Source organism: Clostridium sp. ATCC 25772 (genome assembly GCF_001573875.1).
Lineage (GTDB): Bacteria > Bacillota > Clostridia > Clostridiales > Clostridiaceae > Clostridium_J > Clostridium_J senegalense.
The window spans coordinates 1-57,671 of the sequence record NZ_LFRG01000018.1 but is presented as its reverse complement, the minus strand read 5'-3'; the positions used below and the strand labels follow the sequence as shown (position 1 = coordinate 57,671).

55 protein-coding genes, 1 pseudogene and 1 other annotated feature (1 of these 57 running past the window's edge) are annotated in these 57,671 nt (G+C 26.6%); all 56 genes and pseudogenes read right to left on the bottom strand.

Going from position 1 to position 57,671, the window contains the following annotated elements:
* A protein-coding gene (coaBC, locus tag AZI32_RS08910) for a bifunctional phosphopantothenoylcysteine decarboxylase/phosphopantothenate--cysteine ligase CoaBC (RefSeq protein WP_061995503.1) crosses the window boundary here: on the bottom strand, window positions 1–415 show its start. Its footprint begins 779 nt before the window's first position; the window shows 415 of its 1,194 coding nt (coding positions 1–415); it begins with the start codon at window positions 413–415; its stop codon lies beyond the left edge, outside the window.
* Window position 416: 1 nt separating this feature from the next.
* Window positions 417–650, bottom strand: a complete 234-nt coding sequence (gene rpoZ, locus AZI32_RS08905; protein WP_061995502.1) for a DNA-directed RNA polymerase subunit omega — start codon at window positions 648–650, stop codon at window positions 417–419.
* Window positions 651–653: 3 nt separating this feature from the next.
* Complete coding sequence (gene gmk, locus AZI32_RS08900; protein ID WP_199868696.1) at window positions 654–1,262, bottom strand: guanylate kinase; 609 nt, start codon at window positions 1,260–1,262, stop codon at window positions 654–656.
* A complete protein-coding gene (locus AZI32_RS08895; protein ID WP_010292837.1) occupies window positions 1,255–1,530 on the bottom strand; it encodes a DUF370 domain-containing protein in 276 nt (91 codons plus the stop codon). The genes gmk and AZI32_RS08895 overlap by 8 nt, the downstream gene beginning before the upstream one ends.
* A gap of 14 nt (window positions 1,531–1,544) precedes the next feature.
* Window positions 1,545–2,423, bottom strand: a complete 879-nt coding sequence (locus tag AZI32_RS08890) for a YicC/YloC family endoribonuclease (RefSeq protein WP_061995501.1) — start codon at window positions 2,421–2,423, stop codon at window positions 1,545–1,547.
* A 222-nt stretch (window positions 2,424–2,645) separates the two neighbouring features.
* Complete coding sequence (locus tag AZI32_RS08885; protein WP_061995500.1) at window positions 2,646–3,797, bottom strand: aminotransferase class I/II-fold pyridoxal phosphate-dependent enzyme; 1,152 nt, start codon at window positions 3,795–3,797, stop codon at window positions 2,646–2,648.
* Window positions 3,798–4,140: 343 nt separating this feature from the next.
* A pseudogene (locus tag AZI32_RS18405) lies at window positions 4,141–4,399 on the bottom strand (hypothetical protein); the annotation flags it as partial.
* A 380-nt stretch (window positions 4,400–4,779) separates the two neighbouring features.
* On the bottom strand, window positions 4,780–6,129 hold the full coding sequence (locus tag AZI32_RS08880) for an NCS2 family permease (RefSeq protein WP_061995499.1): 1,350 nt from the start codon (window positions 6,127–6,129) through the stop codon (window positions 4,780–4,782).
* A 308-nt stretch (window positions 6,130–6,437) separates the two neighbouring features.
* Entirely contained in the window at window positions 6,438–7,118 is a 681-nt protein-coding gene (locus tag AZI32_RS08875; protein WP_061995498.1) for an ABC transporter ATP-binding protein, read from the bottom strand.
* 14 nt (window positions 7,119–7,132) lie between these two features.
* A complete protein-coding gene (locus AZI32_RS08870) occupies window positions 7,133–9,604 on the bottom strand; it encodes an FtsX-like permease family protein (RefSeq protein ID WP_061995497.1) in 2,472 nt (823 codons plus the stop codon).
* Window positions 9,601–10,080: a GNAT family N-acetyltransferase gene (locus AZI32_RS08865; RefSeq protein WP_061995496.1), complete on the bottom strand. Its 480-nt coding sequence runs from the start codon at window positions 10,078–10,080 to the stop codon at window positions 9,601–9,603. Before AZI32_RS08865 ends, AZI32_RS08870 begins: the two co-directional genes overlap by 4 nt.
* A 22-nt stretch (window positions 10,081–10,102) precedes the next feature.
* Entirely contained in the window at window positions 10,103–10,858 is a 756-nt protein-coding gene (locus AZI32_RS08860; protein ID WP_061995495.1) for a hypothetical protein, read from the bottom strand.
* Window positions 10,859–10,930: 72 nt separating this feature from the next.
* Entirely contained in the window at window positions 10,931–12,643 is a 1,713-nt protein-coding gene (locus AZI32_RS08855; RefSeq protein ID WP_061995494.1) for an ABC transporter ATP-binding protein, read from the bottom strand.
* A gap of 28 nt (window positions 12,644–12,671) precedes the next feature.
* A complete protein-coding gene (locus tag AZI32_RS08850; RefSeq protein ID WP_061995493.1) occupies window positions 12,672–13,166 on the bottom strand; it encodes a GNAT family N-acetyltransferase in 495 nt (164 codons plus the stop codon).
* Window positions 13,167–13,270: 104 nt separating this feature from the next.
* Window positions 13,271–13,861: a hypothetical protein gene (locus tag AZI32_RS08845; RefSeq protein WP_061995492.1), complete on the bottom strand. Its 591-nt coding sequence runs from the start codon at window positions 13,859–13,861 to the stop codon at window positions 13,271–13,273.
* Entirely contained in the window at window positions 13,854–15,203 is a 1,350-nt protein-coding gene (ctpM, locus tag AZI32_RS08840) for a radical SAM/SPASM domain Clo7bot peptide maturase (RefSeq protein ID WP_061995491.1), read from the bottom strand. Before ctpM ends, AZI32_RS08845 begins: the two co-directional genes overlap by 8 nt.
* A 48-nt stretch (window positions 15,204–15,251) precedes the next feature.
* Complete coding sequence (locus AZI32_RS18400; protein WP_157450873.1) at window positions 15,252–15,362, bottom strand: Clo7bot family Cys-rich peptide; 111 nt, start codon at window positions 15,360–15,362, stop codon at window positions 15,252–15,254.
* A gap of 213 nt (window positions 15,363–15,575) precedes the next feature.
* A complete protein-coding gene (locus AZI32_RS18395; RefSeq protein WP_157450872.1) occupies window positions 15,576–15,713 on the bottom strand; it encodes a Clo7bot family Cys-rich peptide in 138 nt (45 codons plus the stop codon).
* Between the two features lie 262 nt (window positions 15,714–15,975).
* The gene (locus tag AZI32_RS17995; protein ID WP_081496222.1) at window positions 15,976–16,095 is read right to left on the bottom strand and encodes a Clo7bot family Cys-rich peptide; all 120 of its coding nucleotides are present in this window, start codon (window positions 16,093–16,095) and stop codon (window positions 15,976–15,978) included.
* Between the two features lie 42 nt (window positions 16,096–16,137).
* The gene (locus tag AZI32_RS17990) at window positions 16,138–16,275 is read right to left on the bottom strand and encodes a Clo7bot family Cys-rich peptide (RefSeq protein WP_082761202.1); all 138 of its coding nucleotides are present in this window, start codon (window positions 16,273–16,275) and stop codon (window positions 16,138–16,140) included.
* Window positions 16,276–16,427: 152 nt separating this feature from the next.
* A complete protein-coding gene (locus AZI32_RS17985) occupies window positions 16,428–16,544 on the bottom strand; it encodes a Clo7bot family Cys-rich peptide (RefSeq protein WP_081496223.1) in 117 nt (38 codons plus the stop codon).
* Window positions 16,545–16,999: 455 nt separating this feature from the next.
* The gene (locus tag AZI32_RS17975) at window positions 17,000–17,131 is read right to left on the bottom strand and encodes a Clo7bot family Cys-rich peptide (RefSeq protein ID WP_082761200.1); all 132 of its coding nucleotides are present in this window, start codon (window positions 17,129–17,131) and stop codon (window positions 17,000–17,002) included.
* 38 nt (window positions 17,132–17,169) lie between these two features.
* A complete protein-coding gene (locus tag AZI32_RS17970; RefSeq protein WP_082761199.1) occupies window positions 17,170–17,292 on the bottom strand; it encodes a Clo7bot family Cys-rich peptide in 123 nt (40 codons plus the stop codon).
* 1,245 nt (window positions 17,293–18,537) lie between these two features.
* Complete coding sequence (locus AZI32_RS08835) at window positions 18,538–19,245, bottom strand: LytTR family DNA-binding domain-containing protein (RefSeq protein ID WP_207710390.1); 708 nt, start codon at window positions 19,243–19,245, stop codon at window positions 18,538–18,540.
* A gap of 502 nt (window positions 19,246–19,747) precedes the next feature.
* Window positions 19,748–20,731 (bottom strand): asparaginase, encoded by a 984-nt coding sequence (locus AZI32_RS08830; protein WP_061995490.1) that lies wholly within the window; start codon window positions 20,729–20,731, stop codon window positions 19,748–19,750.
* Window positions 20,732–21,162: 431 nt separating this feature from the next.
* Complete coding sequence (gene spoIVA / locus AZI32_RS08825) at window positions 21,163–22,638, bottom strand: stage IV sporulation protein A (protein WP_061995489.1); 1,476 nt, start codon at window positions 22,636–22,638, stop codon at window positions 21,163–21,165.
* A 306-nt stretch (window positions 22,639–22,944) separates the two neighbouring features.
* Window positions 22,945–23,769, bottom strand: a complete 825-nt coding sequence (locus AZI32_RS08820) for a 4Fe-4S binding protein (RefSeq protein WP_157450876.1) — start codon at window positions 23,767–23,769, stop codon at window positions 22,945–22,947.
* A gap of 28 nt (window positions 23,770–23,797) precedes the next feature.
* Complete coding sequence (locus AZI32_RS19050; RefSeq protein WP_275934982.1) at window positions 23,798–23,899, bottom strand: CD1871A family CXXC motif-containing protein; 102 nt, start codon at window positions 23,897–23,899, stop codon at window positions 23,798–23,800.
* A 119-nt stretch (window positions 23,900–24,018) separates the two neighbouring features.
* Window positions 24,019–25,086 carry a TlpA disulfide reductase family protein gene (locus tag AZI32_RS08815; RefSeq protein ID WP_061995487.1) on the bottom strand — a complete coding sequence of 356 codons (1,068 nt, stop codon included), beginning with the start codon at window positions 25,084–25,086 and terminating at the stop codon, window positions 24,019–24,021.
* A 193-nt stretch (window positions 25,087–25,279) separates the two neighbouring features.
* The gene (locus AZI32_RS08810) at window positions 25,280–26,284 is read right to left on the bottom strand and encodes an NAD(P)H-dependent glycerol-3-phosphate dehydrogenase (RefSeq protein ID WP_082761198.1); all 1,005 of its coding nucleotides are present in this window, start codon (window positions 26,282–26,284) and stop codon (window positions 25,280–25,282) included.
* A gap of 283 nt (window positions 26,285–26,567) precedes the next feature.
* Window positions 26,568–27,887, bottom strand: coding sequence for a ribosome biogenesis GTPase Der (der, locus tag AZI32_RS08805; RefSeq protein ID WP_061995486.1), 1,320 nt, complete (start codon window positions 27,885–27,887; stop codon window positions 26,568–26,570).
* 1 nt (window position 27,888) lies between these two features.
* Window positions 27,889–29,223, bottom strand: a complete 1,335-nt coding sequence (locus tag AZI32_RS08800; RefSeq protein WP_061995485.1) for a DUF512 domain-containing protein — start codon at window positions 29,221–29,223, stop codon at window positions 27,889–27,891.
* Window positions 29,224–29,763: 540 nt separating this feature from the next.
* Window positions 29,764–31,479: a HAMP domain-containing sensor histidine kinase gene (locus AZI32_RS08795; protein ID WP_061995484.1), complete on the bottom strand. Its 1,716-nt coding sequence runs from the start codon at window positions 31,477–31,479 to the stop codon at window positions 29,764–29,766.
* The gene (locus AZI32_RS08790) at window positions 31,460–32,164 is read right to left on the bottom strand and encodes a response regulator transcription factor (RefSeq protein WP_061995483.1); all 705 of its coding nucleotides are present in this window, start codon (window positions 32,162–32,164) and stop codon (window positions 31,460–31,462) included. Before AZI32_RS08790 ends, AZI32_RS08795 begins: the two co-directional genes overlap by 20 nt.
* Window positions 32,165–32,171: 7 nt before the next feature.
* On the bottom strand, window positions 32,172–32,891 hold the full coding sequence (gene pgeF / locus AZI32_RS08785; protein ID WP_061995482.1) for a peptidoglycan editing factor PgeF: 720 nt from the start codon (window positions 32,889–32,891) through the stop codon (window positions 32,172–32,174).
* Window positions 32,892–32,999: 108 nt separating this feature from the next.
* Window positions 33,000–33,455 (bottom strand): transcriptional regulator NrdR, encoded by a 456-nt coding sequence (gene nrdR / locus AZI32_RS08780; protein ID WP_010292871.1) that lies wholly within the window; start codon window positions 33,453–33,455, stop codon window positions 33,000–33,002.
* Between the two features lie 88 nt (window positions 33,456–33,543).
* Window positions 33,544–33,804, bottom strand: coding sequence for a YlmC/YmxH family sporulation protein (locus AZI32_RS08775; protein WP_061995481.1), 261 nt, complete (start codon window positions 33,802–33,804; stop codon window positions 33,544–33,546).
* A 157-nt stretch (window positions 33,805–33,961) separates the two neighbouring features.
* A complete protein-coding gene (sigG, locus tag AZI32_RS08770; protein WP_061995480.1) occupies window positions 33,962–34,735 on the bottom strand; it encodes an RNA polymerase sporulation sigma factor SigG in 774 nt (257 codons plus the stop codon).
* A gap of 76 nt (window positions 34,736–34,811) precedes the next feature.
* Complete coding sequence (gene sigE / locus AZI32_RS08765) at window positions 34,812–35,510, bottom strand: RNA polymerase sporulation sigma factor SigE (RefSeq protein ID WP_157450875.1); 699 nt, start codon at window positions 35,508–35,510, stop codon at window positions 34,812–34,814.
* Between the two features lie 43 nt (window positions 35,511–35,553).
* Window positions 35,554–36,342, bottom strand: coding sequence for a sigma-E processing peptidase SpoIIGA (locus tag AZI32_RS08760; RefSeq protein ID WP_061995478.1), 789 nt, complete (start codon window positions 36,340–36,342; stop codon window positions 35,554–35,556).
* Between the two features lie 283 nt (window positions 36,343–36,625).
* Window positions 36,626–37,762 carry a cell division protein FtsZ gene (ftsZ, locus tag AZI32_RS08755; protein WP_061995477.1) on the bottom strand — a complete coding sequence of 379 codons (1,137 nt, stop codon included), beginning with the start codon at window positions 37,760–37,762 and terminating at the stop codon, window positions 36,626–36,628.
* Between the two features lie 15 nt (window positions 37,763–37,777).
* Window positions 37,778–39,031: a cell division protein FtsA gene (gene ftsA / locus AZI32_RS08750; protein WP_061995476.1), complete on the bottom strand. Its 1,254-nt coding sequence runs from the start codon at window positions 39,029–39,031 to the stop codon at window positions 37,778–37,780.
* A 364-nt stretch (window positions 39,032–39,395) separates the two neighbouring features.
* Window positions 39,396–40,163 (bottom strand): shikimate dehydrogenase, encoded by a 768-nt coding sequence (gene aroE / locus AZI32_RS08745; RefSeq protein ID WP_061995475.1) that lies wholly within the window; start codon window positions 40,161–40,163, stop codon window positions 39,396–39,398.
* A 140-nt stretch (window positions 40,164–40,303) separates the two neighbouring features.
* Window positions 40,304–41,014, bottom strand: a complete 711-nt coding sequence (gene sigK, locus AZI32_RS08740; protein WP_061995474.1) for an RNA polymerase sporulation sigma factor SigK — start codon at window positions 41,012–41,014, stop codon at window positions 40,304–40,306.
* A gap of 218 nt (window positions 41,015–41,232) precedes the next feature.
* Complete coding sequence (locus AZI32_RS08735) at window positions 41,233–42,924, bottom strand: penicillin-binding transpeptidase domain-containing protein (RefSeq protein WP_061995473.1); 1,692 nt, start codon at window positions 42,922–42,924, stop codon at window positions 41,233–41,235.
* Window positions 42,925–42,987: 63 nt separating this feature from the next.
* Window positions 42,988–43,620, bottom strand: a complete 633-nt coding sequence (gene udk, locus AZI32_RS08730) for a uridine kinase (RefSeq protein WP_061995472.1) — start codon at window positions 43,618–43,620, stop codon at window positions 42,988–42,990.
* Window positions 43,620–44,849, bottom strand: a complete 1,230-nt coding sequence (locus AZI32_RS08725) for a U32 family peptidase (protein ID WP_061995471.1) — start codon at window positions 44,847–44,849, stop codon at window positions 43,620–43,622. The genes udk and AZI32_RS08725 overlap by 1 nt, the downstream gene beginning before the upstream one ends.
* Window positions 44,815–45,498 carry an O-methyltransferase gene (locus AZI32_RS08720; protein ID WP_061995470.1) on the bottom strand — a complete coding sequence of 228 codons (684 nt, stop codon included), beginning with the start codon at window positions 45,496–45,498 and terminating at the stop codon, window positions 44,815–44,817. The genes AZI32_RS08725 and AZI32_RS08720 overlap by 35 nt, the downstream gene beginning before the upstream one ends.
* 49 nt (window positions 45,499–45,547) lie before the next feature.
* Window positions 45,548–46,549, bottom strand: coding sequence for an endolytic transglycosylase MltG (gene mltG, locus AZI32_RS08715; protein ID WP_061995469.1), 1,002 nt, complete (start codon window positions 46,547–46,549; stop codon window positions 45,548–45,550).
* A 27-nt stretch (window positions 46,550–46,576) separates the two neighbouring features.
* Window positions 46,577–48,397, bottom strand: a complete 1,821-nt coding sequence (gene typA / locus AZI32_RS08710; protein ID WP_061995468.1) for a translational GTPase TypA — start codon at window positions 48,395–48,397, stop codon at window positions 46,577–46,579.
* A gap of 1,037 nt (window positions 48,398–49,434) precedes the next feature.
* Window positions 49,435–51,135: a ribonuclease J gene (locus tag AZI32_RS08705; protein ID WP_157450874.1), complete on the bottom strand. Its 1,701-nt coding sequence runs from the start codon at window positions 51,133–51,135 to the stop codon at window positions 49,435–49,437.
* A 447-nt stretch (window positions 51,136–51,582) separates the two neighbouring features.
* A complete protein-coding gene (locus AZI32_RS08700) occupies window positions 51,583–52,026 on the bottom strand; it encodes a Fur family transcriptional regulator (protein WP_061995505.1) in 444 nt (147 codons plus the stop codon).
* Between the two features lie 224 nt (window positions 52,027–52,250).
* A complete protein-coding gene (locus tag AZI32_RS08695) occupies window positions 52,251–52,502 on the bottom strand; it encodes a DUF1292 domain-containing protein (RefSeq protein ID WP_010292902.1) in 252 nt (83 codons plus the stop codon).
* Window positions 52,503–52,521: 19 nt separating this feature from the next.
* On the bottom strand, window positions 52,522–52,929 hold the full coding sequence (gene ruvX, locus AZI32_RS08690; protein WP_061995504.1) for a Holliday junction resolvase RuvX: 408 nt from the start codon (window positions 52,927–52,929) through the stop codon (window positions 52,522–52,524).
* A 1,348-nt stretch (window positions 52,930–54,277) separates the two neighbouring features.
* Window positions 54,278–54,529, bottom strand: a complete 252-nt coding sequence (locus AZI32_RS08685; RefSeq protein ID WP_010292904.1) for an IreB family regulatory phosphoprotein — start codon at window positions 54,527–54,529, stop codon at window positions 54,278–54,280.
* Window positions 54,530–54,637: 108 nt separating this feature from the next.
* The gene (gene alaS / locus AZI32_RS08680) at window positions 54,638–57,280 is read right to left on the bottom strand and encodes an alanine--tRNA ligase (protein WP_061995467.1); all 2,643 of its coding nucleotides are present in this window, start codon (window positions 57,278–57,280) and stop codon (window positions 54,638–54,640) included.
* 58 nt (window positions 57,281–57,338) lie between these two features.
* Window positions 57,339–57,520 (bottom strand) — a binding site (T-box leader).
* Between the last annotated feature and the right edge of the window lie 151 nt (window positions 57,521–57,671).

Below are 57,671 nucleotides of genomic sequence, written 5' to 3'. Positions count from 1 at the left end.
TAGATATATTTTCCTGAACTATTGAATTTGTATACATATTTGTATTCATAGCTGGAGCAAAAACAACTGGCGCCTTAGTTGCCATTATTGTTGTAGATAACATATCATCTGCAATTCCATTTGCAACTTTTCCAACTATATTAGCTGTAGCGGGAATTATAGCCATAAGATCTGCTTTTTTAGCTAAAGATACATGTTGTATTTCCCATGCTTTAGGTTCTGCAAACATATCAGTAATAACCATATTTTGACTTAATGATTGAAAACTAAGAGGACTCACAAATTCAGTAGCTGATTTTGTCATTATAACATGTACATTAACGTTTTTCTTTTTTAATCTACTTATAACATCTAAAGCTTTATAAACAGCTATTCCGCCACATACTCCTATAACTACTGTCTTTTCTTTGTTCATCTTACTTTAAGCCCTCTTTCACATCTTGGCTTTCAGATAATAATGCATCTTGATTTATTTCTTTTATAGCTATAGTAACTGGTTTTGTACTTTCAGTTTCTATTAATGGCTCTGAACCATCGATTATTTGTCTTGCTCTTTTAGAAGTTGCTACTACTAATGAGTATCTGTTTTCAACCTTATTTAATAAATCTACTATTGATGGGTTAATCATTGAACTATTGTTACTTTTCATATATTAGAACCTCCCTAATATTTCATCTTTTATTTTATAAACTCTACATTTTTCAGCCATTATTATGCTTTCAATTTTCTTTACAGCATCTTCAACTCTATCATTAACTACTGCATAATCATACTTTGATGCAAAAGAAATTTCATCATAAGCGGCATTTAATCTAGTTTTTAATGATTCTGGTGTTTCACTACCTCTATTTGTTATTCTTGACTCTAATTCTTCCATTGATGGAGGAAGTATAAATACAAACACTCCATCTGGATAAGCAGACTTTATTTTAAGTGCACCTTGTATATCTATTTCTAATATTACATCCCTACCATTTTCAAGCATTTCAAAAACTTTACTTTTAGGTGTTCCGTAAAAATTACCATATACTTCAGCATACTCTAAAAAATCATCATTTTCAATTTTTTTTAGAAAATCTTCTCTTGGTGTAAAAAAATAATTTATTCCATCAACTTCTCCTGCCCTAGGAGATCTTGTAGTTGCTGAAACTGATATCCATATATCATTTTTCTCTAATAAAGCCTTACAAACAGTACCTTTTCCAGCCCCTGACGGACCTGATATAACTAATAATTGCCCTTTAACTCCCATTTTATTCATCAACCTCATCTATATGATGGTCGTCTTCTTTTGATGATAATCTATGAGCAACAGTCTCTGGTTGTACTGCTGATAATATTACATGATCACTGTCTGTTATTATTACGGCTCTTGTTCTTCTTCCATATGTAGCATCAATAAGCATACCTCTATCTCTCGCTTCTTGAATGATTCTCTTTATTGGTGCTGATTCTGGGCTTACAATTGCAACTAACCTGTTAGCTGAAACTATGTTTCCAAATCCTATGTTTATTAATTTTATACCCATTAGTGTCCTCCTATTTACTCTATATTTTGAGCTTGTTCTCTAATTTTTTCTATTTCACTTTTAATTTCCAATGCTAAATTAGTTATACTTAAATCTGTAACCTTAGATGCTATTGTGTTTGTTTCTCTGTTCATTTCTTGAATTATAAAATCAAGTTTTCTACCGATAGGTCCTTCTATTTTTAAAGTTTCTTTTACTTGACATATATGACTGTTTAATCTTACTATTTCTTCGTCAATTGCAGTTTTATCTGCAAGTAGTGCAACTTCCATAGCAAATCTATTTTCTTCTATTTGAGTATCCTCTAAAAGTTCTTTAAGTCTTTTCCTTAATTTTTCTCTGTACTCTAATATTGTGCCAGGTACTCTTTCACCTATCTCATTTACATAACCTAAAACTAAATCACATTTCTTTTCTATGTCTTGTCTTAGCTTTTCTCCTTCTTCTAATCTCATAATTAAAAGAGAATCCATTGCAATATTTAAAGAAGCTTGTAATTCTTTCCAAACTTCTTCTAAATTTTCTTCCTTCTGTTCAAGAGTAATGGCTTCTGGAAGCCTCACTAAACTCATAGTTGAAATGTCATCTCTTAAATCATACATATTTTGAACTTTATTTAAACAATTCATATAACTTTTTATTAGTTCTTCATTCAAAACAGCTTCTACATTTTCTTTTTCAAGTGTCTTTTGAGTTATAAATACGTCTACTTTACCTCTTTTTATTTTTTCACTTAAAATTTTTCTTATACCATCTTCTAATGAGATTAAAGCTCTTGGCATTCTTACATTTAGTTCAAAATATCTGTGATTAACACTTTTTATTTCTACAATAAAATTTGAGTGCCCATTCGGTACACTCCCACGCCCAAAGCCCGTCATGCTTTTTATCATTTATCAACGCATCCTTCCGAGTTCTTTGTAAAATTCTTTATTCACTATTATACAAAATTTACATTATCAATTTCAAGTTAAAAATATATGTATTATTTAGCATTTTGAATTATTTAATAGGAAATTAAAGAAAATCTGATTTTTTAAAGAGTAAATAGAGGCAAAACAGCCTCTACTTTTCAAATTTGTTAAACTTTATACATACTATCATTTTTATAACTTTTATTCATATTTGTCAAGACTTGAAAGAGAGTTTTCAATTATATTGTATGGTTGTGTTAATGCTATTCTAAAATAATCATACCCTAAAGTACCAAAAACATCTCCTGGTGTAACTATAATTCCATGCTTATTTAAAAGTTCTAAGCAAAATTCATAAGTTGTGTATCCTTTAGGTGTCTTGCACCAAATATAAAATGTAGAATAACTATCAAAAAATTTAATATTTTTTTCTTGTAATATTTTTTTTACCAAAACTCTTCTTTTGCTATATTCTTCTTTTAATTGTTTATTATATTCATCCCCTAGTTTTAAAGCATTAATAGCAGCATATTGTATTGGCATAAACTGGCCAGAATCTAAGTTACTTTTTACTTTAATTAAATTCTTAATTACTTCTTTATTTCCCACAGCATATCCAACTCTAAAACCAGTCATATTATATAACTTAGAAAAACTTCCAAATTCTACAACTGTTTTTTCTTTATCAAATTGTAATATGCTTATAGGTTTTATATCTTGTTCTATTATTTCACAATATGCAGCATCATTGCAAACAATTATATTTTTTTCTTTAGCAAATTTAACTATTCTTTCAAAAAATTCTTCGGTTGCACTTGCTCCAGTTGGATTATTGGGGTAATTAATAAACATTAACTTAGCTTTCGATACTGTATTTTCTGGTATATTATCTAAATCTACCAAATAATTATTTTCCTCTTTTAATGGTACTGTGCAAGGAAAACAACCCCATAATTTAGATGCTATATAATAAACTGGATATCCTGGTTCTGGTACTAAAACAGTATCTCCTATATCACATACTGAAGGTATTACGTTACTTATTCCTTCTTTTGATCCTATTAGTATAACTACTTCCTCTTCTTCTAATTGTACACTAAATTTGTCTTTATAATACTTTATTATTTGCAATTTTAATTCTTCTAACCCATCATAAGGAGGATATTTATTAAAACCCTTTTTATTCATACCTTCAATTAACCCTTCCTTTATGCTTTCATCTACTAGTAAATTAGGATCTCCTATACTTAAATCTACTACTTTTTTGCCCATAGATATCCTTTTTTCTCTTATATAATCCAGATTTTTAAAATGATATTCACCTATACCATTTAATCTATTATTTATTTTCATAAAATCACCTTGCAAATTACTAATATAACTTATGGTATTCTAATATGTCATAAAATGTTCCAATGTTATATATTTTTACATAATGTACAAAATTAATTTAATTTATTCTTTTATCTTTCATATAAATTTAATCATATAAGTTATAAACTTGTCATTCTCAATTGATAATGCATTTTTTCTGTTATTGATTAAATCTAAATTTTAATATATATCTAAATTATAAAAAAGTTTATTTTCATATTTATATAACTATAAATTTACGAATTATAATTTAATACCATATATTCTCATTGTACATAGTTTGTAGATTATAATCTCAGTAATTATGTAAATAAATTTAACTTTATATAAATATCGGTTGTCTTGTCTTAAAATCTTTAACCATAGTATAACTATGGGGTATATTACTGTTAACTATCAAATTTTTAGTTCGGATTGTTTATTTTTCTGATATAAAAGTATTTATCTATTTCTTTGCTTATACCACACTTTTTAACTTGTTTTACTCTTTTACTAGAAGGTCTTGGCATATTTGCAGGTTTAGTTCCTTTATATGAGTAAGCAAAGAAAACTTCGTCTGCTTCAACTACGCCATCAACAGAGCATAATAAATAAATACTTTATTTTTAATTTTCCTATTGTTTAATTAAACTATTTTGCTAAACTTAACTTTTTTAAGTTAACCACCATTTTTTAATATAGTTACTTTTTTAAAATCATTTTAAACTTATTCTTATATTTATATAATTCCTACGTCTTATAACCTGTTCATTTTATCATTTGATAACATTTTTCACTTATCCCACTTCCCCTGTATATCTATATATACATAAACTTTTACATTTCATATTTTAAGAATATCTGAAAAATTTTCAATTAAGATTATTGTTTAAATTGAATTTTTACAATAAAAAATAAGTAAATCTTTAGTAAAGCAATTATTACTTTGAAGATTTACTTATTCTATATATTAATGTTAATATTAATGAGACGCTATAATTTTTATTAAAAATACTATTGCCAAAATATACATTACTGGTGAAATTTTCTTCTTTTCTTTACTTACTATGTTACTTATAAAATTCATACTAGCGTAAGCTAAAACACCTATTGTTAATCCATCTCCTATGCTATAAGTTAATGGCATCAATGCTAATGTCAAGAAAGCAGGTACACCTTCTGTGAAATCCGAAAAATCTATATTTTTTATACTATCAATCATATAGAATCCAACTATTATAAGAGCTGGTGCTGTAGCTGCTGATGGTATTGCTATAAATATCGGTGAAAAGAATAATGCTATTAAAAATAAAATTCCTGTAACAACTGAAGCTAAGCCCGTTCTTGCACCCGCTGCCACTCCTGCTGAACTTTCAACATAAGTTGTAACAGTAGATGTTCCTAAAATAGAACCTACAGTAGTTCCTATAGCATCAACTAATAATGCCTTACCTGCATTTTTAACTTTTCCATCTTCATCTACCATACCTACTTTAGACGCTACCCCTACCAACGTTCCAACGGTATCGAAAAAGTCTACAAATAAAAATGTAAATACTATAGTTATAAATTGCATAATTTGCGCTTTAGAGTTAAAAAAGGAAAAATCTAATTTAAATGCTATAGGTTTTAATGATTCATATTTAAATATTCCCTCTGGTAATGATATTCCATAAGATAATGCTGATTCTGGCGATATAATAGCATATCCCCATGCGACAATAGAACTAATCAAAATACCCCAAAGTATAGCACCTTTAACATTTTTTTTAGAAAGTATAACTATTATCAATACTCCAACAACAGCTATTAACACAGTTGGGCTAATTAAATTTCCCATAGCTACAGTTGTAGCATCACTTTTAATAACTATTCCAGCATTAATAAATCCTATAAATGAAATAAATAAGCCTATACCTGCTGTTACTGCATATTTTAAATTTGTAGGAATAGCATTCACAACCATTTCTCTTACATTAGTTAAAGATAATAAAATAAATATAATACCCTCTACAAATACAGCTGTTAATGCTACATTCCAAGATATCCCCATACCTAAAACTACAGAAAATGCAAAGAAAGCATTTAATCCCATACCTGGTGCTAATGCAAAAGGCAGCTTTGCATAAAGCCCCATAAATATAGTTGTTAAGCCTGCTGTTAAGCACGTAGCAGTAACTATGGCACCTGGTGGCATTCCCACTCCCTCAGCTCCTAAAATATTAGCATTTACAGCTATTATATAAGCCATAGTTAAAAATGTAGTTATTCCACCAACGACTTCTTTTCTTACATCTGTTGCACTATCTTGTAATGCAAAATAATTTTCCATCTCCTACTCCTCCTCTTAACATTTAAAATATAAAAAGTTTTATTTTTCGTATCATTGCAAACTTTATTTTTAATTTTTATTTTTTATTTCGTGTATTCTTCATCTTTATAATATCAGCTTATTTAAAAACAGTCAATGAATTTTACGTATATTTTTTTATTTTTTTATTTTTTCGTTCGTGTTAATTGATTTTCATGCATCTACTTTTAGATTATTGCTTTAAATCTATCTACGGTATTATATATAACTCACTTTTATAAAAAAATAAGCCACCTCAAATTCTATTTGAGGTGGCTTATTTTTCAAATCTATTTATTATTCGTATTAATCTTACCATCTTTTATTTCTATAACCCTATCGCTAAAGGATGCAGCATATTTATCATGTGTTACCATTACTATAGTCTTTTTATCATTTATATTTAATGCCTTTAATATTTCTAATACATTGTTACCAGATTCAGAATCTAAACTCCCTGTAGGTTCATCTGCAAATATAATTTTTGGATCAGTAATCAAAGCCCTAGCTATAGCTACTCTCTGTTGCTGTCCTCCTGACAATTGATATGGATAACACTTTCTTTTTTCATATAAACCAACTTTATTTAGTAAAAAATCTAATCTTTCTTTATATATTTTTTTAGGCACTCCATCATATTCAAATATAATTGATATATTATCTTCAATATTTAAATCTTCTATTAAATTATAAAACTGAAAAATAAACCCGAAGTTTTGTCGTCTTAACTTACTTAGCTTTGCATCTTTCATATTAAATATATCATTACTCTCAAATAATATACTACCTTCACTTGGTGTATCTAAAGCACTAAGAATATATAATAGCGTACTCTTACCCGCCCCAGATTGACCCATTATACTTAAAAATTCACCTTCATTAACATCTAAATTAATACCTTTTAATATTTCATAAGAATTATCACTTACATTAATCTTTTTTTTGATATTAATAGCTTTTAATATACTCATAATCAATCCCCTTATCAGTCATCTGATTTTATTTCATCTATTATATTTATCTTAGATATTTTTCTTATAGGATATATATAACTAATAATACTCATACATATAGAAATTAAAACTAGTATTACCATCAATTCACCATTCTTAATAAAAATCATATCTCCAATATAATAAGACAAAATTTTATTAATATAATTGCTTAATATAGCACCTAATCCAACTCCAAAAACTCCACTATAAGTTCCCAAAATTATAGCTTCAAATAAAATACATTTACTCAAATACCCTTTAGATATGCCTAGTGCTCGTTTTGTAGCATATACCTTTTTTCTAGATAAAATATTAATAGTAATGTTATTGCTCATACTAATTATGCATATTAAAGTAGAAATGCATATTAAAACATTCACTATATTAAATATTTTTTCATTATTATCGTTATTCTGCTTATTAAGAACTGATAACTCTTGTATAGAATATTTATTTTCATATTTATTTTTAAACAGCTTTTCTATTTCATATATTATAGTTTCTATTTCATCATCATTTTCAACTTTTATAAGACACATATCCTTATCTTTTACCTTTATATCCTGTTTAAAATTATCCTTAGATATAAATAATACTTTTCCCATATTTTCAAAACTACTAACAACTCCAATTACATTATAATTTACATCTTTAATTTTTAATGAATCTTTTACTTTAATACCAGTATTTTTACTAAATGTAGTTGTTATTATAATATTTTTTCCATCATCAAGTTTTTCAAATATATCCGATCCACCCTGTTTAATTATTTCCGTTGAAAAATTTTTTTTGTAGTCAACACCGTCTATTCCAGCAATATCAACTTTAACATCTTTAATAATTTCTGTTGTTCTTGATTGAAATAAAGAGTTATTAATATATTTTATACTCATAATTTCATCATGAAAATCCTCTTCTACCGAACCATCTATACTTAACATTACATCTGCAGTCCTATATATATTCATTACTCCATTATTTATCATTGTTTTAAGTGCAACACTTATATACATTGATGAAACAATTATTGAAATAATAACTACTATATCTAATATATTAATGAACTGCATTATAAACTCTTTAAATAAAATACTAATCGAACCTTTAAATATAGAAAGAATTTTCCCCAAAATCCCATTAACTATTATTAGTAAAACTTTTACTAATAAAATAAAAGCAGCAATAAGTAAAAGAGAACCTAAAATTAATAAAAATACTCCATTTTCACTTTTATATTCTCTAATTAAAATTACTATTGACAGTGATAATGATAAAACTCCACAAAGATATTGGAACATTTTTTTTCCTTTACTTCTATAAGATTTCTTATCTATACCTTTTAAAAGATTTATAACAGACATCTTCAGTATATTCTTTAAAGAAATTACTATTACCATGATGCTAAAAAGTACAATTAAGACATCTATGTATAAAAATTTCACCAAACTTAAATTAAAATAACCATCTTGTACTATATAATTTAAAACTACTTTTACAAACGGAACAGTCAATATACTTCCTATAACTATTGAACTTAGAACTATAAGTAAGTTTTCCACTATGACACTTATTGCAATATCTTTTCTTGATATTCCTAAACTTCTTAATATACCTATTTGATGTAACCTTTCATAAATTATAAGTGAGAATGTTGAATATGTTAAAAATAGTGTGATAAATATAGATAATATGCCAATTATCTTTAATGCCATATCTATAGTACCTACGTATGATTTAAAATAATCTATATCATATCTTTGTTGAATTATAAAATCAGATGAGATTTTAGAATGTACTTCTTCAATCATATTATTTATATTATCTAGATTTTTTATTGTTATTCCAACTGAATAAACATTTTCATTTTGACTTAAAAGATATTGAGCATCACTAATATTAATCATTGCAGTGTTCATATTTGAATTAAACACTCCTGTATTTTTAGCTATTCCACTTATAATAAATTCTTTTTCCTTATCTTGAATTGATAGTTTCACTTTAGACCCTACCTTTAAAGAATTTTCATCTGCATATTTTTCATTAATTATGATTTCGTTTTCCGTATCTTTAACTTCATACTCATCTATTAATTCTATTGGGAATGCAGCTTTTTGTTTAGTAAAATTAACTCCAATAACATTTACATTCTTTAAAGTTTTAATGTCTTTTGCTATACCTCCTATTCTAGGCACAACATGACTTATTCCTTCTATATCTTCAATAGACTTTATAATATCTTCAGGGTTAAAAAAAGGATTTTTTTCATCAGATTTTGTTATTAATAATTGACTATTTAAAGTTGTTTTTCTAAGTTGATCCTCTCTAATTTTAATAGCAGAATCTTTTATTATAGATGTAGCTAACATAATAATTGTAGATAAAACTAATGTACATGTTAGTAATATGTATCTAACCTTGTTCTTCTTTATACTGTTAAATGCTATTTTTAAAAACAACCTCATATTTCTCTTACCATTCGTGTTTTGTATTTAGATACGCCTACTCTTTTTAACAACCTAACTATTTTTTTATTATGCTCAAAAGCATCTGACACCACATAGTCCTTTCCCTTACCTATAGACCACTCCTCAGCACTTTTATAAAGACGGTATATAATAGAAAATATGTTTCCTACAGCCCTGCTTTTTTCCCTTACATAATAGTGCAATATATATGCATAATCATCATTTTCAAAAGCAAAATCTTTTCTATTTATCCATACCTCTACAAATCCGTGAATATCTTCACCAGATTCTACAACAAACATTCCACAATTATCATTTAATATAGACTCTTTAATTTGATTAGTACCACAATTAAATTCTAAGTTTCCTTTATAGTAACTATCTTTTCCTAATTGATCTACAGATAACTCTCTCCATAATTCCAATATATTATCTAAATCAGATAATTTGGCTTCTCTAATAACAAAATTCATAAGCATACCCCCAAATTTCATTCTAATTTTCTATATTTATATTTCCTACTTTAGCATTTATATCAAATATTGCTCCATCTTCATCAACATTTATTTCATCTTTAATTTTAACTTTTTCAGCCATAGAACCTATAGCTTTAATCTTACTTCCTTTTGGTATTTTAATTTTTGCATTTACAACTTCACCATGAATATCATAACTATAATCACTATTTAAGTTTTGTAGATTCAAATTAACATTTCCAATTTTTGAAAATATACTTCCTTTTTTTAAGTTTCCAGTGTATGATATTTCTCCATTTTCTATGTCAATTTTTAAAGCATCATAATTGCCTGCTATATTAATATCTCCAATGTTGTTTTCTATACTTATTGACTGAATACTGCTTGGAACAATTATAGTAGTTTCTATGTTTATTGAATTTATAGAAGAATTGTCTTTCCAAGTTGAATTGATATTAACAACTCCATTTTCTAAAGTACAATTCATACTATCTAACACATCTTGCAATTTATCCTCACTTTTTCCACCAACAAGTTTTTCCATCCTAATCTTAACTTTATCCACATTACTTTTCTCTATTTTTAAGTTTCCACAATCATTCTTTATTCCAAGTGAATCACCTTCTATTTTATAAGTGTAATCACTGATTTCTTCTTTACTATATGGAACACTTTCCTTATCAAATTTTATTTTATTTTTATTTTTTTGAACACATGAAGTTAAAATTAAAGTAATTATAATAACACTTACAAATCCTATAACCATTTTTTTCATTACAATCACCTCTTTACTAACTTTATCTTATAAACAATATTTATTTCTAAGCTTGTACACCAACTACTTATATTACTTGTTAGAAAGCTCTTTCATAAGTTTAGAAAAATATGAGTCTTTTTCAGTTAAATATTCATAATTTCCTTCCTCAACTATTTCACCTTTTTTCATTGTATAAATACAATCAGCCTTATTTAGTAAACTCAAATTATGAGTTATTATAATTACAAGACTCTGTTTTGATAACTCTTCTAATATGTCTTTTACTCTTTTTTCATTTATAGTATCCAATGCGGCTGTCGGTTCATCAAAAATATAAATTAATGATTTTTTCACCAATGCTCTAGCAATAGACAACCTTTGTTTTTCCCCACCAGATAAATTAACTCTTTCATTAATTACAGTGTCATAACCTAATTCTAACTTTTTTATAGATTCTTCTAAATTCAAATTTCTTATAACTTCCTCTATCTTTAAATCTTCTATATCTCTACCCATTTTTATATTATTTTTAATAGATTCATTTAATAATTCTATATCTTGTGATACTAAACTTATAACACTTCTAACATCTCTTACTCCATATTCTTTTAGCTCTTTCTTATTTATTCTTATTTCACCTTCATAGGAATCATAAAAAGCACTTAATAACTTTATTAAAGAACTTTTACCTGCACCAGAATCTCCAACTATTGCAAAAATACCATTTGATGGTAATCTTAAATTAATATTTTTTACCGCTTCACTTCCATTGCTATACTTAAAACTAACATTTCTTAATTCTATCTCTTCAATATAAACAATTTCATTTTTTTGCTTACTCGCTCTTTCAGTTTTTAAATTCATATATTCATTAATTCTATTAAATATAGGTATTATTGTATGTATGTCTATATTGCTATTCAACAACTCATATATAGGTTGTACTAATAACTGAAAATATAACCCTATAGCTACAACTGTTCCTATTGTTATTTTTCCATCCATTACAAGTAAACTTCCTACTCCATATACAATAGACAATGATGTTATCATTATTCCATTGCTTATACTATTCATTAACATACTTAATTTTCTAAACTTTAAATTGTTCCTATAATTTTTCTCTATTATTTCCTTAAACTCTTTTTTAACTTTATCCTCTTGGTTAAATGCTTTAATAGTATTAACCAATCCTACGCTCCTATTAATTTTTATACATATTTGATCATAGCTTTCCTGAATATCCTTGGACATTGGATTAAACTTATGAGATATTTTCCAGTTAACAAAAAAATATATTGCATATAATAAAATAACTATTAAAGTAATTTCTTTAGATAAAATTAACATTCCAATAATAATCATAATTATTAGCACTATATTTTTTACAACAACAACGAAAAAGTTAGTAATAAATTCACTTACATTTCTACCGTCATTACTTATTCTAGATACAATCGCTCCATTATTACATCCATCAAAAAATTCCATAGGTGCATTTATTACTTTATTAAACATCTCTTCTCTAAACATTATTGTTATATTTTCACTTATTTTCATAAATACTTTATTTTTTATGTATCCAAATATAGGTTGACATATACATCCTCCAAAAAATATTAATATTCCTATTTTCAGCTTATCAAGTGAATTGCTTGGGATAACTTCATCAATCAAATATCTAGATACAATTGGAGATATAAATACAGCAATTGTATATAAAATAGTAAAAATTAAACCTATTAATTCTTGCCATTTGTATTCTTTTGCTACTTCCCATATATTGTTTAATATTTTTTTCATAATTTCTCCCTAAATTAGATTATTTAATTTAAACAGTTTTTATTTTCTTACATAATCTATGCCTATAACTTTTCATATGATTTTTTTCTAGTATTTCCCTTAATTCATCTTCTTTACTAAGCACATCTGCACATATGTACTTAAAACCATGTTTTTTCATCTCTATTATTGTGTTATCAAATAATTTTTTAGTAACACACTCTATCTTATACTCATCTTGTAAATAATCTGTATCTACATATAAATAATTTATATAAATAAATTTATCTGCAAAAAACATATAGTTAGGATTATTAAATGAAAAATTTAACATTCCTATCAATCTTTTATTTTCCACAGCAATAAATATCATTTCATCCTTATTACCTTTTAATACTTCTTCTAAAGAACTTCTAGAATGATAGATTTTATAATCATCATATTCTGTACTTTTTGCTCTTAAATCATTAATACAAAACATAATATCATTTATTCTATTTATATCACTTATATTTGCTTTACGTACTTCTATGTTTCCTTTCATTATTTGCATCCCCTTTTTATTTATCATTAAGAAATGATAAATAGTTATATTAACTACTACCCATTCCAGAACTAATTTTCATAAACTTAATTTTATTTTTATTTTTAAAATAAACTTAGCAAGTTCTTGTTATTTAAAATCTCACTTTGCTCAAAATTTTTAGTTTTTAAAGCTTTATCAACAATACAATCTATGCCATATTTATCAATTAATTTAATAACTGTATATACTGATATGTGATAAATTTCATTATTATTGTAATCAATCTTATAAAAATCAAAATTCTCACCTATTTTAGGAACCTTATTTATATAAGAATTATATTGATCAGCAAAATACATTGCTAAGCCTTCATTCAACCAAATTGGCAATTTAATTTGTGCTTTTGAATTTAATACTACATGAATAAATTCATGTAGTATTAAATTGTCAACAGTTTCATTATTTAACTTTCTCCACTTATCATGATCTAATATTAGAATTACATCATCAAAGCTTGTACCAATAACCCAATCTGGTACTTTATTACCGATTATTTTTGATAATTCATCTAATCCATCTATAACATCTATAGTAACTTTATTATTAAAATGAAATATATTTCTTATATTTCTTATTCTATAATAAAAGTTAAAATAATCGGTCATATCTCTTAACACCCTTAAATCTTTAATATCAAGATTAAGGTTATTCACAGCAACATCCCCTATCACATCCAACTTCACTACTTTGATTATATGTTGCTATTATTGTTTCCTCTAAATTATATATCCATTTCTCACATTCTGGCTTTTCATTCATTGTTCCTTTATAAGGACACCCACCCATACATATTGGTAATATGCTACACTCTCTACATTCCTCATATTCAAAAGGTGACCATAATATATAATCCATATTACGAGCATACATTTTTTCATCTACTTTAGTTTTAATTGTAGTCACATTTCCTACAGCCTTATCAATATTTCCTACATCATTCCAACATTTGTACATATATCCTTCTGCATCAACTACATAAGCTCCAACATTATCAGCACAACAGTAATTTGCTTTTATACTTGGATAAAATGGATATGCTCCTGAAACTTTATACCCTCTTTCAAATAATATTTTCTGATATTTGCTATCACTTTTTGCATATTCTTCTGTATTTAAACAGCTATTTGCTATACCATTGCAAGTATCTGTGTATGCAGTAACATGTCCTAAATTTACAATAACATCTTTCAAACCATTTTCTTCTAATATATCTAATAATTCTTCAACATGATTAATATTTGTTTTATCTACATTTATTCTAATAGCTATATTTTTTATTCCACCATCTATAAGCTTTTTCACATTAGAAATTATTGTAGTAAAAGTTTCCTCATCTGAATTCTTTAATTTTCTTCTCTTATTATGAATACTAGGAGGTCCATCTACTGTAATTTGAGCTCCTGTTATTCTGGCTATTTTCATATTTTCAATAGTTTCTTCATCTATTAAATATCCATTTGTTACAATATATGAACTATATTTAACATTTTCTTTTTCACATATATCTATAGCTCTTTTTGAAAAATCAAATATCATATCTTTAGCTAATAGTGGTTCTCCACCATACCATGTTATACTTATACTATTTTTATTTTTTGCATTTTCTTCTATCATTTCCATTAAACTATCTTGAACCTCTTTAGTCATCATTCCTGATTTAGGAGTTTCATAACAATAAGGGCAAGCAAAATTACAAGCTAATGTAGGTGCAATAACTAATCCCAAAGATGAACTTGAAAATTTTCCATTATAATTCCTATACTTTAATAATTTTAATTCATCCATGTCATTATGAACTATATAATTTCCTTCAGACATATCCTCAACTAATTCTTTCATCTTTCCACTTAAGTTTTCAGTATCTATATTCTCGATGTTTTCTAGTACATTCAAAAATTCATCCTCTACTTCTGCTAATGCACAAGTAACACTATTAAAAGCTATTGTTTTCCCATTTTCCAATTTAATTATCTTATTATATTTTGATTTTTTCATAATTCCTGCCCCCTAATATGTAATTTTTTACAATTAAATTTATTTGTTTTATATCATAGAATGATATACCTCGCAATTATTGCAATTTTCACACACATTACAATCTGAACAATAGCAATACCAATTCATATTCTTTGATTTTTTTATTATATACTTCATGACCCCCTCCTAATTCATTGAATTTATATAAATTGACTTCTCTTTTCATGTTATAGGGTTCCAAGTTGACTTTTAAAGTTATTGAATAAATTTAAATTTGAGCTTGTTTCCCTATAATATTACGAAAAGAGAAATCAATATTTAATATATTACTGTTAATTTTATATACTTTAATGTAAGACACCAAAAAACTTATCTATACATAAGTATGATTTAGAAATTTAAGCTATATACCACACAAACATCAATGCAACCATCTTCTAGACATACTTCCGCACAAGTTCGTTTAGGACAATTTTTACAAAGACAATAGCCATCTTCATTTTTTGATTTTCTTATTATATATCTCATAAACTCCTCCTATTTTCTTATTAATATATAAATTAATTTTTAATTATTAATAAAATCAATATTACAAATTAACATATTAGCACTGATTATATATTTTAAGATATAATCCTAACACAAGTCTTAAATAACTTACTTAGTATGTTAAACTTATAAATTAAAAATTTGGAGTATATTTTTAAGTAAAATCATATTATAAAATAGTGTAGAACAAAATTACTTTTAATTTATAATAAAGTTAAAACTTAAGATTATAACAGATTATTTAATAATAATATGTCTTACATTGATTTCCACAATTTTCATGACAATCACTACAATTGCTACAATAACAATAGCCTAAACTATATCTTAATTCCTTCTTTCTATAAATTACATATTTCATGATAAAATCTCCAATCAAAACACTTGTTGTATTACTTTTATATTAATTTCCGTTAATTGGACAATCCACGACGCAAACTCTTGTACAATTGTTTACACATACCTTACTGCAACCTTTGTCTGAACACCCTATTACACAAAATCCATCTTTATAGTTCATATTTTTAATAATATATTTCACCTATCAGCCCTCCCTTTTTATGCCCTTAAACTACGAATTATATGATATCTTTATAACGCTTACTATAATTCTTAAAGCTATTGTTATAATTTTCTGAATTTTATTGATAAATTTTTAATATTTATTTAAATTTCTAAGAATGTATCTTCTTATTAATTAAATGCATATTGACATATAGTTTGTCCTACGCAGTCATTTATACAATTTCCTGAACATATTAAACAATATCCTTTAGAAAATTTTTCAGCTGGTTTTTTCACATATTTCATAATTTCTCTCCCCTCATAGTATCTACTATATTGAGTTAATCATATAGCCACTCTAAATTTTATAAATTCATCAAAGCTATGCTAGTTTTTCTTGAAAAGTTATTCCCTATAAAAGAAAGAAATTAAAGAATTTAATTTGAAATTTATCAACAAAATAGTTTCCCTATAAAATTTAATATAACAATTATCAATAAAATTACTATACTATTTTATATTACGTATAAATTCCACATCTACTAGCACATTTTAATGAACAATAATCGCACTGATCACAATAGCATAAACCATTTTTAAAATTTTTAGGCTTAATTATAAATTTCATATACTACTACCTCTACTATCCATTATTTATGCTTTTAAAATTACTATATTTATATAAACTCTAATTACAAACTTAAATTAATAATTACGTTATACAATTGTTAAATGTTATATTTTGCTTACTGTATTTAAAATTAATTACTTTCATTGTATGATGTACAATAACCACATCCAGCTTGTTTAGAACAATCGTTATGACAATTTTCTGAACATGCATTGCAAAAACCTAACGCATATTTTTCTGATGGTTTTCTTATAAATTTCATTTATTCCACCCCCACTTAATCAATTTTGATATTTTTTATTAACTATTGCTACTAGGATCCATAACTATACATTGATCTGCACATCTGTTATCGCAATTTTTGTCACAAACTACGCAAAATCCTAATTGAAATTTGTTAGATGGCTTTTTTATAAATTTCATAAACTTTCCCTCCTTAATTTAATATAATTTTTTATATGAACATTGATGTTTCCTATTTATTTAACCTGTCAAATCAGAAAGTTAACTAAAAGAAAACTATAGGGCTCCAAGTTTACTTTTAAAATTACTTGTTCCAAAACTTAGATACCTAAAATAGTTAGACATGCTCCGAATTACTTAGAATTCAACACTACATTTTATATAAAAATATTTTAAAGTTAGTGAATAAATTTAAATTGGGGCTTGTTTCCCTATATCAATGTACAAAACTTAATTTAGAATGTCATCGTTTGCATTTTAAATAAGCACTAAAAGCATATAACTATTTATTTTTAACACTTTAATATATAGTTCTCCTTTTTTAAAAGCACCTATTTTATACTGTCTAATTAATTTTATTTAACAAATTCATTTTGAATAAATTTTATTTTAGTTTTAATATATTTTCATCACCTAAAATATAATTTTGCCTTAACCTTATATTACTTGTCCCATTTTTTTAAGTTTAACTTTAAAAAAATTGTATCATGATTCTATTTTTTTTCAATATAATTGGTATGAATAATACTTATACTAGAATAAATAGATTTTTTTTAATCTCTGTCCATATTTTTGTCACATTTTGTCTATTTTTTATTATATTTATTCATAATTTAATTGATTTTAATTATATATGTTTCAATTTTACCAAACATGTAGGATTTTAAAATAAATTTTTATTTATATATTTATCAAATGAGAAAATTGAAGATTAATATCATACTAATGGTTAACAGCTTATTTTTTCTTAACTAATACTAAAAATTTAATGAATATTATTGAAGTTTAAGTTTATTTCCTTATATATGGTGCAGGCTGAATTTTAATTACACACTTATTAAGTTTTAAAAAATCACTTGTAATTATAAAGATAATTACAAGTGATTTTAATTGGCGGTATTTTATATATTAAAATCATTATTATATTCTAAAGTCTAAATAAAATTCATGAAATAAGTATAATAAATCATATATTCATTTCTAATATTTAAGAAATAATAAAAAATATAGTTTCTTCTTAAATTTAATTTCATAATCTTTACTTTATGAGAAATATACTTAAAATAAAATTATGATATTTTAATTCAATTACATTAATTTAAATCTCATCACCAAAAGTTAATACATAATTACTCATCCATTTTAAAATATATTTGTAAATTTAAAGAACACAGAAACATTTAACTTAATAGTACATAAATTAATTTAAATCCATATGGAGTCCTCTAAAATTTTTGTTAACTTTTCTCTAAATTCTTTTAATCGATATTTGCTTATAGGTATATAAGTATCATTAATTTTAATTATATTATCCTTTATTTCTTTTAATTTATTAAGATTGACTAAAAAACTTTTATGACATCTAAAAAAATTATATTCAGATAATTTTTCTTCAAATTTACTCAAAGTCATTTTAAGCATATATTCATTGTCTTCTGTGTGTATAGTAATCATCTTTTGCATTACTTCTATATACTCAATCTCATCTATATTTAAAATTATGATTTCTCCCTTATATTTAATAACCAATTTTTTTTGTCTATTAATATTTTTAATACATTTTAATGTAACAACTTTAATAGTTTCATACCTTATAGGTTTCAATAAATATCTATATGCTCTTACTTCATACCCCTCATAAATATAATTATTAAACTTCGTTACAAATATTATTTCTACTGTGGAATCAAATTTTCTTATCTCTTTAGCCGCTTCTATTCCATTTATTTTTCCTACATTTATGTCCAAAAATATAATATTCATTCTTCTATAATTTTTCAAAAGTTCTTCTCCAGAATCAAACTCTAACAATTCATATTCAAACCCTGTTTCTCCAATAATTTTGTTTAAATATTTTTTTAAAGAGTTTCTTTGCGCAATATCACTTTCACAGATTCCTATACGAATATACATAATACCCTCCCTTTTATTAGTTTTCAATATTATGGGCAAGTAATTTCTAGCTACTAATAAAAAAGGTGATGATTTTCTTTTAATATATTATTTTTCACTTCTTTAATTTTTAAAATTTTACTAAAATAAACTTTTAAACTAAATATCATTTCTTAAGAATCTGTTATTTGTTATTTTTTTAACATTTGAAATCAATTATTTTTTTAATATCTAATTAATGTTTTGATTCATATATTAATTTCTAATTATATTATAATCTTGACCTAAAACATTTACTATATTTAATATACTAATTTAAATTTTATTATAGCACAAATATTAGGTTAAATTTTCACTTTTTACCTATTTTTAAAATAAAAATCATTTTATGTTAATATTTTTTACAAAGTATTCCTATAAATTCCATTTTAATTTAAATATTATCTTAAAAATATAAAAAATCACAAAAATAGATGTAATATTTTCGTTTATATTACATCTATTTTATAAAGGCTTTTATATTTTAGTAATGTCCATTTTCAAATATTTTTCTTATCTCTGTTATATTTTTAGTTTTTCCTAATGCTATAATAAGTTTTATCCTAGCTTTTTGTCCTGGCATACTATCAGCAAATATAACCCCTGCATTTCTTAGGTCTTTTCCGCCGCCTTCATAACCATAGCTATCTAAAACTCTACCTCTGTAGCATCTAGTAACCATAACTACAGGTATACCTTTTTCTATAGCTTTTTTAACAGATGTAGCCATTTGAGGTGGTAAGTTTCCCCTTCCAGTGCCCTCTACAACTAATCCCTTCACACCACGCTCTACACAAAAATCTATATATTTTCCATCCATCCCAGCGCAAGCTTTAATTAATTCAACATCAGTTTCTATTTTATCAGTTCCTATGTAATCATGATCCAAACTTTCTCTATAGAAATGTGCTTCATTGTTGTCTACAATTCCTACTAGCCCAAATTCTGGACTTTCAAATGTGTTAAGTTTCATTGAATGAGATTTAGTTACTTCACTTGCTGCATTAATTTCATCATTTAAACAAACTAAAACACCTCTACCCCTTGCTTGATTAGATGTAGCTGTACATATAGATGCCGCTAAGTTAGCTGGACCATCATATCCAAGTTCTGAACTATTTCTCATAGATCCAGTTATAACTATTGGTTTGTCACTCTTAATTGTTAAGTGTAGGAAATATGCTGTTTCTTCTAAAGTATCTGTTCCATGTGTGACAACAACACCATCAACATCTTCTCTTTCTAAAAAACCTTTTATATAATTAGATAATTCTAACATAAGTTCTGGTGTAACATGTGGGCTTGGCAATGATGAAAAGTTATATGATTCTACTTCCGCATGAGATTCAATTCCAGTAACCATAGACATTATTTCCTCACCATTTAAAGTTGGAACTGCCGCCTTAATTCTTTCATCTACCTTCATTGATATTGTGCCACCATTAAAAATAACAACTACTTTTTTCATGTGTATATACCTCCTAATTACTATCACGTCTAACCATTCATATATGGATTTTATTCCATTAATCAAATAATATGTTTAATCCAATAAAATTTTGAAAGGATTTATTTATTTTCATCTCATATAATTTACAAAAATTTAATTTTAAGTTTAAACTCTTTCAATAAATATTTTACAACATTTTTTAGTTTTTTAAAGTGTTTATTTTTAAAAAAGAAGATTTAAAATTTTTATACTATTAATAGTTACTATTCATTTTTTCTCAATAATCATTCTGACCTATTCTTTTTATTACACAAACCTAAGAATTTAAGCCAAAAAACACTAACAATTATGATTTTTTTCTTGCAATAATGTGCTATTATTGCAAAATTAAAAATGGAGTGATTTTTAAATTCACTCCATTTTTACCATTTTATACATTTATTTTTTCATTACAATATTATGCAAATTAACCCTCCGCTTCCTTCATTTATAATTTTTTGAAGGGTTCGTTGCAATTTATTTTGAACATCATCTGGCATTTTATACAATTTACTTTGAAGACCTTCTTTAACTATTTCCTCTAAAGGCTTTCCAAACATATTGCTTTGCCATATTTGAGATGGGTCATTCTCAAATTGATCTAGAATAGCCTTATAAAAGTCTTCACTTTGCTTTTCAGTCCCAACTATTGGAACTTCTGTTTCCACATCTGCCCTTATAATATGCAAAGAAGGTGCTGAAGCTTTTAGTTTTATTCCCTTTCTAGCTCCACTATTTATAAGCTCTGGAACCTCTAGCTTCATTTCTGATAACTGTGGAGCCACCAACCCATATCCTGTATTATTAACATCAATTAGCGCATCTTTTATTTTATCGTATTCAACTTTAGCTTTATAAAAACTTTCCATCATTTTTAATAACTGACTTTCATTTTTTATATCTATACTACAAGTTTCACCTAAAATTTTATAAAATAATTCTTTCTTAGGTAGTATATCTAGCCTTGAAGTTCCATCACCCATTTTCATTTCTTTGATTTTTATGGCAGATAAATTCTCTAATCCATCAAGGTTTTCTAAAATTTTTGTAATATCTCTAACTTTGGTTATTTCTCCACTCATATCTTTTAAAGCACTCATTATATTAACCTTTAACCAATGTTTACTATCTAGTTCTTCTATCCATTGTGGCATGTCTATGTTAATTTCTTTAACTGGGAATTCTTTAAGTACATTGCTGAATATGTCTGATACACCCTCTTTATCCAACTCCATAACATTTACTAATTGCACTGGAATATCATATTTTTTTTCCATTTCTTTACGCAGATTTTTACTTTCCTCTGTGTTTACATCTTTGCAATTACATAATATTATAAAAGGTTTATTTATAGATTTTAATTCAGATATAACTCTTTCTTCAGCTTCAACATACTCTTCTCTATCTAACCCTGCAATAGAACCATCTGTAGTCATAACTATGCCTATTGTTGAATGATCATTTATTACTTTTTTAGTGCCTATTTCTGCTGCTTCTTCAAAAGGAATTTCATAATCAAACCAAGGTGTATTTACCATTTTAGGACCTTGTTCTTCATTATATCCCAATGCATTTTTAACTATATACCCAACACAATCTACCATTCTAACTTTAAATAAAGCTCCATTTTCCAATTTGATTTCTATTGCCTCATTAGGTACAAACTTAGGTTCTGTTGTATGAATAGATTTTCCTGAACCACTTTGTGGTAATTCATCCTTTGCTCTTTCTTTCTTATGTTCGTTTTCTATGTTAGGTATAACCATCATTTCCATAAATCTCTTTATGAAAGTTGACTTTCCAGTCCTAACTGGTCCTACTACCCCAACATATATATCCCCTTGTGTTCTTTCGGCTATATCATTGTATATATTAAAATTTTCCAAGTTTCACCCTCCCACAACTTAATATTGACACTATATATATATTAGAAAAATAAAACTAATATACCATTTTGATGAAAATTACTTTTAATCAATATTTATTAATATAAGAAAATGAGCTCCCATTTAAATTTATTCAATAACTTTAAAATACTTTTATATAAAATGTAGTGTTTAGTTCTAAGCACTTTAGATTTTGTCTTATATTCTTGGTATCCAAGTTTTAAAATTTATAACTTTTAATTTATCCTATATTTTATGCACAGATATTAAAAATCAGAATAAAATAAAAAAATAACCATAAAAGAGTTATTCTCTTTTATGGTTATTTTTTATTAAAGGTAAATCAAACCCTTTAGTTATAGCTCCTTTACTACATTCCTTAGCACATTCTCCACATCTTATACATTCTAAACTATTAGGATTTTTATATACTTCTATATTCAATTTACACTTTCTCATACATTTTTTACACATTGTACACTTATCTTTATTAACATTCAGCTTATAAAAACTTATAGGATTAAACAGTGAATATATTGCTCCTAATGGACAAATATATCTACAAAACGGTCTATATACAACTATAGATAAAAGTATGGTTATAATTAGTATAAATATTTTCCATTTAAACAAAAATCCTATAGTTCCTCTTAATGATACATTCATTATAGTTAAAGGTATACCAGCCTCTAATGTTCCTGCTGGACATATAAGTTTACAAAAGTAAGGGCTTCCTATACCTACATCATCAACTAAAAACATAGGGAGAATTATTACAAATACTACTAACACTATATACTTTAAGTATTTCAAAACACCATTAACTTTTTTATTAACATTAATTTTTTTAGATGGTATTTTATATAACAAATCTTGTATTAATCCAAAGGGACATATAAACCCACAAATAAGCCTTCCAAATATGACTCCAAAGAGAGTTATCAAGCCAATAGTATAATACGCCATATTATACTTCAACGATCCTATAGTAGCCTGTAATGATCCTATAGGGCATGATCCTAAAGACCCTGGACATGAATAACAATTTAAACCTGGAACACAAGTCTTTTTTAAATTACCCTTATATATATGACCTTCAAAAAAACCTTTAAAATATCCATTACTAACCATAGCTGAAATCACTTGTGTAATTCTTCTCTTATCCAATACCTATACACTCCAAACATATATTTATAGCTTTTTGAAGAACGATACCAACTTCTCCTCTATAAATTCCAAATAAAATAAATCCTATAGCCATAAATAAAGTACAATATGTTATAAACTTTTTCACTTTAATCACCACACCTTAATTTTAAATAGAATTTAATATTATACATTTTCAAATTAAGGTAACATACCGTTACCTTAATTGGGTTATTATTTTAAAAATTCATCTATAATTTTTTTATACTCATCTTTTTCTTTACCACCAATTATTGGTTCACCAACTATTTTCCCTTCATTATCAACTAAAATAGTTGTAGGAGTTCCCACTATATCTTTTAAAACTCCATTTTTCAAACTATCATCAGGAATTATATTGACATATGTAACTGCTTTTTTTGCCAATATATCTTTAGCTCTTTTAGCTGTTTCATCATCTTTAGCATCATTTACTATACCTAAAATATTAACACCCTTATCTTTATACTCATTATATAAATCTTCAAAAACTGGCATTTCTGCTACACAAGGTCCGCATTCAGTCCCCCATATATTTACAACTGTTATTTTATGTTGTGAAAATAATTTAGAATCTACCTTGTTTCCATTAGTATCCTTTGTATCAAATTCTATTTTATTATTACCTTTAATTTTATTAACTTCATCTTTAGGTGTAACAATATCTATAACCTTTATACTATTTTTTATATTTTCTGCCTGTTCTAAATAAGTATTATACTCTTTTTTCTCTGTGTCACTTAAACCTTTTATATATTCATCTTTAGCTCCATAAACTAAGTAGTACTCTATACCATCTTGCTCTCCTACTTTTACACTATTTTTATATTTTTCCTCTATATCTTTTAGAGTATTTTCTTTAGCTTTATCCTTCTCTATCCCTACAATCTCAAATAATGGTTTAAAACTTTCCTCAAATAACTTCATATATTCTTCATCTAAACTTTCACCATTTGATTTTTCTCCTAATTCTCCAAGCTTTTTAAAAGCACTATCACTTATATAATTTCCTATAAGCTTTCCATAGATACCTTGTCCATCATTACCTACCCCTAAAAAGTCAACTACACCTTTTCCTTCTATTCTTTCATTAAAATCTTTTGGTTTTTTGAAAGATACACCTAACTCGCTGATTTTAAATTCATTATCTTCTTTTTGTTCTACTTGACTTTTATTTGAATCACTTTTTACGCTATTACCACATCCTATCATTCCTAATGGTATAATAGTTGCTATTAATAAAATTATCATTTTCTTTTTCATAGTTTAACATCTCCTAAAACTTATATTGTTTTTAATCCACATCTTAAATTATATTGATGTTAACTTACATAAAAATAAAACAGCCCTTAAATAAACCTTAAAAATATTAAATAATAAAAAAACACCTTGAAAGTTTTAATACTTCCAAAGTGGTTTTCATATAATATATTAATTTTCAAATTTCATTTTAATTTTATTCATATATGCCATTTTCCCTCTTTTTATTTCTTGACATAAGCTCATACACCCCATATTTAGGATCTTTGTTTTCAAATAAAACTTTATATAAAACATCTGTTATCGGCATAGTAATATTTTCTTTTTCCTTTAACTCATAAAATGCTTTACAGGCTTTTATTCCTTCAACAACCATACCAACATTTTCAACTGCTTCATCCATAGACATACCTTTACCAATTAATATTCCAGCTCTTCTATTTCTACTATGAACACTTGTACAAGTAACTATAAGATCTCCAAAACCTGTAAGCCCATTAAATGTTTCTGGCTTCCCTCCAAGTTTTATTCCTATTTTCATTATTTCATGCATGCCTCTAGTCATCAACGCTGCCTTAGCATTATCACCATAACCTATACCATCTGATATCCCTGCGGCTAATGCTATAATGTTTTTACAAGCTCCTCCAATTTCTACACCAATTAAATCATCATTAGTATAAACTCTAAATTTATTAGACATAAAAACATCCTGTACTTTTTCAGCCGCTTCCATTTTTAATGATGAAACCACCACTGTAGTTGGTATATCAACTGCAACCTCTTCAGCATGGGATGGACCTGATAAAACTACTACAGGTGCAACCTTAATTTCTTCATCTATTATTTCAGACATTCTTTTCAAAGTACCACTTTCTAAACCTTTAGCAACGGTAACAATTATTTGATTTTTATTTACAACAGTTGATAACTGTTTGCTTATATCTCTTATAGCATGAGATGGAACTGCCAAAACTATTATACTACTCTCTTTAACAGCACCTTCCATATCATTATATCCAATCATATTGCTTGGAATTGTAACATTGGGTAAATATTTTATATTTTCTCTTTTTTTATTTATATCTTCAATTGTCTCTTTTTTATGAGCCCATATAGAAACTTCTACACCTTTTTTTGCTAACATAACACCTAGTGCGCTTCCAAAACTTCCAGCTCCTAATATAGATACTTTTTCCAAATAAAACACCTCCCATTATTCTTAATACCTATATAGTAATTATATACAAATTCTATTTATTTACAAATATAATTTTCTCTTTATACACCAAGAACTGTGATTTTCAATCACAGTTCTTATATTAAGGTATAATCAAATAAATAATAAATCAGTATTCTCACCTATTTGTCACAAATACCTCGTCGACAAAATCCATACATAGCCTCACTATGACTTAATTTCATCTTTTTGTCTTGTGACAAATATGCTTCAAATCTTTTACCTTTTATTTCTTTTCATATGTCTAATCTTCTTTTCTTTGTCTAAATATTAGTTTAATACCTGTACCTTTAAACTCAAAATTCTCTCTTAATTGATTTTCTAAGTATCTTTCATAAGAGAAATGTAATAGATTAGGGTCATTTACAAAGAATATAAATGTTGGAGGTTTTGTTCCAACTTGAGTTGCATAAAATATTTTTAATCTTCTTAATGCTACTATTGGAGGTTCTTTCATAAGTACCGCTCTACTTATAACATCATTTAAAACTCCAGTTGCAACTCTTTTACTATAGCTATCATAACATTCTTTAGCCATTTGTAATACCTTATTAACTCTTTGACCTGTTTTTGCTGATATAAACAGATATGGAGCATAACTCATAAATGATAATCCCTTAGCAATATTATTTTGGAATTCTTTCATAGTTTTATCATCTTTTTCAATCAAATCCCATTTATTAACTATAACCATTATTGCTTTGTTTAATTCATGAGCATATCCAACTATTTTTTCATCCTGGTCACTTAAACCATCTGTTGCATCTATCATTAAAATACAAACATCTGCTCTCTCTATTGCAGTAAGAGTTCTTACAACACTATATCTTTCAATTTCCTCTTTAACCTTGCTCTTTCTTCTTAATCCAGCTGTATCTATTAAAGTAAATTTACCTTCATTAGTTTCTACCTTACTGTCAATTGCATCTCTGGTAGTTCCTGGAATATTACTTACTATATTTCTATCTTCACCTATTATTTTATTGATTAAAGAAGATTTACCTACATTAGGTTTCCCTATCATAGCTATTTTTATATCTTCTTCCTCTTCTTCACTTGCATCATTATAGTTAAAATGTTTAACTACTTCATCTAACATATCACCAAGGCCTAATCCTTGTGATGCAGATATTGTTACTGGATTTCCAATACCTAAGTTATAGAACTCATATGCATTGTCTTCTTGTTCTATTCTATCTACCTTATTTACAACTAATACTATAGGTTTTTTACTTTTTCTTAACATTTGAGCTACTTCATGATCTGATGGATGAAGTCCAGCTTTTCCATCAACTATAAATACTATAACATCAGCAGTTTCTATAGCTATGTTTGCTTGTCTTCTCATTTGACTCATTATTATATCTTCATTAGTAGGCTCAATTCCACCTGTATCTATAATTGTAAAATTATGATTTAGCCATTCAGCCTCAGCATATATTCTGTCTCTAGTAACTCCTGGTGTATCTTGAACTATAGCAATTCTTTTTCCAGCCAACTTATTAAATAACGTAGATTTACCTACATTTGGTCTTCCAACTATTGCAACTATTGGTTTTCCCATCTTAATCCTCCTCCAAATTTTTGTTTATTATGCTTATTAAATCATCCCCAGCATAATCACAAATCAGTATTTTTCTTTTTAAAATTTTTTCTAACTCAGAAACTTTATAATCATCTAAAAGTAATCCTTGTGCTTCCTCTCCTAATTCATATCCTTTTTTCAACATATTATTAGGCATTATTAAATAATCCCCTAACTCATGGTCTTTTACAGTATTTATTATATCCCTACCTGTCAATAGCCCTGCTACTGTAATAGTTTTCCCAAAATATTCATTTTTAATAGCTATCACATTTATTTTTATTTTAGGATTAGCATCCATGATTTCTTTTGCTGCCTCTTTTATAAATTTTTCAGCAGAAACACCTGTAACCATAGAAATACTTCCCGATATGTTCAAATTAAGGTTACCTATTGTATTTGATATAGTTTCCCTTAACATTCTTATCATGCCTATTCCGTCTTCTAATTGTTCATAGGAGCCATAATGCTCACTACTTGGAATATCTTCCTGTGCCATAACATAGAATTCATCTGACAGCCTTACAAACGGATCTCCACTTAATTTTATATATTTACTTTGTAACTGTGATACATGTTTTATTAATTCTTTAGAACTGATTCTATCAAAAAGCTCTAATTCTTTAAGATTTTTTCTAAATTTAGTTACCCCTAAAGGAACTACTGCTAAATTCTGTACACTTGGATACAGATTATATAAATCTTCTATTGTTTTTAAAAGCTCTTCTCTATCATTAATTCCTTTGCAACAAACTACTTGGGTGTTGATTTTTATGCCAGCATCTGAAAGTTTTTTTAATATGTCGTAAATATTCCCTGCAAACCTATTGTTTAACATTTTAACCCTAAGCTCTGGGTTAGTTGTATGTACTGAGACATTTATAGGACTAATTCTATACTTTATTATCCTATCTATATCTTCATCTTTCATATTGGTTAAAGTTAAAAAATTTCCTTGTAAAAAAGAAAGTCTTGAATCATCATCTTTGAAATATAAGGTTTCTCTCATTCCTTCTGGAAGTTGATCTATAAAACAAAATATGCATTTATTATGACAACTCATAGGTTTATCCAGAATTGCTTCTTTAAATATTATACCTAAATCTTCATCATATTCTTTTTCTATTTCAATTTCCCAAATTTCTCCATTTGGTTTTTCAACTTCTATTTCCAAGTATTCATCAGTAATTAGAAATTTGTAATCTATAATATCTTTTACTTCATTTCCATTGATACTTACAAGCTTATCACCTGTTTCAATTTCTACTTCTTCAGCTATACTATTAGGAAGAATTTTTGAGATTATATTTTTCATTTAGATTCCTCCTTTTTCTACTTTTTTATACTGTATACATTATGTTATATTATATTAATTACTGTTATTAGTCAATATCCATTAACGTTTAATACTCCCTTAGTTAGTATTTTAAATAGTACGTTTATCTTGAAACTATTTTCATTTATATTTTAATTTTACCCATTTTAATAAAATAATAAAATTTTTTTGAAAATCTTATTATTTTTCAAATTTATTTTCATTCTAAATTTGAATTACATAATTAAGATTCTTATTTTAACTGAAAATATCAATGTATTATAAATATAAAATTGGACATTTGAAATACTGATTAAAATTTTTTCATTGCTATGTTATTTTTGGATTTTTAGACTTAACTTTATACATAGGATTGGAAATATCTATATTACAAAAAATAGTCCCAAAATAAAATTCAAATTTTATTTTGAGACATACATTATATTTAGGAGATAATTATCATTACGACTATATTTTAGTGTTTCAAATAACACTTTATAATTACTATATTACACCAATTTATATATTTTTTCAAATATTTCACATTTTTTCATAAGGTATCCATATTTGAAATTTGGTACCTACCCCTAAATTACTTTCAACTTGTATATTAGCATCGAATTTTAATGCTATATGTTTAACTATAGCCAAACCTAATCCTGTTCCTCCACTAGACCTTGACCTGTCTTTATCTACTCGATAAAACCTTTCAAATAATCTTGGTAAATGTTCACTAGATATTCCGACACCATCATCCTCTACCTCAATTATACATCCATTTTCTTTATCCTTAGTTCTTATTATTACATTATTTCCTTCAGAATATTTTATCCCATTATCAACTAAATTTATTATCATTTGTTTTAGTTTGTCTTTTTCCGCCATAACTATGTTTAATTTATTAAGCTCCATTTTTAAATTTATATTTTTTGTTTGAGCAAAATTTTTCATAAGTTCGTAGACATTTTCTATTACAACATTTATATCTACTTGCTCTAATTTTAAATCTATTTGTCTTTCTATATCTGATAAAATCAATATATCTGATATTAATGTTGTTAATCTATCACTTTCTTCTTCTATAATTCCTAAAAACTTATTTCTTGTTTCTTCATCCTCTACATATTTTAAAGTTTCTGTAAATCCTTTTATCGAAGTAAGCGGCGTTTTTAATTCATGTGATACATTAGCTACAAATTCACTTCTTACATTTTCTAATCTTTTTACATCAGTTACATCTTGTATTACTGCAACTTTTCCAATATGTTGACTTCTATTTATAATTTCAGCTGTTCTTACTCTAAGATATGTTTCATTTGAAATTTCTATTTTTATTTCTTTATAATTTTTATCTAAATCTTCAAATAACATATTCATATCAAAATTTTTACATATATTATTTATGTTTTCTCCTATAACGTCCTTTTCTATATTGAATATTTTTTTAGTATATGCATTTAACATTATAACTTTGTTATTTATATCTATAGCAATTAATCCACTGTCCATACTTTGCAGTATTGCCGAAAGTCTATTTTGTTTTTCTTTAACTTCATTTAAAGTAAATTCCAATTTATTAGCCATTCCATTAAAACATTGCCCCAATTTACCTATTTCATCATTTGTAGTTATCTTCACTCTTCTATCTAATTCTCCATCTGCAATCATTGATGTTATCTTTTGAAGATCACTTATAGGCTTTGATATTACATAAGAAAGTTTAGATGCTATCCATATAGAAAAAATCAATGTGGTAATTACAAGAGCAACATATAACGCTATATATGCTCTGTCAACATTTTTCACTATTTTATCTAGTCTTGATATCCTTACTATATAATTTTCATATTTTTTAGCATAATATATTGTATCGGAATTTAAATGATTGCTTTTTCTTATCAAAAAACTTTCACCATATTTATTAGCTCTATTAACTTCTTCTTTTTCTTCATAATTGTTATCTTTTACTGAATCATAAATCAGAGTTAAATCATTTTTTAAAATTGTTACCCTTATCTCTTCATTTTCTAGTTCTTTAATAAAATCTATTTTATCCTTTTCACTTATATCTCTTTCTATCAAACCATTTATGGCATTAGCATATATTTTAAAAGTTTCTTTTGCACTTTCCTGCCTTTGATAATCTAAAACATTTAAAAATAATATAGTAACTAATACTAATACTGACACTATAGCTACAAGTATACATACTGTTATTTTTCTTTTCATAGATCCATTAGATTTCGTTTTTTTCATAATTAAATCTATATCCTATCCCTCTTATAGTTTGAATGTATTTAGGGTTCTTATCATCTTTCTCTATCTTTTGTCTTAAGTGTCTTATATGAACATCTACTGTTCTAGTTTCTCCAACATATTCATATCCCCAAATTTTATCAAGTAAAACTTCTCTCGTTACTACCTTACCTTCATTTTTTATAAGAATTTCAAGTAACTCAAACTCTTTAAGAGTTAACTCAATCCTTTGACCATCTATTTTCACTTCATGTTTGTCAAAATTAATAGTAATATTATCAAATTTAAAATCTGAACTATCCTTTTTACTACCTGTTCGTCTTAATATAGCTTTTACTCTAGCTACTAATTCTCTTACTGAAAATGGTTTAGTAATATAATCATCTGCCCCTAATTCTAATCCTAATATTTTATCTATTTCTTCACCTTTTGCTGTTATCATTATTATAGGTATTTCACAAATTGATGGATCTTTTCTAATAATTCTACATACCTCTAATCCGTCAATTCCAGGCAACATAAGGTCTAATAATATTAAGTCTGGATGATTTTCTTTTACACATTTCAATGCTAAATCACCAGTGTTAGATGTAATTACATTACATCCTTCCTTTTCTAAATTAAATTTTATAAGTTCTAATATATGTTCCTCATCATCGACAACTAAAATTTTTTTCTCCGCCATAAAATTGCTATTTCATATATACAAATGAAAATAGCCTTCCCTCCCTCTCATCTATTTTTCTATAAGAATATAATTTATAATTCTCACAGCAATAAGTACAAAGTTTAATTGTATTTATATTTTCTTTTTCCACTCCTATTAAAGCTAACTGAGCAAAAATGCATTTTTCTAAATCTAAATATCTTCCTTGATTTATATTTATATTTTTATAAATATCTAAGTTTTTAAACTTTTCAATAAGTTCCTGACTAACTTCATAGCAGCATGATCTGTTATGCGGCCCTATATATATACTTAAATCCTTGGGATTTATATTATAATCTTTTACCATCTTGTTTATAGTTTTTAATACTATTTTTTCATATGTACCTTTCCAACCACTATGTATAGCAGCTATAACTTTTTCTTTATTATCTACAATAATAACAGGAACACAATCAGCTGTAAATATACCTATACCTATATTTCTTTTATTAGTTATAATACTATCTCCATCTAATTCTTTTATAGATTTTTCATTATAACTATATATTATATCACTATGAATCTGATTTAAGTATTCTATGTTATCTAACTTAAAAAATCCTTTTACTTTATCTAAATTTTCTAAACCTATATTCAAATTTTTATTTAAATTTAAACCCTGTTTAGAAGTGGAAAATACTATTTCTGCACAGTCATTTTGAAAAGTTAAAAATTCATAGCCATTTATATTTTTAATTTCCATTTTATCTTCCCCTTTTTTCTAAAAACTATATTAAAACAAAATATATAAGTTAATTATTGATTTTAGATTTTTTATATAAAAATAAAACACTACAAAAATTATAGTGTTTTATTTTAAATTTCTTAATTTATCAATTTCCTGAATAAAAGTATCTATATCATCAAACTGTCTATATACAGATGCAAACCTAACATATGCTACTTCATCTATATACTTTAATTTTTCAAGGACCATTTCTCCCAATTCTTCTGATTTTATTTCTACCATCATTTTATTATTTAAACTTTTCTCTATATCATTAGCTATATCTTCTATAATGGCCCTCGTTACTGGTCTCTTTTGACAAGCAGTAACTATACCTCTTATTAACTTTTCTCTATTAAAAAATTCCCTATGTTGACCTCTTTTAATTACTAGTATAGGCATTTCTTCTATTTTTTCATATGTAGTATACCTTTTATTACAAGAAAGACATTCTCTTCTTCTTCTTATAGCCAAATTATCTTCAGTTGATCTAGAATCTACAACTTTACTGTCTTCGCTACTACAAAATGGACATCTCACATCAATTCACTACTTTCCTAAAGAATTTATTATATTCTTATTATACACATATTAAAATAAATTTCTATAAAATTTTCATAAATTTATTTTATTCATCAAAACTTATTATTCCATCGCCATCAACTAATATTACGTCCAGTCCTATTTTCTTTATCTTTTCCCAAGGTATTTCTATGTCAGTATTCTTCATAAACCATCCAGTCTTTTGAGTAGGAAGTACTATTGATGTTACTCTATACTCATCACAATTTATTCTTAAATCCTTTATAAATCCAAGTTTAGCCCCAGTGTTTATATCTATTACCTCCATCATTTTTAAACTATTTATAGCATACATTGAATTTTCCATTCATCTCCCACTCCTTTATTTAGTGCTTTATTTAAATTTATTCAATAACTTTAAAATAATTTTATAGTTTTAATTCTATACTAACTAGCTTGTACTATTTATATGTTAATACCAAAACTTATATTACATTTATAAAAAAATAGAGCCTTTTTAGGCTCTAAACGTATTTTCTCATATGTTTTAATGCTGTTTTTTCTAATCTTGATACTTGAGCTTGAGATATTCCAATTTCGTCTGCTACCTCCATTTGAGTTCTGCCATCAAAAAATCTTAAATTTAATATTAATTTTTCTCTAGCAGTCAACTTCTTCATTGCTTCTTTTATAGATATATTTTCAAGCCAACTATCATCTAAATTTTTACTATCACTTACTTGATCCATAACATAAATGGCATCTCCTCCATCATGGTAAATCGGTTCAAATAACGAAACTGGATCTTGTATAGCATCTAAAGCAAAAACCACTTCTTCCTTAGGTATCTCTAATTCTTTAGCTATTTGAGATACTGTAGGTTCTTTATTATCCTTATTTACTAGTCTATCTCTAACTTGGAGTGCCTTGTATGCAATATCTCTAAGAGATCTACTAACTCTAATTGAGTTATTATCCCTTAAATACCTCCTAATTTCTCCAATAATCATAGGCACAGCATAAGTAGAAAATTTTACATTTTGACTTAAGTCAAAGTTATCAATTGCTTTTATAAGACCTATGCACCCAACTTGGAATAAATCATCTACATTCTCACCTCTATTATTAAACCTTTGTATAACACTAAGAACTAGTCTTAAATTGCATTTGATAAATTTTTCTCTACAGCTGTCATCTCCATTTTGCATTTTAAAAAGTAGTTCTCTCATCTCCTTTTCTTTTAATACTGGCAATTTCGATGTATTTACTCCACATATTTCTACTTTGTTTATTATCATAAGGTCATCATTCCCTTCAGAGTAATTGCATTTTAATTATTTCCTGATGTAATAATTTTTATACTCGGGACAAACCTTATAACATTTTATTAATTTCTTTTTTCAATCTTTTTATTATTCTTTTTTCAAGTCTAGATATATAAGATTGTGATATTCCTAGCATATCAGCAACTTCTTTTTGTGTTTTTTCATTGCATCCATTTAATCCAAATCTTAATTCTACAATTTCTTTTTCCCTATCGTTTAACCTATCCATTGCCAATAACAATAATTGTTTATCCACTTCATCTTCTATAAGATTATATACAATATCATTTTCAGTTCCTAAAATATCTGATAGCAATAATTCATTACCATCCCAATCTATATTTAGTGGCTCATAAAAAGATATTTCTGTTTTTATTTTACTATTCCTTCTTAAATACATTAAAATCTCATTTTCTATGCATCTGGATGCATATGTAGCAAGCTTTATTTTTTTCTCTGGATCAAAAGTATTTACAGCTTTAATGAGTCCTATAGTTCCAACTGAAATTAGATCCTCAACATTAACTCCTGTATTTTCAAATTTTCTTGCTATATAAACAACCAATCTCAAGTTTCTTTCTATTAAAGTCGCTCTTATATTTTCATCTCCACCTACCAACTGTCTTACCAATTCCTCTTCTTCTTCCTTGGTAAGCGGTGGTGGTAATGCATCACTTCCACCAATATAATATATATTATTTTTTAAAAATTTAAACTTACCTAAAAAACTACTTACCTTTTCAACAATCCTTTTTAAAAACACCTTTAACTTCAAAAATATCCCTCCTCTATTAAACTAAAATTCCCCTTGGTAATAGTGCACCATAGTCTTTGCTATAGCTTAATTGATTATCACAGTATGCTAAAATTACTTCTTTAGTTATTTTTTGTCCATTTTCATTAATGGTCACACTGTCTGGCTTAAACCCTTGCAATTTTCCTAACTTCCCATTTACTACTGAATAGGTTATTGAATATTTTATATAATCTTTTATATCTACCCCCTCTAATATATTTTTTTGAACTACTATAACTGGCAAATTCGTTATAGGCTCCCTAAGTTCATTTCCTGTATCTAAAAAACCTTTAAATTTTATATTTTTTTCTTTTATCAAAACATCTACCTCATATATACACTGATGCATTAGCTTTCTATCCTTTATATAAAAAACTAATCTATCAATAATTAAATAAATAACCATTATTGATAAAGCTAATTTCTTGTAATTAAATTTGAATATATAATTATTAACCCCTTTATTGCCTATAGAAAAATAAAATGTAGTCCCTGCTAAAACCATAGAATATCCTATATAAATCAAAGTTCCTTTTAAATAAAATTTTTTACTATCAACACAAATTAAAATCATTAGAAATGCCACCAAAACGCTTGTTATTTTGTTATTTAAAAATCTCAGTTCTGGAAAAACTATGACAATTACATATAAACTTCCTAAAAATGCAGATAGTATCTGTCGTTTCAAAGCACATCGTTTTTTAATAGTTCGAAATGTTATTTGAAGTAGAAATAAATTTACTAAAAAGTTTTCTAATATTAGTTCATCTAAATATAAAACCAAATTTACTCACTCCCTTATCTTTATTATACATATATGTCATGGTAAATTTTGTAAAAACTCACCACTGTATTTTTCTATATTAATTGTCTTTTTCGTCAAATTGCATAGTATTTTCACTTTTTCCTTTATCAATATATACAAAGCTTCTTAATATCATCAAAAAAATAGTAAATTCTTAAACTTATATGGGAATAAAAAATAATTAATCTTTTGTTAATATAGGCATAAAAAAAAGAAGAAACTAAAGTTTCTTCTCTTTTATTATTTATATTATCTTCTTATATTATCTTCCACTTCTTCTTAGCCAAGTTGGAACTGAATAATCCAATTCAGGTTCTTCTACAGTCTTTGTAGCTGCAGCCTCTTCTTCTTGTTGTTGTGGCTGAATTTGACTATTTATTATACCTCTAGATGGCATTTCAGTTCTGCTTGCTTGCTGTTGAGTTGGAGATGGTTTTGATGCTTCATCTAATTCAAATCCTGTTGCTATAACAGTAATTCTTATTTCATCGTTTAAACTCTCATCAATAACTGCACCGAATATAATATTAGCATCTGGATCTGCCTCTTCTTGAACTATTTGTGCTGCTTCATTTATCTCTAGTAATGATAAATCTGCTCCGCCTGTAATGTTCAACAATACACCTGTCGCTCCAACAATTGATGTTTCTAATAGAGGACTTGATATAGCCTCTCTAGTAGCTTCTTGTGCCCTATTATCACCGTTTCCGTATCCAACACCCATGTGAGCAAGACCTTTGTCTAACATTATTGTACTAATATCAGCAAAGTCTAAATTAATTATTCCAGGTATTGTTATTAAGTCAGATATACCTTGAACACCTTGTCTTAAAACATCATCTGCTTTTCTAAAAGAATCAACTAAAGTAGTTTTTTTATCTACCATAGTTAAAAGTCTTTCGTTTGGAATTGTAACTAATGTATCTACAGATTCCTTAAGAGCCTTAATACCTTGCTCTGCATGTAACATTCTTTTTCTACCTTCAAATGAAAATGGCTTTGTTACAACACCAACTGTTAATATTCCCATAGACTTTGCTATTTCTGCTACAACTGGAGCTGCACCAGTTCCTGTTCCGCCACCCATTCCAGCAGTTATGAACACCATGTCCGCACCTTTTAACAATTGAATTATTTCTTCCTTACTTTCTTCCGCTGCTTTTCTTCCAATTTCAGGATTAGCACCAGCTCCTAATCCTCTAGTAAGCTTTTCTCCTAATTGTATCTTTTCTGTAGCTCTTGATAATGCTAACGCTTGTTTATCAGTGTTAATTCCTATAAACTCAACATTTTTCAAGCCTTCCTCAATCATTCTATTTACAGCGTTGTTTCCTCCGCCTCCACATCCAATAACCTTTATATTGCATAACTCCCTGTCTTGAACATCAAAATCTAGCACAATACTACCTCCTCATTAGAAAAAATCTGATAAAAACGCTTTAAATTTGGATAAAAATTTAATGTCATCCTTATTCTTCTTTAATTGTTCATCTTTTTGAATTACTACTTTATTATCTGCTTCTTTTTCAATATCATTGTTTAATTGTAAAGACAATTCCTTTATTATTCCTGTTGCTATTGTGTAGATTGGATTTGCAACTCCTACATATGAAGGCGTAACTACTCTACATTCTTTTTCTACCACTTTTTCAATTAAATCAGTTATTCCTCTATAAAGCGAAACACCTCCACCACATAAAACAACAGTTTTAATTTGATTATAATATCCAGAATCAACCAAAACTTCTTTGATTAACTTGATTATCTCTTTAACTCTTTCATAAATTATTTCCACTAACATAACATAGTCTATTTCTATAGTTTGTCCATCTTTTAAAGAATAGATCTTTATTTTTTCTCCAATATCGATGTTTTCTTTATAAATACGTCCACTTTTTATCTTTAAGCTTTCAGCATCATCTTTAGAAATCTTTAAACAAATAGCTATATCATTCGTTATAGTATCTCCGCCTAGACCAATGCTTGCAACATATTCTAATTTATTTTTTATATATATTACAACATCTGATGTTTCTGCTCCAATATCTATAATTGCTACTCCATTTTGTACATCAGTTTCACTTAATGTATCTTTGCATACACCTAAACAATCAACTGTAAATCCTAAAACTTTAATACCTATGTCTTCCACTGGTTTTTTATAAAGGTCCACAATTTCTTTAGATGCAACTATTACCTGTGAAACCACCTCCAAATTTTTTCCTAACAACCCTAGAGGATTATTTATGTTACCAACATCATTTATCTTAAATTCCAAAAGATTTATTTTTATAACTTCTTTATTGGTAGACTGTTTAACCTCTAGTCTTATTAACTCTTTTAGATTTTCAATATCTTCACTGGTTATCTCTCTATCTTGGGAAGATAAAGTCAATATCTCTCTTTTTTCAATTACTCCACATAAAGATACCGGTATAGATATATACGCACCATGTATATTAGTATTGATAATATTTCCTAGCTGGGTTACTACATCTTTGATTGCATTGGATGTATTTTCAAAATCTGAAACTCCAGATTTTCTCACACCATTACATTTGCTTGTAGTTACACCTAGAACTTGAAGCTTTCCTGCACTATCTAAATTTCCAACTACACCGCATATTTTTGATGCACCAATGTCTATTCCAACTATGTAATTGTTCACTTAAATTACCCCCCTTTTAAGAGAAGCTTCAAAAGTACATATTCAACAAGAAATCCTCTTTTCCTTTAATCTTAATTAACTTTTTATAAAATGTTTATATATAAATATAAACATCCTATTTTCAGTATAATTGCTTTACAAGTAAAATGCAATATTTCACTTTAATACTAATTAATTAAATTTTTGTTTTTAATCCTTAATTATAGAATAAAATTTTAAATTTAAAAAACTTCGTATATTTCCAAGGAAAATCACCAAAATTAAAGAATATTTAATCTTTATCACACTTAAAATTATATCCTTAATACATAATAAGTTCAATTATAAATTTACATTTTTTTCATGTTAAAAGAGAACACAATAATTATGTGTTCTCTTTTAAATATTTTTTCCATATTTTAATCGCTTTATATCCCTGATGCAAAAGCATACTATAACCATTTAATACGCGACAACCATATTCTTCTCCAATTTTCATAAAAAGCGTATTTTGGGGTTCATAATTTAGATCATAGAATATTTTTTTAGAATTACATTTTTTTATATTTATTGGTGTTTCATTAGGATGATTTGCACCTGAAATTGGAGTACAATTTATAACTATATCATATTCTGTTAAATCAAATTCCTCATGTATATTTATAGTTTTACTAATATAAGCTTTATGTTCTCTTATGCTTTTTTCATTTCTAAGTGCAATATCTATACTTTTTATTTTCAAATCTCTAAGAGCATAAATAATTGCTTTTGCTGCTCCACCGCTACCTATAATTAAAGCATTTTTACCTTCTAGTTTAATATTTTCTTTTTCTAAGCTTGATATAAATCCAAAATAATCTGTATTATAACCAATTAGTTTAGAATTTACATTTACTACTGTATTCACTGCACCTATCTTATTTGCTGGATATTCAATACTATCTAGATATTTTATAATAGATTCTTTGTATGGAATAGTTACATTAAAACCTATCAACTCTTTTTTAGCCTTATTAATAAATATATCAAGATTATTTTCATCTACATCAAATATTTTATATTCTAATGGTATATTATCTTCTTTATATTTTTCATTATGAATTAATGGAGAAAGACTATATTTTATATTTTTTCCAAGCAATCCACTATACATTTTCTTGCCACCTATCTATAACATAATATAAACAAATTATATCTTATTACAAATATGTTTTGCAAATTACTTCGTAATTTTATTATAAATATAAAATATTTTTAATAAATATACACTCTAAATTAATTTAGTTTATCAAATTATTTTTTTTGTTTTTCCGAACTATTTAATTCCTTTAATAGTTTTTTTAATGCTCGTTTTTCTATTCTAGATACATATGACCTTGATATTCCTAATATTTGAGCAATCTCCCTTTGTGTCTTTGATTTACCATCTGTAAGTCCATATCTCATTTCTATTATTAACCTTTCTCGCTCTTGTAATGTTGTATTAATCTTTGAATAAAGTTTTTTAACTTGTATCTTATTTTCAACTATATCTGCAATAGAATCCTTATCGCTACTTAATATATCCATCAATGAAATTTCATTACCTTCTTTATCTACACCTATTGGATCTTGAAGATATACTTCTCCTTTTGTCTTTTTATTATTTCTAATTAACATCAATATTTCATTTTCTATGCACCTTGCTGCATAAGTTGCAAGTCTTGTTCCTTTTGACATATCGAAAGAATCGATAGCTTTTATTAAGCCTACTGTACCTATAGAAATCAAATCATCCACTTCTTTTCCTGGAAATGAATATTTTTTTACTATATGAGCTACCAGCCTTAAATTTCTTTCTACTAGAACATTTTTAGCTTCTAAATCTCCCTCCTTAAATCTTTGTAAGTAAATTTTTTCTTCCTTGTCATTTAACGGCTGCGGAAAAGAACTACTTCCAGATACATAGGCTGTCAGTAATGTAACTTCTCCAATTACATTAAGAAACCAATTGAAGAAAACCATAGTTGTTCCCCCTAATAGTGCTTATTATAATAATATGATGATTGTATTAAAAAGTAGCCTGTCCACCTTAAAAAATTTAAAAATTATTTTTTAATATTTTTCATTTTAGACTCATATATTAATTTTCTACAAATTAGTATATATTTTTACTTATATGTACAAAAGAAAAACAGCTTGAAAATAAAATTACTAATTATTTTTAAGCTGTTTCTTGTGATTTATAAAACTTTTTTACTTGTTAGCTCCTCTACTATTTTTTTAAACACTAGTGCAGAAGTTCTTCCACCTGCATCCTCTTTAATATCTATTTCAGGTATAAATACTACTAATGAATAATATTTATCTTCATACTCAAAAAAACCTGCAAACCATCCATCTGAATATTCTTTTCCTTTAATAAAATATTCAGTTGTTCCAGTTTTTCCTCCCATGTTTACCCCTTCAACATCTGCATTTCTCCCTGTTCCATCTGTAGATTTTATTACTTTAATCATTTCTTTTTCTAGTAAATTAGCTGTTTTAACATTTATCGCTTGTGTTTTTTCTACTTCATTATCTTGAATTATATTATTTTTATTATCAACATATCCCTTTATTATATTTGGCTTTATATAAATCCCATTATTAACTACTACACTTGGAATGGATGTTAATGCTATTGGTGTTGTTCTTAAAGTTTGACCTATAGATGTATTAGTTATAAAACCTATATTTTCTTTATCATCAATATTGTCGAAGGTTCCACATTTTTCGTCTGATAACCCCAAAACTTTACTTGTTAGTCCTTGTTTTTCAGCATAATCAATCATAGTATCGCTGCCTAAATCCCAACCTAATTGAGCAAAAATATCATTGGATGAATATAAATATGCTTCACTTAAATTATATCTACTTTTATGTTCATTGCTTTTAGGAAATATGTGCTTCATATCAAAAATTTCTTTTAATGAATGACTCTCCCTATCTAATACTCCTTCTAGAACAATAGTTTTAAACACAGATCCAACTAAAAATCCATTATTACTTGGCACACCTATGTTTACATTAGAAATATTATCATCCTTTTGACACATAGAGAGAACCTCCCCAGTACTACTTTCTACTAAACATACACCTACTTGAGGATATTTTTTTAACAAATCACTTTTTAAAACATTTTCTATTAAAGTTTCAACATTCTTATTAATAGTTAGCTTAACATTTATATTTTCATTTGACTCAAGAAATTTTTCATCTATTATTTTGCCATCTACATCCTTTTCATAAACTACTTCGGGAAATTTATTAGTTTTTGTCATATTATATATCTCCATCTCAAGAGAATCCTTATCCTTAAATTTTTCATCATCATAATTTTTAGGAGATGCTATAATATTTTCTAACTTCCAATTTTTTTCTATTAATGCATTTTTACTTATATACCCATAAATTCCATTTACATCAGTGTAATTTTTAATTTTTTTATAAGTCTCTTTATCTACTTCATAAGTATATTTTTTGCTTTTATCCATATATGGTATTTGATATAAGTCATATTCCTTATCATAATTTCTCAATATATACATTACAGTTTTAATACTATTATCATCAGTATTATTATTCATATTTATAAATGTCATAGGATCTACAACTATATAATATTTATTTTCATAGTTAAATAATTCTTCATTATTTCTATCTAAAAGTTTATAGTTTATATTACTTATTTTTTCTTCATAATAATATTGTTTGTCTGCCATAACAGCATAGGTATTATCTTTATAATTTTGAATATAGTACAACCTACATATTAACCCTAAATATATGGCAGTAAATATTATTGTTAATATATAAATTCTATTTTTAATAGTTTTCTTAAAATCATATTTTTTATAACTATAAATTTTTTTTACTTTTCTTTTTCTTCTCATAAAAAAACACCTCACCATAATCAAATTATTGACTATAGTAAAGTGTTCTATTCCTAATTAATGTTAATTATTTTTCTGTTGTAATATTTGATCTATATTAGCGTTTATTATGTCTATGGCAACTTTATTATGGCCACCTTCTGGAATTACTATATCTGCATATTTTTTAGTGTTCTCAGTAAACTCTTCATGCATTTTCTTTACAACTGTTAAATATTGAGTTATAACAGAATCTATTGTTCTTCCTCTTTCTTTAACATCTCTTACCATTCTTCTTATAAATCTAACATCTGCATCAGTGTCTACATATATTTTTATATCTAACATATCTCTTAGATTTTTTTCTTGAAGAACTAATATTCCTTCAACAATAATTATATCTCTTGATTCAACTCTTACTGTTTCATCACTTTTTCTATTATGAATTTCAAAATCATATATTGGCTTTTCTACGCTCTCTCCATCTATAAGACTTTGTAATTGCTGAATTAATAACTCTGTATCAAATGCATTTGGATGATCATAGTTAGTTTTAACTCTTTCTTCTGAAGTTAAATGACTTTGATCTTTATAATAAGAATCTTGCTCTATCATTGCTATGCAATTTTCTCCGAACTTTTTATATATTTCCTTTGCAATAGTGCTCTTTCCAGAACCCGTTCCGCCGGTAATTCCTATTAAAACTGGTCGGCTCATTACTTTTTTTCCTCCTTGGCCTTTATAAGTATGTCATTTTTTTCTAATTCAGTATCAACTTTCACATTAAATATCATTTGAGCACTAGGTGCTGACTCTATTTCTTTACCATTTTCATCTTTCATTTCTGTTAGTTTCACTTCTATATTATCACCAACAGGTCTTAAGACTTCCACAGTATCATTATCAAAAATTTTATTTCTTTGTTCTATAGTTGCTATGCCTTCTTCTTTATTAAAATCTTTAACAATTCCAATTATATCATAATTTCTAATATAAGAAGAAGATTCATATATTTGACTATCCTTATCTCCTAAATAGAATCCTGTATAATATTTTCGGTGACTTGGTCTATCTAATTGCTGTAACCACTTAGGATTAAATTCATATCCCTCTGGATCTTTCATATATGTATCTAAAGCTTCTTTATACGCTTTAACTACAGTTGCAACATAATAAGCACTCTTCATTCTTCCTTCAATTTTTAATGAAACTGAACCAGTTTTAACAAGTTCAGGAATATACTCTATCATACATAAATCTTTCGAATTCATTATGTATGTTCCTCTATCATCTTCCATTATTGGGAAGTACTCTTCATTTCGTTTTTCTTCAACAAGTTTATACTTGTATCTACAAGGTTGAGCACAAGCACCTCTGTTAGAATCTCTTCCTGTCATATAATTTGATAATAAACATCTACCAGAATAAGACATGCACATAGAACCATGTACAAATATTTCCAATTCTAAACTTTCTGGTATTTTATCTTTAATACCTGCAACTTCTTCTAATGTCAATTCTCTTGCTAAAACTATTCTTTTAACCCCTTGTTTATGCCAGAATATAGCAGACTTATAATTCACATTATTAGCCTGAGTACTTAAGTGTATTTCTAGTTCTGGTACAACTTCTCTTGCGGTCATGATAATTCCTGGATCTGAAACGATTATAGCATCAGTTCCTAACTCATAAAGTTCTTTAAGATATTCCTCTAAGCCTTCTAAGTCTTCATTATGAGGGAAAACATTTAATGTTACATAAACTCTTTTCTCTCTATCATGGGCATATTTTATACCCTCTTTTAACTCTTCATTGGAAAAATTATCTGCAAATGCCCTTAAATTTAGTTTACTTCCACCTAAATATACTGCATCTGCACCAAAGTTTATAGCAGTTTTTAGTTTTTCTAAATTACCTGCTGGAGCTAATATCTCTGGTCTTATCATTTTCATTCCTCCTTACAGTAAGTGCAATACCATCTCCCATTGGTATTACTGTTGTTACTAAGTTTTCATCACTTGAAACCATATCCAAGTAACTTCTCATCCTCTTAACTATAGTTATCTTTCTTCTTTTAACAAGATCATTACAGGCTACCATCCCTCTAAAAAGAACATTATCTGCAACAATTATACCATCTTTTTCTAATAGCCTTAAGCAATGAGGTAAAAAATGATTGTAATGGCCCTTACCTGCATCCATAAATATCATATCATATTTATCATTTAGCTTTTCTAAAACTTCTAAACAATCTCCTGGAAGCACTGTTATCTTATCTTTCAAACCATACTTTTCTATATTTTCACTTGCTATTTTTAACATATTTTCATCTCTTTCAATAGTTGTAATTTCACAACTACCTCCTGATGCTAAATTCATTAAAATAGAGGAGTAACCTATGGCAGTTCCAAGTTCTAAAATTCTTTTAGGTTTTTTAAAATTAACCATAAATTGTAAAAACTTAGCCCCTTCCTTTTGAATTATTGGCACTTTATTTTCCATTGCAAAATCATGCATTTCTTTTAAAATACCGATATCATCCGGGATAAGACTTCTTAAATAATTTTCCATGTATTCATAAGTAACTCCACTCATAAATATCCTCCATCTTCTTAGATTGTTAATAATAGACTAAATAATCCTTTTAAAAACCTTGGGTTTTTTCTTTAACTTTTAAAAATTCATTGTAATCATCTGTAAAAAAATGTGTTCCGTCATTATTTGATACAAAATACAAATAGTTAGTTGATTTAGGATTAATTGCAGCTTTTAAAGACTCTTTGCCTGGGTTGCTTATAGGTCCTATTGGCATACCATCAACTAAATATGTATTATAAGGAGATTCAACTATTAAATCTTTTTCATACAATTTTTCTTTGTGTTCACCTAATGCATATTGTACTGTAGCACATGATTGAAATTTCATATTTTTATCTATTCTATTATAAAAAACTGATGCTACAACATCCCTTTCTTCTGGGTTGCTAGCTTCTCTTTCAACTATAGACGCCATAGTAACTATTTTATATAGCTCATCATCTGAAAGTTTTTTATCATTTGTAATTTCCTTTATTACTTCATTAAATCTATCATTCATAATTTTTATGATTTCGTCTCCACTACTTCCTTTTTTAAAAGTATACGTATCCGGAAACAAAAATCCTTCCATGGAATATTTCACCTTATCATTAGCTTTTATATACGTTGGAACGGCATAATTCTTAAATGATTCTAAGAAAGTTTCTTTTTCTATTATACCTTCCTCCTGTAAAATTGATGCTATTTGGGTTATATCGTGCCCCTCTGGAATTGTAATTTGAACTTTACTCTGATCTAAAGTAGCATCTTCTAAAACTGATAAAAACTCCTGCAAGGAACTATTTTTATTTATTTTGTATTCACCTGGTTTAATATCTGGTTTATTTTCCAAATTTTTTATATATATTTTAGGAATTATTACATTTTTTAATTTGCCTTCATCTTTTAATTTTGATATAACACTATATAAATTGTCCCCTTGTTGTACCTCAATTATAAAATCTTCATTTGTTTTAAAAGGGTCTTTTATAGTATGACTATAAAAGACTCCTCCTAATACTAATATCCCCACTAGGCATAAACTAGATATAATAACACCTTTTTTCACAGACTCACCCCATTATTATTCTATTATTTATTTTTTTGCCGCTCTTTTTCTCATTGCTGGGTCTAAAATTCTTTTTCTTAATCTTATGTTATTTGGTGTAACTTCTACTAATTCATCTGAAGCTATAAACTCTAAACATTGTTCTAATGACATATCTCTTGGTGTTATTAATTTTAATGCCTCGTCAGAACCAGATGCTCTTGTATTTGAAAGATGTTTTTTCTTACAAACATTAACTTCTATATCTTCATTTCTTGAACATTCTCCAACTACCATTCCTTGATATACAGGCATTCCAGCTCCTATAAATAATACTCCTCTTTCTTGAGCATTAACTAATCCGTATGTTACAGATTCTCCATTCTCAAATACAACTAATGAACCTCTGCTTCTTTCAGAAATTTCACCTTTAAATGGCTCATATCCTTCTAATATACTGTTCATTATACCATTACCTTTTGTATCAGTCATAAATTCGTTTCTGAATCCTATAAGACCTCTTGATGGCACTGTGAACTCAAGTCTTGTATATCCATTTATAGCACTAGTCATATTTAACATCTCTGCTTTTCTAGGTCCTAGCTTTTCCATAACTACTCCCATGAATTCTTCTGGAACGTCTATTGTTAAGTGCTCTATTGGCTCTAATTTCTTTCCATTTTCACTTTTAAATATAACTGTTGGTTTAGAAACCTGGAACTCATATCCTTCTCTTCTCATAGTTTCTATTAATATTGATAAGTGAAGTTCTCCTCTTCCACTTACTTTAAATGAATCAGCTGAATCAGTTTCTTCAACTTTTAAACTTACGTTTGTTTCAAGTTCTTTCATAAGTCTATCTCTTAAATGTCTAGATGTTACAAACTCACCATCTTGACCTGCAAATGGAGAATTGTTAACAATAAAGTTCATGCTTAATGTTGGCTCATCTATTTCTACAAATGGAAGTGCTTCTGGATTTTGTGCATCTGCTATTGTTTCTCCTATATTTATATCTGCAATTCCTGATACTGCAACTATATCACCTAGTTTAGCTTCTTCAGTTTCTTCTCTTTTCAATCCGTTATATGTATATACATTAGATACTTTAACATTTTTAACTGTACCATCTTTTCTCATTACTGCTACAGTTTGGTTTTTCTTTACAGTACCTCTTTCCACTTTACCTATACCAATTTTTCCAACATACTCATTGTAATCTAAAGATGTTACCAGCATTTGTAGTGGCATATCTACATATCCTTTTGGTGGATCTACATGTTCAATTATAGCTTTGAATAAAGCTTCCATGTTATCTGATTCATCTTCTAATTCTGCTTTAGCAATTCCATCTCTAGCAGAAGCATATATTACAGTAAAATCTAATTGCTCATCTGAAGCTCCAAGCTCAACAAATAAGTCAAACACTTCATCTATAACTTCAGCTGCTCTTTCGTTTGGTTTGTCTATTTTGTTTATTACAACTATTGGTTTTAATTCAAGCTCTAAAGCTTTTTTAAGAACGAACTTAGTTTGTGGCATTGCACCTTCATAAGAGTCTACAACTAGTAGAACGCTATCTACCATTTTTAAAACCCTCTCAACTTCTCCACCGAAGTCAGCATGTCCAGGTGTATCTATAATGTTGATTTTTACATCTTCATAATGAACTGCTGTATTTTTAGAAAGTATAGTGATTCCTCTTTCTTTTTCTAAATCGTTTGAATCCATTACTCTTTCTTGAACTTTCTCATTATCTCTAAAAACTTTACTTTGTCTTAATAACGCATCAACTAATGTTGTTTTACCATGGTCAACGTGAGCTATTATAGCTATATTTCTTATATCATCTCTAGTTATTTTATCCATTAAATTTCCTCCAAATTTCTTCTTTTTTCTACAAATCACGTACAAAATAAAATTGGATACGGCTCTTGTACCCAATTTAAATTAACTATACCTATTCTAATATTATGTTTAATAAAAGTCAATGTTGTAATGTTTATATTAAGTTCTAAATTTCTTCTCACATATAAATTTTTGACAAAAAATATTTTATTATACATTATCACTTAATTTTATTCTAATTTTATATAAAATTCAACTAAAATACACAATATAACTGTTTTAAACCACACTTTTATGCCTAAATATAATAATAATTAATAACTTAATAACTTTTAAAGCAATTTCAATATATATATTTATTCAATTAGCTAAATTTTAGTTAAATTTTCTTTGAATTTTTTTGCAATACTACCATTAATCTTTTATTATCTCTTATATATTAAAATATTTCTTTTAATTTAATCAATTATAAATTTAAATTTACAATTAACTATATTTTTACTTGTTCAACAATTGTATTAAAAATAAACTTGCACTTTATTTTTAACATAATTCCCCTAAAAATTTAAGTTAGATTTCAATTTTTTATCATGTTTATATATTTTTTCTAAACAATTAAACTTAGTTTAATTTATATGTTTTAATTTTTTCTCATAACTAATAATGTTATTAGTCTCTTTATTTTTTTAAATAGAACATATTTTTTTATTTTTAATTTAAATATTTAATATTTTAATTATCTCCTATGTAATTTGTCTTTTTTCAAACTTTACAATTTTAAATTTGATTTTTTTTATTTTTTTTCATTCTTTTTTCTAAATTTTAATTTTATTTTTTCTTTCTATGTTGAATTATGATTTTTTTAATTCACATTCATATTTTATAATTATTAGCTTTTATTTTTAATATAACTCTTTATTTTTTAAGTAAATTATATTTCTATATGATTAATCTATTATTTTTCTTTTTAACTATCACTTATAACTTGTAATAAAAATTATAAAACTAAAACTGTATAAAAATAGAAATTAAGTTCTATTTTTATACAGCTTATTTTTTTAAACTTCCATTATTATAGGTAATATCATAGGTCTTCTTTTAGTTTTTTCATAAAGATATCCTCTTAATACCTCTCTTATATTACCTTTTATAGTTGGCCATTCTTTAATTTTATTTTCTTCACATTCTTTTAATACTTGTTTAACAAGTTCTCTTGCTCCATCCATTAAATCTTCAGATTCTCTAACATATACAAATCCTCTTGAGATTATATCTGGACCTGCTATGACTGTACATGTATCTTTTTCAATTGTAACAACTACTGTAAGTATTCCATCCTGTGATAAATGTTTTCTATCTCTTAAAACTATATTACCTACATCACCTACACCTAATCCATCAACAAACACCTGACCCGATGTAACAGATGATACTTTTCTTATAGAATCTCTTGAGAGTTCAATAACATCACCATTCTCTCCTAAATATACATTTCTTTCTGGCATTCCTAACTTAACAGCAAGTTCACCATGTTGTTTTAAATGTCTATATTCTCCATGAGCAGGTATAAAAAACTTAGGTTTAACTAATGTATGCATTAGTTTCAATTCTTCTTGACAAGCATGCCCAGATACATGAACATCAGCTAATGCTTCATATATAACATCTGCACCTTTTTTAAACAATTGATTTATAACTTTAGATACTAATTTTTCATTTCCAGGTATTGGTGTTGCTGATATTATAACAGTATCACCTTCTTGTATATTTACTTTTTTATGCTCGGATGCTGCCATTCTTGAAAGCGCTGACATAGGTTCTCCTTGGCTTCCAGTTGTAATTATAGCTACCTGATTATCATTATACTTAGATATGGCATCAACGTTGATTAATGTCTCTTTATCAATTTTTATATATCCAAGTTCTATAGCTACTGCCATTATATTTTCCATACTTCTTCCTGAAACAGCTACTTTTCTTCCATACTTACTTGCAGCTTGGATTATTTGCTGTATCCTATGAATATTTGAAGCAAATGTAGCTACTATGATTCTTCCTTTAGCTGAAAAGAATATATTTTCAAAGCTTTCTCCTACAGTACTTTCTGACATTGTGTACCCTGGTCGTTCAACATTAGTACTATCAGCTAACATTACTGCAACACCTTTTTTACCAAGTTCTGCAAACCTAGCTAAATCCGCTACACATCCATCTATTGGAGTATAATCTATCTTAAAATCTCCAGTATGAAGTACTACTCCTGCTGGGGTATGAACTGCTATAGCAACTGAATCAGCTATACTATGACTAGTCCTTATAAACTCTACTGATACGTTGTCAAGTTTAACTATGTCTTTAGGTTTTATATATTTTAAATCAACCGTACTTAAAATACCATGTTCTTTAAGTTTTATTTGAACAATTCCTAAAGTTAACTTAGTCCCATATACAGGTACATTTATTTGTTTTAATATATAGGGCAATGCCCCTATATGGTCTTCATGACCATGAGTTAAAAATATACCTTTAACTCTATCTTTATTTTTCAAAAGATAAGTGACATCTGGTATTACAACATCGATCCCTAACATGTCATCATCAGGAAACTTTAAACCGCAGTCAACTATAACTATATCATTTTTATACTCAATAACAGTAAGATTTTTTCCAATCTCGTTAAAACCTCCAAGAGGTATAATTTTTATCTTATCTTTCTCTTTTCGCACTTTCTCCCCTCCTTTTTCTTTATTTTTTTTCATATATGCTTTTTTATTTTGGTTTTCTGTTAACTCTTTATTAGTCACATCTTTATTAGTTTTAATGTTAGTTTTTATAACTGTATCTTTTTTTACCTTTGGCACTGAGTTTTTAAACTGCTTTTTTTCTACTAAATTATCATCAGTTTTTTTTCTACTACTTATGTTTACATTCTCAGTTTTAATTTTTTCTGTCTTTTCAGTTATATTTTCTTCTTTATCATTTATTTTGTTATAAGTTCTATAAGGTTTTCTATATTTTTTAAAACCCCCATTAGAACTCACTCTATTTTTAACCTTATTATCTACTACTTTATTTCCATCAATAGCCTTATTATTTACTACTTTATTTTCATCAGTAGTTTTATTATTCGGTACATTTTTATTCTCCATATATCTTTTCCTAACTAATTAATAATTTCTAAAATATGAAAAACCTTAATTTGTCATCTATTTTTTATTACATTCTTCACACAATCCATAAAATTTCAAACTATGATTTTCTATTTTAAACTTATATTTTTTTTCTATTACTTCTTCTATTTCGTCAAGTAAATCCCCTTGAACTTCAATAACTTTATTGCAATCATTACATATTAAATGATGATGTTGATGATTCTCGTCACCTTGACAAAGCTCATATCGACTTCTTCCATCATCTAAATCCAATTTGCAAACAACTCCCATTTCTTCTAGAAGTTGAACTGTTCTATAAACTGTCGCTAGTCCTATCTCTGGACAATCGATTCTTACTAAGTCATATAACTCCTCTGCAGTTAAATGACTACCTTCACTATTTATTATGCCATTTAATATAGCTCTTCTTTGAGGAGTTAATTTATATCCTTTTTCTTTTAAAACCTCTTTTAAATCTTCAATTTTCTCATGAGACATACTCAAAATATTACATCCTCTCTAAAATAATTTATATTTCACAGATAGGTAAATCTTTCTAATATGATAATTTCAATGAATGAAAATTTCATTTAAGAAGCTAAACCATTTTAACTCCTCTACAACTAACAAAACTAGTGCTTACCCTTATTTTACAAATTTAATATTAAAAGAAATCTTCATTATTACAAAGATATTAATTTTCAAATGATAATACTCTTTTATTATTCTAACTCTAGTGCCTCATATGCTTCTGAAATTAAAGCTAATTCATCATCTTCTTCAACTGGTACTAGTACAAGTTCACCATCTTCACTTTCTTCTATTCTTAACGCTACATCATACTCTTCATCAGACTCAACTGGTGTAACTATAACGTATTCTTTATCCTCTATGTCTAATTTTACAACAATTTCAAATTCTATTTCATTACCATTTTCGTCCATTAACATTATTGTTTCCATTTTATTTTCCATATTCATTCTCTCCTTTTTTTTATATACTATCTAGATATCCTTGTAATATGTACGTAGCTGCAATTTTATCTACCAATTTTTTTCTTTTACTTCTTGATAAATCCGCTTCTAGCATAACTCTATGTGCTGCTACTGTTGTTAAACGTTCATCCCAAAATATTATTGGCTTATCTGTATGTTTTTTTAACTCTTCGCAAAATTGCTTCACTTTTTCACCTTGTTCTCCAACAGTACCATTCATATTTTTAGGAAGACCTGAAACAATCTTTTCAACACTATATTCATTACATATTTTCATCAATTCATTCATATCATATTCTAGCCCTTTTCTTCTGATTGTAGTTATTCCTTGGGCCGTAAAACCTAAGGGATCACTTATTGCTACTCCAATAGTTCTATCCCCTACATCTAATCCTAATATTCTCACCATTTTAGTCTCCTAATCATGTTTTAGATATAAATATCTATAAAACATATATTCTATTTTAAATTTAAACGTAAATTTCAAATTAACGTTTTAAAACTTAATACTCTTTATATTTTTTAATAATAAATAAACTAGTTTAAATAAATTTCCGCTCTAAATTCAATATATTTTCAAAACCGTTTTAATTACAGAATCAATCTTTTAAAATATAAAAATTTCGCACATAATATCTCTACTGACAAATTAAATATGTTTACCATGAGTCAATACAATTTTCATATATTTTTACTTCCCTAATATATTTAATATATATTAATAATTATATAAAATCAAATTCTCATATTTTTTAATCTGTTTATATTATGATAAAAGCTTAAATTTCTATTTATTTTTAGGACTTTAAGTTCACTCTTAAAGTTATTCTCTCCAAAACTTAACCCCCTAAAATAGTTATGTAATCTCTTTCCCCTAAATTCAACACTTAATTTTGTATGAAAATATTTTTAAGTTCTTCAATAAATTTAAATTTGAGCTTGTTTCCCTATACATCTTCTTTTTTTATTTATATATTCTTTAATATTTTTTTACTATATGACTATATACTTGGTATTCTAAAGGCTATATGGATTAAAATTTTATTTCAAACTCTTATATTTTAACTATAGTTTTTTATGTTGAAGCCTAATTTATGCCTTTATCAACTGAGAATTTTTCTAACTTTAACGAAATAATACGTTATTTGATAGGTATTGCACTTACTCTTCTCCACTTTTAACGGTGTTACTCTTTTTAGATAACAACAAAATTTTGACGTGTCCGTTAACCCTAGAACTTATATTTCTATACAAAGTATGATTCTAAACTGTACTTTTATTAATTAAAATTTCTTTATAAATTCAAATAAATTATTCGTTAGCTTTTATTAAAATCTTAAAATTCACTCTTTTTATAGCTATAATAAAAGGCTTTATTATTTTTTTGCGTTTATAAAATTTACAATATATAAATTCAAATGAGGTAAGTTTAATTTTACTCTATTATATAAAATTAATTTATAAAAATAAATATGTATAATTGATTATTTAATAGTTATTAACTATTTTTTCTAAGATATATGTTTTTTCTTAATATTTTTTATACATTATAATTTTTATCTATTTCTACTATATATTAAGTTCTTTTTGGTAAATTTTCTATCATTTAATATGCAGAAAGCCATAGACTTCATACGAGGTTTTAACTAAATGTCTTTTGTAAACCTAATCATAAAATATATAACATATTATTATATTTTATTACTGTATTAGTTTCATTTAAAAATTAAAATAAAAATGCCAATAAGGCATTTTTATTTTATATCTAGATAAGCTTTTAAAACTTCTTCTAATATATCGTCTCTCTCTAGTTTACTAACCAATGCTCTTGCTCCATTATAATTTGTAATATATGTTGGGTCTCCTGAAATTAAATATCCTACTAGTTGATTAACAGGATTATAACCTTTTTCTTTTAAGGCATCATATACGTCAGTCAATATCATCTTAGTCATATCTTTCTTATCCCTTACTCCATCAAACTGAACTGTATTTTGGTTATCCATTATAATCGCCCTCTTTCTTATCCATATGGATTATAGAGAGTAAAACTTAAAAAGTTATACTCTCATAATTGTTATATATATTATAAATCATCGGAAGTAAAAAGTACACTATTTAACAGAACTTTCTATTACTGCCTTAGCTTTATTAATTGCCTCATCTAATTTTTCAGGTAGTTTTCCACCAGCTTGAGCCATGTCTGGTCTTCCACCACCGCCACCACCAGCTACTGTAGCTGCTTCTTTTATTATTTTTCCACAATGAATTCCATTTGATGTTACATCTTTTGTTGCCATAGCTACAAACTGAACTTTATCATTTGATACGCTACCAAGAACTACTACCCCACTTTGAAGTTTATCTCTTAATTTGTCTGCAAGGCTTCTTAATCCGTCTCCATCTATGTCCTTTACTGCAGTAACTAATGTTTTTACTCCATTAAATTCTTCTACTAAATTTAATAATTCGTCTTCTAATCCACTTGATAATTTATTTTTTAATCCTTGAACTTCCTTCTCTTTTTCTTTTATTTCTTGAAGTAATCCTTGAACTTTATTTAATAAATCTTTTTCTGTGCACTTTAACATTGATGCAACATCTTTTAATAACTCATTTTTTTCTTCAACAAATTTTACAGATTCTTCACCAGTTGTTGCCTCTATTCTTCTAACTCCAGCAGCTACTCCATTTTCACTTAAAATTTTAAATAATCCTATTTCACCAGAATTTTTAACATGAGTTCCGCCGCAAAGTTCTTTGCTAAATTCACCAACAGAAACAACTCTTACATCTTCTGAATACTTATCATCAAATAATGCAACTGCTCCACTTTGTTTTGCTTCTTCTATAGTCATAACATCAGTGCAAACATTATAAACTTTCATTATTTCTTCATTCAATTTATTTTCAACCTTTTTAATTTCATCTGTTGTCATTGCTGAAAAATGTGTAAAATCAAATCTTAATCTACCATCATCAACATATGAACCGCTTTGATTTACATGATCACCTAAAATTTCTTTTAAAGCCTCATGTAGCATATGGGTTGCAGTATGGTTTTTACATATTTTGTTTCTTCTTTCTTTATCTACTGAAAGCTTAACTTTATTTCCAACACTAATTTCACCTTCAGTAACTTTTACAAAATGAAGTATTTTCCCAGAAATATTTTTCTTACAATCATAAACTATAGCTTTAAAGTTTTCACAAGTTATAGCACCTTTGTCTCCAACTTGACCTCCCATTTCAGCATAGAATGGAGTTTCAGTTGTAACGATAACCCCTTTATCTCCCTTTTCAAGTGAAGATACAAATTCATTATCATTTATTAGCACTACCACTTCTGACTCATCTATTAATTTATTATATCCAACAAAAGAAGTTTTTATATCTTTATCTATTTTATTTGTTATTAATTCTTCATTTCCCATATAATTTGAGTCGCCTCTTGCATTTCTTGCTCTCTCTCTTTGGCTTTGCATTTCTTTGTTAAAACCATCTATATCTACTTTTAAGTTTTTCTCATCTAAAATCTCTTCTGTAAGTTCTATTGGGAATCCATAAGTATCATATAATTTAAATGCTTTTTCCCCTTTTAAGATATTTTCATTATTTTTTTCTAATTTTTCTATATATGATTTTAATATATCCATACCAGAATCTATAGTTTCACTAAATCTTTCTTCTTCAAGTTTAATTACTTTTTTAATATAATCAGCTTTTTTTTCTAACTCTTTGTATTCATCTTTAGAATTTTCTATTACCACATCACAAAGTTCACTTAAGAATATATCTTTTATTCCTAACAATCTACCATGTCTAGCTGCTCTTCTTAAAAGTCTTCTAAGTACATATCCTCTTCCTTCATTTGAAGGTAATACTCCATCACTAATCATAAAAGTTACACTTCTAACATGATCTGTTATTATTCTTATAGAAATATCTTCTTGTGCATTTTCCTTATATTTTCTATTTGACATTTCACAAACTCTATCTAATATAGCTTTCATAGTATCAATTTCAAATATATTGTCAACACCTTGCATTATAGTCGCTATTCTCTCAAGTCCCATTCCTGTATCTATATTAGGATGATCTAATTTATTATAATTACCATCTTCATCTTTATCAAATTGAGTGAATACTAAATTCCAAAACTCAACTATTCTATCATTATCTGAAGCAGTTACAAATTCTTCTGCATTTTTAACTTGTCCAAGCTCTGGATTTCTATCAAAATGTATTTCAGAAGATGGACCACATGGACCTACCCCTATTTCCCAGAAGTTATCTGCACCTAATCTAAATATACGACTTGGATCAACATCTGTTTTTGAAGTCCATATTTCAAAAGCCTCGTCATCATTTAAATGTATTGTTACATACAATCTATCTTTTGGTATTTGTAAAACCTCTGTTATATACTCCCATGCCCATGGAATAACTTCCCCTTTAAAGTAATCTCCAAAAGAAAAGTTACCAAGCATTTCAAAAAATGTACCATGTCTTGAAGTCTTACCTACATTTTCAATATCACCTGTTCTTATACATTTTTGGCATGTTGTAACCCTAGTAGATGGCGGTGTTTGAATTCCAGTGAAATATGGCTTTAATGGAGCCATTCCTGCATTTATTAATAATAAACTTTTATCACTTTTAGGCACTAATGGAAAACTCTCTAATCTTAAATGTTCCTTACCTTCAAAAAAGCTTAAATAAGATTCTCTTATTTCATTTACGGTCATGTTTTTCATATCTTTTCCTCCTCAAATAATTTGTTTTTTTGTAAAAAAAATAGAACTTCTTTCCCTAAGAAGGGACGAAAGTTCCGCGTTACCACCCTTATTATATTGATGACAATTGTTTTCATCGTCAATATCTCTTAATTAAATATAGCTCAAAGACAGCTTCAATATATCTCCCAAGAAGTTTTCACCAACCACTTCCTCTCTTAATGTCTTAATATATTTACTAATTCTTATCATTGCCATTATATTAAATTTTTATATTTTCATTATATTAAAAAAGCTTAATTTGTCAACTATTTTATAAAATAAAAAACTTATTTTCTGATTGATTTTTGATAATGTCTTATTATAACGTATGTGATTATGTCCTCAAATTTTAAAATATAGTATAATAAAC

Coding starts and splice junctions, on each gene's coding strand:
- rpoZ (WP_061995502.1), bottom strand. CDS start 650: ATGAAAAGTAACAATAGTTCAATGATTAACCCATCAATAGTAGATTTA.
- gmk (WP_199868696.1), bottom strand. CDS start 1,262: ATGAATAAAATGGGAGTTAAAGGGCAATTATTAGTTATATCAGGTCCG.
- AZI32_RS08895 (WP_010292837.1), bottom strand. CDS start 1,530: ATGGGTATAAAATTAATAAACATAGGATTTGGAAACATAGTTTCAGCT.
- AZI32_RS08890 (WP_061995501.1), bottom strand. CDS start 2,423: ATGATAAAAAGCATGACGGGCTTTGGGCGTGGGAGTGTACCGAATGGG.
- AZI32_RS08885 (WP_061995500.1), bottom strand. CDS start 3,797: ATGAAAATAAATAATAGATTAAATGGTATAGGTGAATATCATTTTAAA.
- AZI32_RS08880 (WP_061995499.1), bottom strand. CDS start 6,129: ATGGAAAATTATTTTGCATTACAAGATAGTGCAACAGATGTAAGAAAA.
- AZI32_RS08875 (WP_061995498.1), bottom strand. CDS start 7,118: ATGAGTATATTAAAAGCTATTAATATCAAAAAAAAGATTAATGTAAGT.
- AZI32_RS08870 (WP_061995497.1), bottom strand. CDS start 9,604: ATGAGGTTGTTTTTAAAAATAGCATTTAACAGTATAAAGAAGAACAAG.
- AZI32_RS08865 (WP_061995496.1), bottom strand. CDS start 10,080: ATGAATTTTGTTATTAGAGAAGCCAAATTATCTGATTTAGATAATATA.
- AZI32_RS08860 (WP_061995495.1), bottom strand. CDS start 10,858: ATGAAAAAAATGGTTATAGGATTTGTAAGTGTTATTATAATTACTTTA.
- AZI32_RS08855 (WP_061995494.1), bottom strand. CDS start 12,643: ATGAAAAAAATATTAAACAATATATGGGAAGTAGCAAAAGAATACAAA.
- AZI32_RS08850 (WP_061995493.1), bottom strand. CDS start 13,166: ATGAAAGGAAACATAGAAGTACGTAAAGCAAATATAAGTGATATAAAT.
- ctpM (WP_061995491.1), bottom strand. CDS start 15,203: ATGAAAAAATCAAAATATAATAAGATAATTAAATTGGAAAATGGGAAA.
- AZI32_RS18400 (WP_157450873.1), bottom strand. CDS start 15,362: ATGAAGTATATAATAAAAAAATCAAAGAATATGAATTGGTATTGCTAT.
- AZI32_RS18395 (WP_157450872.1), bottom strand. CDS start 15,713: ATGAGATATATAATAAGAAAATCAAAAAATGAAGATGGCTATTGTCTT.
- AZI32_RS17995 (WP_081496222.1), bottom strand. CDS start 16,095: ATGAAATATGTAATTTATAGAAAGAAGGAATTAAGATATAGTTTAGGC.
- AZI32_RS17985 (WP_081496223.1), bottom strand. CDS start 16,544: ATGAAATATGTGAAAAAACCAGCTGAAAAATTTTCTAAAGGATATTGT.
- AZI32_RS17975 (WP_082761200.1), bottom strand. CDS start 17,131: ATGAAATTTATAAGAAAACCATCAGAAAAATATGCGTTAGGTTTTTGC.
- AZI32_RS17970 (WP_082761199.1), bottom strand. CDS start 17,292: ATGAAATTTATAAAAAAGCCATCTAACAAATTTCAATTAGGATTTTGC.
- AZI32_RS08835 (WP_207710390.1), bottom strand. CDS start 19,245: ATGTATATTCGTATAGGAATCTGTGAAAGTGATATTGCGCAAAGAAAC.
- AZI32_RS08830 (WP_061995490.1), bottom strand. CDS start 20,731: ATGAAAAAAGTAGTTGTTATTTTTAATGGTGGCACAATATCAATGAAG.
- AZI32_RS08820 (WP_157450876.1), bottom strand. CDS start 23,769: ATGGTTAGTAATGGATATTTTAAAGGTTTTTTTGAAGGTCATATATAT.
- AZI32_RS19050 (WP_275934982.1), bottom strand. CDS start 23,899: ATGGCTATAGGATTTATTTTATTTGGAATTTATAGAGGAGAAGTTGGT.
- AZI32_RS08815 (WP_061995487.1), bottom strand. CDS start 25,086: ATGAAAAAGAAAATGATAATTTTATTAATAGCAACTATTATACCATTA.
- der (WP_061995486.1), bottom strand. CDS start 27,887: ATGGGAAAACCAATAGTTGCAATAGTTGGAAGACCAAATGTAGGTAAA.
- AZI32_RS08800 (WP_061995485.1), bottom strand. CDS start 29,223: ATGAAAAATATAATCTCAAAAATTCTTCCTAATAGTATAGCTGAAGAA.
- AZI32_RS08795 (WP_061995484.1), bottom strand. CDS start 31,479: ATGAAAAAAACGAAATCTAATGGATCTATGAAAAGAAAAATAACAGTA.
- AZI32_RS08790 (WP_061995483.1), bottom strand. CDS start 32,164: ATGGCGGAGAAAAAAATTTTAGTTGTCGATGATGAGGAACATATATTA.
- pgeF (WP_061995482.1), bottom strand. CDS start 32,891: ATGGAAATTAAAAATATAAATGGCTATGAATTTTTAACTTTTCAAAAT.
- AZI32_RS08775 (WP_061995481.1), bottom strand. CDS start 33,804: ATGGAAAATTCAATGTATGCTATAAATAGTTTAAAAATGATGGAGGTA.
- sigG (WP_061995480.1), bottom strand. CDS start 34,735: ATGATAATAAACAAAGTAGAAATATGTGGAGTAAATACATCGAAATTG.
- aroE (WP_061995475.1), bottom strand. CDS start 40,163: ATGTATAGTGGATTGCTTGGAAAAAATATAAAATATAGTCTTTCTCCA.
- sigK (WP_061995474.1), bottom strand. CDS start 41,014: ATGGTTTTCTTCAATTGGTTTCTTAATGTAATTGGAGAAGTTACATTA.
- AZI32_RS08735 (WP_061995473.1), bottom strand. CDS start 42,924: ATGAGAAGAAAAAGAAAAGTAAAAAAAATTTATAGTTATAAAAAATAT.
- udk (WP_061995472.1), bottom strand. CDS start 43,620: ATGAGCCGACCAGTTTTAATAGGAATTACCGGCGGAACGGGTTCTGGA.
- AZI32_RS08725 (WP_061995471.1), bottom strand. CDS start 44,849: ATGATAAGACCAGAGATATTAGCTCCAGCAGGTAATTTAGAAAAACTA.
- AZI32_RS08720 (WP_061995470.1), bottom strand. CDS start 45,498: ATGAGTGGAGTTACTTATGAATACATGGAAAATTATTTAAGAAGTCTT.
- typA (WP_061995468.1), bottom strand. CDS start 48,397: ATGGATAAAATAACTAGAGATGATATAAGAAATATAGCTATAATAGCT.
- AZI32_RS08705 (WP_157450874.1), bottom strand. CDS start 51,135: ATGAAAAAAAATAAAGAAAAAGGAGGGGAGAAAGTGCGAAAAGAGAAA.
- AZI32_RS08700 (WP_061995505.1), bottom strand. CDS start 52,026: ATGTCTCATGAGAAAATTGAAGATTTAAAAGAGGTTTTAAAAGAAAAA.
- AZI32_RS08695 (WP_010292902.1), bottom strand. CDS start 52,502: ATGGAAAATAAAATGGAAACAATAATGTTAATGGACGAAAATGGTAAT.
- AZI32_RS08685 (WP_010292904.1), bottom strand. CDS start 54,529: ATGGATAACCAAAATACAGTTCAGTTTGATGGAGTAAGGGATAAGAAA.
- alaS (WP_061995467.1), bottom strand. CDS start 57,280: ATGAAAAACATGACCGTAAATGAAATAAGAGAATCTTATTTAAGCTTT.